The organism is Haladaptatus sp. DYF46 (assembly GCF_021083305.1).
Lineage (GTDB): Archaea > Halobacteriota > Halobacteria > Halobacteriales > Haladaptataceae > Haladaptatus.
Map to the genome: position 1 here is coordinate 1,760,308 of NZ_JAJFAY010000001.1, position 54,230 is coordinate 1,814,537.

At 63.1% G+C, this 54,230-nt stretch carries 61 protein-coding genes and 1 tRNA gene (2 of these 62 only partly in view); 33 read left to right on the plus strand and 29 right to left on the minus strand.

Features of this window, described 5'->3' with window-relative positions; translation table 11 throughout:
- From LJF34_RS09680 to LJF34_RS09695, 4 genes are all read left to right on the plus strand, one after another.
- Positions 1-403 carry the 3' portion of a carboxypeptidase-like regulatory domain-containing protein gene (locus LJF34_RS09680; protein ID WP_231184761.1) on the plus strand. The gene continues 83 nt to the left of window position 1, outside the view, so the window shows 403 of its 486 coding nt (coding positions 84-486); its start codon lies off the left edge, out of view; it ends in the stop codon at positions 401-403.
- A gap of 396 nt (positions 404-799) precedes the next feature.
- Complete coding sequence (locus LJF34_RS29250) at positions 800-2,050, plus strand: hypothetical protein (protein WP_342765865.1); 1,251 nt, start codon at positions 800-802, stop codon at positions 2,048-2,050.
- 138 nt (positions 2,051-2,188) lie between these two features.
- Positions 2,189-3,205 carry a hypothetical protein gene (locus tag LJF34_RS09690; protein WP_231184762.1) on the plus strand — a complete coding sequence of 339 codons (1,017 nt, stop codon included), beginning with the start codon at positions 2,189-2,191 and terminating at the stop codon, positions 3,203-3,205.
- An 89-nt stretch (positions 3,206-3,294) separates the two neighbouring features.
- The gene (locus LJF34_RS09695; protein ID WP_231184763.1) at positions 3,295-3,939 is read left to right on the plus strand and encodes a class I SAM-dependent methyltransferase; all 645 of its coding nucleotides are present in this window, start codon (positions 3,295-3,297) and stop codon (positions 3,937-3,939) included.
- Positions 3,940-3,991: 52 nt separating this feature from the next.
- Here the strand turns inward: LJF34_RS09695 and LJF34_RS09700 are convergent, their stop codons facing one another.
- The 6 genes from LJF34_RS09700 to LJF34_RS09725 form a co-directional block, all read right to left on the minus strand.
- Positions 3,992-4,759, minus strand: coding sequence for a protein-L-isoaspartate O-methyltransferase (locus LJF34_RS09700; protein WP_231184764.1), 768 nt, complete (start codon positions 4,757-4,759; stop codon positions 3,992-3,994).
- A 26-nt stretch (positions 4,760-4,785) separates the two neighbouring features.
- Entirely contained in the window at positions 4,786-5,697 is a 912-nt protein-coding gene (locus tag LJF34_RS09705) for a class I SAM-dependent methyltransferase (RefSeq protein ID WP_231184765.1), read from the minus strand.
- Between the two features lie 50 nt (positions 5,698-5,747).
- Positions 5,748-6,398 (minus strand): HVO_0476 family zinc finger protein, encoded by a 651-nt coding sequence (locus LJF34_RS09710; RefSeq protein ID WP_231184766.1) that lies wholly within the window; start codon positions 6,396-6,398, stop codon positions 5,748-5,750.
- A 71-nt stretch (positions 6,399-6,469) separates the two neighbouring features.
- Positions 6,470-6,982, minus strand: a complete 513-nt coding sequence (locus LJF34_RS09715; protein ID WP_231184767.1) for a hypothetical protein — start codon at positions 6,980-6,982, stop codon at positions 6,470-6,472.
- A 95-nt stretch (positions 6,983-7,077) separates the two neighbouring features.
- Entirely contained in the window at positions 7,078-7,410 is a 333-nt protein-coding gene (locus LJF34_RS09720) for a CHY zinc finger protein (RefSeq protein ID WP_231184768.1), read from the minus strand.
- Between the two features lie 15 nt (positions 7,411-7,425).
- Positions 7,426-8,370, minus strand: a complete 945-nt coding sequence (locus LJF34_RS09725) for an aminopeptidase (RefSeq protein WP_231184769.1) — start codon at positions 8,368-8,370, stop codon at positions 7,426-7,428.
- 182 nt (positions 8,371-8,552) lie between these two features.
- On the opposite strand from LJF34_RS09725, the gene LJF34_RS09730 reads away from it, so the two are divergent.
- The 3 genes from LJF34_RS09730 to LJF34_RS09740 all read left to right on the plus strand — a co-directional run bounded on the left by LJF34_RS09730 (position 8,553) and on the right by LJF34_RS09740 (position 10,869).
- Positions 8,553-9,566, plus strand: coding sequence for a type II glyceraldehyde-3-phosphate dehydrogenase (locus LJF34_RS09730; protein WP_231184770.1), 1,014 nt, complete (start codon positions 8,553-8,555; stop codon positions 9,564-9,566).
- A 424-nt stretch (positions 9,567-9,990) separates the two neighbouring features.
- Complete coding sequence (locus LJF34_RS09735; RefSeq protein ID WP_231184771.1) at positions 9,991-10,329, plus strand: hypothetical protein; 339 nt, start codon at positions 9,991-9,993, stop codon at positions 10,327-10,329.
- 150 nt (positions 10,330-10,479) lie between these two features.
- A complete protein-coding gene (locus tag LJF34_RS09740) occupies positions 10,480-10,869 on the plus strand; it encodes an Hsp20/alpha crystallin family protein (protein WP_231184772.1) in 390 nt (129 codons plus the stop codon).
- Here LJF34_RS09740 and LJF34_RS09745 read toward each other — a convergent pair.
- Together LJF34_RS09745 and LJF34_RS09750 are read right to left on the minus strand one after the other, a co-directional pair.
- On the minus strand, positions 10,856-11,722 hold the full coding sequence (locus tag LJF34_RS09745; protein ID WP_231184773.1) for a RimK family alpha-L-glutamate ligase: 867 nt from the start codon (positions 11,720-11,722) through the stop codon (positions 10,856-10,858). The genes LJF34_RS09740 and LJF34_RS09745 overlap by 14 nt on opposite strands.
- A gap of 84 nt (positions 11,723-11,806) precedes the next feature.
- Entirely contained in the window at positions 11,807-12,121 is a 315-nt protein-coding gene (locus tag LJF34_RS09750; RefSeq protein ID WP_231184774.1) for an ASCH domain-containing protein, read from the minus strand.
- A gap of 234 nt (positions 12,122-12,355) precedes the next feature.
- Here LJF34_RS09750 and LJF34_RS09755 point away from each other — a divergent pair, with 234 nt between their 5' ends.
- Entirely contained in the window at positions 12,356-12,787 is a 432-nt protein-coding gene (locus tag LJF34_RS09755; RefSeq protein ID WP_231184775.1) for an ester cyclase, read from the plus strand.
- Positions 12,788-12,935: 148 nt separating this feature from the next.
- On the opposite strand, the gene LJF34_RS09760 is transcribed toward LJF34_RS09755, so the two are convergent.
- Positions 12,936-13,301 (minus strand): DUF5518 domain-containing protein, encoded by a 366-nt coding sequence (locus tag LJF34_RS09760; RefSeq protein WP_231184776.1) that lies wholly within the window; start codon positions 13,299-13,301, stop codon positions 12,936-12,938.
- Between the two features lie 101 nt (positions 13,302-13,402).
- Between LJF34_RS09760 and LJF34_RS09765 the strand changes: the two genes are divergently transcribed.
- Entirely contained in the window at positions 13,403-14,362 is a 960-nt protein-coding gene (locus tag LJF34_RS09765; RefSeq protein ID WP_231184777.1) for an NOG1 family protein, read from the plus strand.
- Positions 14,363-14,387: 25 nt separating this feature from the next.
- On the opposite strand, the gene LJF34_RS09770 is transcribed toward LJF34_RS09765, so the two are convergent.
- Positions 14,388-15,716, minus strand: a complete 1,329-nt coding sequence (locus LJF34_RS09770; RefSeq protein WP_231184778.1) for a TIGR00341 family protein — start codon at positions 15,714-15,716, stop codon at positions 14,388-14,390.
- Between the two features lie 151 nt (positions 15,717-15,867).
- Between LJF34_RS09770 and engB the strand changes: the two genes are divergently transcribed.
- Positions 15,868-16,485, plus strand: coding sequence for a GTP-binding protein EngB (gene engB, locus LJF34_RS09775; protein ID WP_231184779.1), 618 nt, complete (start codon positions 15,868-15,870; stop codon positions 16,483-16,485).
- 564 nt (positions 16,486-17,049) lie between these two features.
- On the opposite strand, the gene LJF34_RS09780 is transcribed toward engB, so the two are convergent.
- Positions 17,050-17,739, minus strand: a complete 690-nt coding sequence (locus LJF34_RS09780; protein WP_231184780.1) for a helix-turn-helix domain-containing protein — start codon at positions 17,737-17,739, stop codon at positions 17,050-17,052.
- A 151-nt stretch (positions 17,740-17,890) separates the two neighbouring features.
- Between LJF34_RS09780 and LJF34_RS09785 the strand changes: the two genes are divergently transcribed.
- The 6 genes from LJF34_RS09785 (at position 17,891) to LJF34_RS09810 (ending at position 24,872) form a co-directional block, all read left to right on the plus strand.
- A complete protein-coding gene (locus tag LJF34_RS09785; protein WP_231184781.1) occupies positions 17,891-18,928 on the plus strand; it encodes a DUF1611 domain-containing protein in 1,038 nt (345 codons plus the stop codon).
- A complete protein-coding gene (locus tag LJF34_RS09790; protein ID WP_231184782.1) occupies positions 18,928-19,998 on the plus strand; it encodes a dipeptide epimerase in 1,071 nt (356 codons plus the stop codon). Before LJF34_RS09785 ends, LJF34_RS09790 begins: the two co-directional genes overlap by 1 nt.
- A gap of 110 nt (positions 19,999-20,108) precedes the next feature.
- Complete coding sequence (locus LJF34_RS09795) at positions 20,109-21,302, plus strand: redox-regulated ATPase YchF (RefSeq protein ID WP_231184783.1); 1,194 nt, start codon at positions 20,109-20,111, stop codon at positions 21,300-21,302.
- Between the two features lie 160 nt (positions 21,303-21,462).
- On the plus strand, positions 21,463-21,870 hold the full coding sequence (locus tag LJF34_RS09800) for a hypothetical protein (protein WP_231184784.1): 408 nt from the start codon (positions 21,463-21,465) through the stop codon (positions 21,868-21,870).
- 283 nt (positions 21,871-22,153) lie between these two features.
- Positions 22,154-23,656, plus strand: coding sequence for an APC family permease (locus LJF34_RS09805; RefSeq protein WP_231184785.1), 1,503 nt, complete (start codon positions 22,154-22,156; stop codon positions 23,654-23,656).
- Positions 23,649-24,872, plus strand: a complete 1,224-nt coding sequence (locus LJF34_RS09810; protein WP_231184786.1) for a M20/M25/M40 family metallo-hydrolase — start codon at positions 23,649-23,651, stop codon at positions 24,870-24,872. The genes LJF34_RS09805 and LJF34_RS09810 overlap by 8 nt, the downstream gene beginning before the upstream one ends.
- A gap of 36 nt (positions 24,873-24,908) precedes the next feature.
- Here LJF34_RS09810 and LJF34_RS09815 read toward each other — a convergent pair whose 3' ends face one another.
- Positions 24,909-26,300 carry an FAD-binding oxidoreductase gene (locus tag LJF34_RS09815; protein ID WP_231184787.1) on the minus strand — a complete coding sequence of 464 codons (1,392 nt, stop codon included), beginning with the start codon at positions 26,298-26,300 and terminating at the stop codon, positions 24,909-24,911.
- A gap of 219 nt (positions 26,301-26,519) precedes the next feature.
- Positions 26,520-27,455 carry a D-2-hydroxyacid dehydrogenase gene (gene ddh, locus LJF34_RS09820; RefSeq protein WP_231184788.1) on the minus strand — a complete coding sequence of 312 codons (936 nt, stop codon included), beginning with the start codon at positions 27,453-27,455 and terminating at the stop codon, positions 26,520-26,522.
- 111 nt (positions 27,456-27,566) lie between these two features.
- Here ddh and LJF34_RS09825 point away from each other — a divergent pair, with 111 nt between their 5' ends.
- Positions 27,567-28,139 (plus strand): hypothetical protein, encoded by a 573-nt coding sequence (locus LJF34_RS09825; protein WP_231184789.1) that lies wholly within the window; start codon positions 27,567-27,569, stop codon positions 28,137-28,139.
- A 141-nt stretch (positions 28,140-28,280) separates the two neighbouring features.
- On the opposite strand, the gene LJF34_RS09830 is transcribed toward LJF34_RS09825, so the two are convergent.
- Positions 28,281-29,525 (minus strand): NUDIX domain-containing protein, encoded by a 1,245-nt coding sequence (locus LJF34_RS09830; protein WP_231184790.1) that lies wholly within the window; start codon positions 29,523-29,525, stop codon positions 28,281-28,283.
- A gap of 65 nt (positions 29,526-29,590) precedes the next feature.
- Positions 29,591-30,721, minus strand: coding sequence for a PQQ-binding-like beta-propeller repeat protein (locus LJF34_RS09835; protein ID WP_231184791.1), 1,131 nt, complete (start codon positions 30,719-30,721; stop codon positions 29,591-29,593).
- A gap of 82 nt (positions 30,722-30,803) precedes the next feature.
- Here LJF34_RS09835 and LJF34_RS09840 point away from each other — a divergent pair, with 82 nt between their 5' ends.
- Genes LJF34_RS09840 through LJF34_RS09850 form a run of 3 tightly spaced genes read left to right on the plus strand, consistent with a single transcriptional unit; the run spans position 30,804 to position 33,116 of the window.
- Positions 30,804-31,334, plus strand: coding sequence for a metallophosphoesterase family protein (locus tag LJF34_RS09840; RefSeq protein WP_231184792.1), 531 nt, complete (start codon positions 30,804-30,806; stop codon positions 31,332-31,334).
- Between the two features lie 53 nt (positions 31,335-31,387).
- The gene (locus LJF34_RS09845; RefSeq protein ID WP_231184793.1) at positions 31,388-32,149 is read left to right on the plus strand and encodes a coenzyme F420-0:L-glutamate ligase; all 762 of its coding nucleotides are present in this window, start codon (positions 31,388-31,390) and stop codon (positions 32,147-32,149) included.
- Entirely contained in the window at positions 32,136-33,116 is a 981-nt protein-coding gene (locus tag LJF34_RS09850; RefSeq protein WP_231184794.1) for a 5,10-methylenetetrahydromethanopterin reductase, read from the plus strand. Before LJF34_RS09845 ends, LJF34_RS09850 begins: the two co-directional genes overlap by 14 nt.
- Here LJF34_RS09850 and LJF34_RS09855 read toward each other — a convergent pair.
- A complete protein-coding gene (locus LJF34_RS09855; RefSeq protein ID WP_231184795.1) occupies positions 33,079-33,285 on the minus strand; it encodes a hypothetical protein in 207 nt (68 codons plus the stop codon). The two genes, LJF34_RS09850 and LJF34_RS09855, sit on opposite strands and share 38 nt — an antisense overlap.
- Before the next feature lie 72 nt (positions 33,286-33,357).
- Between LJF34_RS09855 and LJF34_RS09860 the strand changes: the two genes are divergently transcribed.
- From LJF34_RS09860 to yciH, 6 genes are all read left to right on the plus strand, one after another.
- Entirely contained in the window at positions 33,358-33,624 is a 267-nt protein-coding gene (locus LJF34_RS09860) for a hypothetical protein (protein WP_231184796.1), read from the plus strand.
- Between the two features lie 64 nt (positions 33,625-33,688).
- Positions 33,689-34,996 (plus strand): PQQ-binding-like beta-propeller repeat protein, encoded by a 1,308-nt coding sequence (locus LJF34_RS09865; RefSeq protein WP_231184797.1) that lies wholly within the window; start codon positions 33,689-33,691, stop codon positions 34,994-34,996.
- A 243-nt stretch (positions 34,997-35,239) separates the two neighbouring features.
- Complete coding sequence (locus LJF34_RS09870; protein WP_231184798.1) at positions 35,240-36,238, plus strand: MoxR family ATPase; 999 nt, start codon at positions 35,240-35,242, stop codon at positions 36,236-36,238.
- Position 36,239: 1 nt separating this feature from the next.
- A complete protein-coding gene (locus tag LJF34_RS09875; protein WP_231184799.1) occupies positions 36,240-37,283 on the plus strand; it encodes a DUF58 domain-containing protein in 1,044 nt (347 codons plus the stop codon).
- A complete protein-coding gene (locus LJF34_RS09880; protein ID WP_231184800.1) occupies positions 37,280-39,517 on the plus strand; it encodes a transglutaminaseTgpA domain-containing protein in 2,238 nt (745 codons plus the stop codon). Before LJF34_RS09875 ends, LJF34_RS09880 begins: the two co-directional genes overlap by 4 nt.
- Positions 39,518-39,582: 65 nt before the next feature.
- Positions 39,583-39,876: a stress response translation initiation inhibitor YciH gene (gene yciH / locus LJF34_RS09885; protein WP_007979767.1), complete on the plus strand. Its 294-nt coding sequence runs from the start codon at positions 39,583-39,585 to the stop codon at positions 39,874-39,876.
- 100 nt (positions 39,877-39,976) lie between these two features.
- Here the strand turns inward: yciH and LJF34_RS09890 are convergent, their stop codons facing one another.
- From LJF34_RS09890 to LJF34_RS09915, 6 genes are all read right to left on the minus strand, one after another.
- Entirely contained in the window at positions 39,977-40,324 is a 348-nt protein-coding gene (locus LJF34_RS09890; protein WP_231184801.1) for a rhodanese-like domain-containing protein, read from the minus strand.
- 48 nt (positions 40,325-40,372) lie between these two features.
- On the minus strand, positions 40,373-40,891 hold the full coding sequence (locus LJF34_RS09895) for an NUDIX hydrolase (protein WP_231184802.1): 519 nt from the start codon (positions 40,889-40,891) through the stop codon (positions 40,373-40,375).
- Complete coding sequence (locus tag LJF34_RS09900; protein ID WP_231184803.1) at positions 40,888-41,439, minus strand: NUDIX hydrolase; 552 nt, start codon at positions 41,437-41,439, stop codon at positions 40,888-40,890. Before LJF34_RS09900 ends, LJF34_RS09895 begins: the two co-directional genes overlap by 4 nt.
- Positions 41,440-41,545: 106 nt before the next feature.
- Positions 41,546-42,292: an NAD-dependent glucose-6-phosphate dehydrogenase Azf gene (gene azf / locus LJF34_RS09905; protein WP_231184804.1), complete on the minus strand. Its 747-nt coding sequence runs from the start codon at positions 42,290-42,292 to the stop codon at positions 41,546-41,548.
- Between the two features lie 61 nt (positions 42,293-42,353).
- Complete coding sequence (locus LJF34_RS09910; protein ID WP_231184805.1) at positions 42,354-42,572, minus strand: hypothetical protein; 219 nt, start codon at positions 42,570-42,572, stop codon at positions 42,354-42,356.
- A gap of 49 nt (positions 42,573-42,621) precedes the next feature.
- Entirely contained in the window at positions 42,622-43,230 is a 609-nt protein-coding gene (locus LJF34_RS09915) for a translation initiation factor IF-2 subunit beta (protein WP_231184806.1), read from the minus strand.
- Positions 43,231-43,315: 85 nt separating this feature from the next.
- Between LJF34_RS09915 and LJF34_RS09920 the strand changes: the two genes are divergently transcribed.
- Complete coding sequence (locus tag LJF34_RS09920; protein WP_231184807.1) at positions 43,316-43,657, plus strand: dihydroneopterin aldolase family protein; 342 nt, start codon at positions 43,316-43,318, stop codon at positions 43,655-43,657.
- A 27-nt stretch (positions 43,658-43,684) separates the two neighbouring features.
- Here LJF34_RS09920 and LJF34_RS09925 read toward each other — a convergent pair whose 3' ends face one another.
- Entirely contained in the window at positions 43,685-44,335 is a 651-nt protein-coding gene (locus LJF34_RS09925) for a dihydrofolate reductase family protein (protein ID WP_231184808.1), read from the minus strand.
- Between the two features lie 431 nt (positions 44,336-44,766).
- Between LJF34_RS09925 and LJF34_RS09930 the strand changes: the two genes are divergently transcribed.
- Entirely contained in the window at positions 44,767-45,228 is a 462-nt protein-coding gene (locus tag LJF34_RS09930; RefSeq protein ID WP_231184809.1) for a DUF5790 family protein, read from the plus strand.
- A gap of 4 nt (positions 45,229-45,232) precedes the next feature.
- Here LJF34_RS09930 and LJF34_RS09935 read toward each other — a convergent pair whose 3' ends face one another.
- Positions 45,233-45,970 carry a creatininase family protein gene (locus tag LJF34_RS09935; protein WP_231184810.1) on the minus strand — a complete coding sequence of 246 codons (738 nt, stop codon included), beginning with the start codon at positions 45,968-45,970 and terminating at the stop codon, positions 45,233-45,235.
- An 81-nt stretch (positions 45,971-46,051) separates the two neighbouring features.
- On the opposite strand from LJF34_RS09935, the gene LJF34_RS09940 reads away from it, so the two are divergent.
- The 4 genes from LJF34_RS09940 (at position 46,052) to LJF34_RS09955 (ending at position 49,630) form a co-directional block, all read left to right on the plus strand.
- A complete protein-coding gene (locus LJF34_RS09940) occupies positions 46,052-46,366 on the plus strand; it encodes a hypothetical protein (protein ID WP_231184811.1) in 315 nt (104 codons plus the stop codon).
- 192 nt (positions 46,367-46,558) lie between these two features.
- The gene (locus tag LJF34_RS09945; protein WP_231184812.1) at positions 46,559-48,061 is read left to right on the plus strand and encodes a trehalose-6-phosphate synthase; all 1,503 of its coding nucleotides are present in this window, start codon (positions 46,559-46,561) and stop codon (positions 48,059-48,061) included.
- On the plus strand, positions 48,058-48,900 hold the full coding sequence (gene otsB, locus LJF34_RS09950; protein WP_231184813.1) for a trehalose-phosphatase: 843 nt from the start codon (positions 48,058-48,060) through the stop codon (positions 48,898-48,900). Before LJF34_RS09945 ends, otsB begins: the two co-directional genes overlap by 4 nt.
- Before the next feature lie 109 nt (positions 48,901-49,009).
- The gene (locus LJF34_RS09955) at positions 49,010-49,630 is read left to right on the plus strand and encodes a hypothetical protein (RefSeq protein WP_231184814.1); all 621 of its coding nucleotides are present in this window, start codon (positions 49,010-49,012) and stop codon (positions 49,628-49,630) included.
- Positions 49,631-49,694: 64 nt separating this feature from the next.
- Here LJF34_RS09955 and LJF34_RS09960 read toward each other — a convergent pair whose 3' ends face one another.
- Positions 49,695-51,650: an ABC transporter ATP-binding protein gene (locus LJF34_RS09960; protein WP_231184815.1), complete on the minus strand. Its 1,956-nt coding sequence runs from the start codon at positions 51,648-51,650 to the stop codon at positions 49,695-49,697.
- A gap of 184 nt (positions 51,651-51,834) precedes the next feature.
- On the minus strand, positions 51,835-52,104 hold the full coding sequence (locus LJF34_RS09965) for a hypothetical protein (protein WP_231184816.1): 270 nt from the start codon (positions 52,102-52,104) through the stop codon (positions 51,835-51,837).
- 85 nt (positions 52,105-52,189) lie between these two features.
- Between LJF34_RS09965 and LJF34_RS09970 the strand changes: the two genes are divergently transcribed.
- Positions 52,190-52,263 (plus strand) — tRNA-Val (locus tag LJF34_RS09970).
- Positions 52,264-52,463: 200 nt separating this feature from the next.
- Here the strand turns inward: LJF34_RS09970 and LJF34_RS09975 are convergent.
- The 3 genes from LJF34_RS09975 to LJF34_RS09985 all read right to left on the minus strand — a co-directional run.
- Positions 52,464-53,591 (minus strand): hypothetical protein, encoded by a 1,128-nt coding sequence (locus LJF34_RS09975; protein ID WP_231184817.1) that lies wholly within the window; start codon positions 53,589-53,591, stop codon positions 52,464-52,466.
- A 281-nt stretch (positions 53,592-53,872) separates the two neighbouring features.
- Entirely contained in the window at positions 53,873-54,010 is a 138-nt protein-coding gene (locus tag LJF34_RS09980) for a hypothetical protein (protein ID WP_231184818.1), read from the minus strand.
- Positions 54,011-54,119: 109 nt separating this feature from the next.
- Positions 54,120-54,230, minus strand: partial view of an alpha/beta hydrolase gene (locus LJF34_RS09985; protein ID WP_231184819.1) — the end only. The gene runs 846 nt beyond the window's last position; only the last 111 of its 957 coding nucleotides appear in the window; its start codon lies beyond the right edge, outside the window; the stop codon is at positions 54,120-54,122.

The window sequence follows — 54,230 nt, forward strand, 5'->3', positions numbered from 1 at the left end:
GCTTCCGATTCGACTCGTCATCGCGCTCGTCGTGGGCGTCGCCAGCCTGAGCGTCATGATGAACATGTTGTCGGGCCTCAACGGGTTGGCGGTGAGCGAACTGGACGCGAAACCGGCCCCCGAAGTGGTGCAACCGGGCCACCGATCCGTCGACATATCGGTCATCGATTCGGACGGGAAACCGGTCGCAGGGGCGACCGTCGTCGTGAAAGGCGATTCCGCCACGCTGGAGCATATTCGGACGGCGACGACCGGGAAGAACGGGGAAGCCACGCTCTCGATACGGCCCGGGCTGGGACCGAATCAGGAGGAAGGAACGCTCGAAGTGGACATCAAGCCACCCGCCGGAAGCGAGTTCGCCGACAAGCGAGAGAACACGCGGATTTTGGTGGTATCCGAGTAGGAAACGAAGGCAAACCCGGTTTCCCACCGGCATTTCGATGAGGAATGGCGTCGTTACTCGTGAGTGCTGTTCAATGGTACCCACCCAATTCAAATAGGAACAGCTATCAACCCCCTCTACCACCGTCACAGCAATGGCAATGGCACGTTGCCGCCACTGCGGTGTGCAAATGATAGGGTCGTCTTACCCCGAGACGATGAAATGGTACCACGACCACCTTCGGGAAACACATCCGAAAGCGTGGGTTCGCGCATAATCACGGCGAAAACGCTTGCGTATTCGGACGAATTTCTCGTCCGAGCGAGGCGGAGGACAGCACTGTAAACGCGGTCACGAAAAGGGGCGTTTGCTCCACGCGGCCTTCTCCCTTTAGGGAGTGTTGCGCGTAGTAGACGTATGTCCCGGGAAACAACCGAGGAGGGAATCGAACGGGGGAAGCGAAACGCGCTCGCCGCGTGGATACTCATCGGTTCGATCGGTATCGCCGTCCTCGTGAGCGTTCTCGACGGGGACTTCCTCTGGTCGGGGTTCGGACTCGTCGCGCTCGCGGTTGCGCTGATACCCGTCGGAACGTATCGCCGGGCAACGGCGATGGTTCCGTGGGAATCCCTTCTCCTCGTCGCAATTCCCATCCTGAGCGTTCCGTTCGGGCCGGTTTTGCCCCGGTCCGTCGCCGTGTTTCTGTCCGTCGCGGCGCTCGCGCTCGTGGTCTCGGTGGAGATGGACGCCTTCAGCACGGTCGAACTCTCCCCGTCGTTCGCAGTTCTATTCGTCGTCGTCACGACGATGGCAATCGCCGGTGCGTGGGCGGTCATCCAATGGGTCGTCGACGTAACGACGGGAATGCAGAACTTACAGAACCTTCGTGCCGTGATGTGGTCGCTGTTCGCGGCCACCGGAGTAGGAATCGGGGCAGGAATCCTGTTCGCGGCGTACTTCCAACGAATCGACCCGCGGCGGTTCGGCTTTCGGGACGGAGGTAAGCGACGCGAATCGGAGGAGATGACGGCCGTGAAGTCGTCCGAAGGGTGGCTCTCGGATCGACAGCAACGGCGTCTGGTGCGAGCGCTTCAGGTGGTTCTCGTCGGCGTGCTTGCGTTCGGCGTGTACCGAGCGAACATCGGCATCATCGTCAACACGGCGGTCGCGCTCGCGCTGATGGAGTTACCGGCGGTACTCGAACGGGATTATCGTCTCCCCATCGACGCGGGCCTGACGCTCTGGATAGTCGTCCCGGTCTTTCTGCACGCTATCGGAACCGTCGGGCTATACCACTCGATCGGACTGTGGGATCAACTGACCCACACCCTCTCGTCGTCGCTCGTCGCCGCCGCGGGATACACGACGGTTCGAGCGCTCGACATCCACGCGGACTCCGTCTACCTCCCAAAGACGTTCATGGTGCTGTTCATCCTGCTGTTCACGCTCGCGTTCGGCGTCCTCTGGGAACTGTTGGAGTTCGGACTCGATGGACTCGCGACGACGCTGGGAACGGCGAGCGTCCTGTCGCAGTACTCGCTCGAAAACACGATGCTCGATTTGGTCTTCGACAGCGTCGGCGGAATCATCGTCGCTATCTGGGGAGCAGCACACCTGTCCAACGTCTCCGATGCAGTTGCCGCGCGGTTTGACACTGGGACGGAGTGACGGCTATTCGACTCGGCACCGAACGGAACGCGTTACCGGTCGAACCGGCGTCGAATGAGAGAGTCGCTTCGGTTTGTGCGATAGGTCGCTCGAAAACGGGGAGAACTCCTACGTTGTTGGCTCCACTCTTTTCCGTGCATGAATCGACCCGAAAACCCGTCTCCGACGGCGAGAGGTTCGGCCGTCGGGTGGTTTCTGTTGGATGCCAACCGGATGGTCATCGTGAGCGTGCTGACTGTCAGTTGCTTCGTGCTGCTGTTGAGTCTCGGCGCGCTCGGTCTCCCCTTCGCAGAGATGTTTCGCCGCGGGGACACGATAGAAACGCTATTTCAAACCCTCCTCGGCGTGCTTATCACCGGAATGACGCTCGTCGTCTCGATAAATCAACTCGTCCTCTCCCAGGAGTTCGGATCGCTCGGTCGGCAAAACGAACGAATGCAGAAGTCGATGGATTTCCGCGAAGAGTCCGAAGAGGAGTTTCGATGGGTCGGTCCGCCGGAACCGGATCGGTTCCTCGAAACGCTGATCAATACGAGCGTCGATCGGGCGCTCGCGGTTCAGGACTCCGTCGAGGGAAACCCCGATAGAACGCTTCGAAAGCGGGTCGGCCAAATGGTCGAACGGATCACCGAGAGCGCCGATGGTGTCGACGACCGGTTGGAAGATGCACAGTTCGGCGAGTTCACGATAATGCGTGCCGCCCTCGATTACAACTACTCGTGGAAGATATACATGATTCGTCGGGTGTTTCGGGAACACCGGGAGAGTTTGAACGAGGAGCAAAAGGAGGCGTTCGCCGACGTCGTCGATATCCTCGAACTGTTCGGTCCGGCGGAGGAGTTCTTCAAGGCCCACTACCTCCAGTGGGAACTGGTGAACCTCTCGCGTCGAATCCTCTTCGCCGGAATCCCGGCGCTGATCGTGCTGGTCGCCGGCGCACTCTATCTGAAACCGGCAACCGTCTCCGGTTCGCTTCTCACCGTTCCTCTGCTCATCTGGCTGGTCACCCTCGTCGTCACGTTCGCGTTGATCCCGTTCTTCGTCTTCACCGCCTACGTCCTCCGAACGGCCTCGATAGCGAAAGAAACTGGAGCGATCGGTCCGTTCGTGCTACACGAGTCGGAGCGCGACCCGCTCATCAGTTGGGACGACTGACACTCCCGACGACACCCGTCCACGGCCGCCTCCCTACTCCGCGCCGACGGCCTAGAAACCTATGGGAGTTCCGTCCGTCGATTCTCGTGATGAGTTCCCCCGAAGACGGATTCGACGAGGCGTACGCCGGAACACCGCCGTGGGACATCGGCCGACCCCAGTCGGCCATCCGTTCCCTGTTCGAGACGGACGCGGGATCGTTCGAGAGACCGATTCTCGATGTCGGCTGTGGAACCGGGGAAAATTCGTTCTTCCTCGCCGACCGCGGCTATTCGGTTCTCGGCGTCGACGCGTCCCCACGAGCCATCGAGAAGGCGAGAGAAAAGGCGAAAACCCGCGACGTGGCGGGGAATATCGACTTTCGAGTGCAGGACGCGCTTTCGCTTGCGGACCTCGGCGAGGAGTTCGGGGTCGTCCTCGACTGCGGCCTGTTTCACGTCTTCGACGACGAAACCCGGCGAACCTACGTTTCGTCGTTGGAGAGTATCGTTGCGTCGGACGGACACGTCGTCATTCTCTGCTTTAGCGACCGAGAGCCGGGCGAGTGGGGACCTCGCCGAATCAGCGAGAGGGAGCTTCGAACGGCGTTTTCCGACGGCTGGGCGGTCGAATCCATCGACCCTGCTCGCTTCGAAGTCAACGCCGGGCACGACGAGGTAAACCCGTCGAACGGCGATAGCGTCGAAGCGTGGTTGGCGGTCGTTCGACGCGCTGAAGGGGAAAATCGGGAGTAAAGTAGAGTAAGAGAGAAGAAAGAGGAAGGCAGGGAAGGATAGCTCGCGACGATTACAACCCGTAGCCGTCCCAGTCTATCCAATCGTGTTCCCATCCACGGCGTGTCTGGGCGTGACGTTCGGCGAACTCGCGGTCCTCGCGGTCGGTGCGGTTGCGTTCGATCGTGTCAGACTGCTCGCCGTCCACGAGGAGCGGTGCGAGCGAAAGCGTGCCGAACTCCCGTTCGATTTCGGGGGCACCGTCGGCAGTTCGTTCGACGGCGGCCAACTTCTGTGTCCCCCCGCCGAGGGGAAGGACCAACCGCCCGTCCGAACGCAACTGTTCGACGAGGGTCCGCGGCGGTTCGATGACCGCCGCTTCCACGAGGATGCGGTCGAACGGGGCGTATTCGGGCAGACCGTCGGCACCGTCGCGACAGTCCACGAAGACGCCGCCGTAACCAGCAGAAGAGAGGTTTTGCCGGGCTTCGTAGACGATTGTCCGCGTGATATCGACCGCGTGGACGTTCTCCTCGCCGACGACTTCGGCCAGCACCGCCGACGTGTACCCGACGCCGGCACCGACGACGAGGACGGAATCCGTCTCGCGAACGTCGAGGGCTTCCAGCAGTCGGGCGACCGTACTCGGGGCCAGAATTCGCGTCCCTCGGTGGTCGAACGACTGGTCCGAGTAGGCGCCGTCGCTGGCTTCGAGGGGGACGAATTCGTGACGGGGGACCGTCCGAAGCGCGAGGCTGACGGACTCGCTCCTGACGAGTCCCCCCTTCAGTTCGTGTTCGAGGCTGGCGACCATATCGTCGCGCAGCGCCGCCGGTTCCATGGATTCGGATTGGGCACCGACGTTCTTCAATGGCGCGGCCTGTGCCCGACGACTGCTTGCTGATTCGTGCCCGGAACGTCCCGAATTTCGAACGTCTCGAACCCGGCGTCGTCGAACCACTCGCGGAACTGATCGGCGGTGTAAGTATCCCCGTTTTCGGTCACAGCGAGCATGTGTGCGCCGAACATCGCCGCGCCGTCGGTGCGTCCTCGAACGTGGTCGATGAAAACCGCGACGCCGCCGGGGTCGAGCGCGTCGTAGACGTTCGCCACGAGTTCGCGGTTCTCCTCCGGGCCGAGGGCGTGTGCGACCCGCGCGCAGAACGCGAGGTCGAACCCGGTCGGGAGGTCGTCGGTCGCGTCGCCGGAGACGAGCGCGACGGGTTCGCGTTCGAGGAACTTCCGGTCGATGTCGATGACGTCCGGTCGGTCCAACAGCGTCACGTCGTAGCCGCGGCGGGCGAACTCGGTGGAGAAACTCCCGGGACCCCCGCCGATGTCGAGGACGCGTTCCGCCTCCGGGTATTCGTGGACCGCTTCGGTCACGGCGGAACGAACCGTCGTCTCATCGACCGTCGCCATCGCGCCCATGAAGTTCGTCGTCCACGAGTCGGAGTGTTCGGGAGGCGTCCCGGTTCGCATCGTCTCGGGGAGCGAAAACCAGCGGTCGAGGCAGTCCATCTGGTGTGGCACCGTTCCGATAGAGCGCACGTCGGTTTTAGCAAACAAGCCGAGCGCACGGTTGGTCGCCTCATACTCGCCATCGACCGTTTCGAGGAACCCCAACTCGGCCATCGCGGAGAGCGTGATTCGGGCCGACCGCTCGGTAACGTCGGTTTCGGCGGCGACCTCCTCGGGCGTTCCGGCGTGAAACATGACGGCGTCGACGATACCCGTCTCCCGGGCGGCCCACAGCAAGCACAGTTCGCGATAGTCCATGCGGAATCGACGGCCGCGAGTCGAAAAAAGCTACGTGCAGGACGGTCGGCCTACCACGCCGACCACGCCGTCGAACCCTCGTCCTCGGCGTAGATTCGCTTCACGTCCTTGGCGAGGACGGCGTCCCCGTCGAAGTCCAGTCGGTCGTGGTCGTAACCGGACGCGTCGTCCGTGACGAGGATGCCGTCGATGGTGAACTCCTCGTTCGCCAGTTCCTCGGTTTCGCCGACGACGAACTCGTAGTCGCCGGGGATGCTCACCTTGATGCCACGGGAGTTGTCCCGACGGCCGTCGTTGGGGTGAATCGTGACGTTGACGCTGACGTTGTCCACGGCGCGCGTCCAGATGGTTTCCACGTCGGGAGCCAACGACTCTTCTACTCGGCGGTCCCCGTCCTGTTCGAGGCTGGTGATCCTGACGACGAAGATTGCCTCGTCGGTTTCGAGGACGAACTCCTCGCCGACGGCGAGCGTCTCTTCCACCGGCACGTCGGCCTTCGCGGTGAACGACTCGCCGTCCTGCGAGACGACGACGTCTATCTCCTCGGTCTTCTCCTCCTCTATTTTCGTCTTGTGAACGTGGTCGCACTCCGTACATCGCACCGTCGCCTGTCCGCCCGGCTTGAGGACTTCGTGAACCGTCTCCAAATCGGGGGAACAGGATGGGCAGACGACTGCCACGCGTTCCGCTGTATCGCTCATGGAGCGGTGTAGGAAGTCAGGCCGTAAAAGTGCGTGGAGTTGGACGAAGGCGGAAATCGGACGACTGTCGTTCAGTTTCGATTATCGTTGCTGAACGGTTTCTCGTAGACGACGCCGTCGTCATCCGTGACGTGCTTGACGACAACCCGAGATGGGAGGCTCGATTCAAATCGGACATCAGTGACATACAGGATGGGTCCCAGTTCCAAATTGCAGGTATCGTGGTGAATGTAGTCATCGAAGACGGCGACGATGAGGGTATCGGACGATTCGACGTACCGAACCGTCCTGAGTTCAGTTTCCATGCACGAACGACTGCCGCTTGGAATCCGGCCACCAACTCGAATGCGACCGTCAGCCGAATCGAACTCGACGTTCGCGTGATTGGAGAGGGAGTCATCCGGCATGTCTCCGGAGGCATAGCGCTCATCAAAGTCCACGAGTTCGAACCGATAACCCGTTATCGGTGGTTCAGTTCGGATGGAGAACTTCTTGTCGCGGCGATAATCGAACCGTTGAGCGACGACAGCAGTCCCGCCGACGAGCGGGACGGCGAGTCCTGCGAGGAGGGCACGGCGATTCATACCAACCATTCAGCCAGCACGAATTAATGCTTTTGTGGTGAGTGAAACGGTTACCGTATCCATCGAGCATCCGACGTGACGGATTCGACCCGAACTCACCCGTCGAAGTACAACTCGTAGTGGTTCGCACACCCCGGATTGAATTCGGCGTCGCATTCGGGACACTTCGAATCACACTCCAAATACTCCGCAATCGTCAGCTCTGTACCGCACACACCGCACAGCACCGCCTCCGCGTCCCGCCGATTTTCGGCCCACGTCTCCCGTGCATGGTCGGCAACCGCGTCGTGACACCGGAAACAGGGATAGTATTCGTCACAACACGGCAACCGAATGGCGATCACGTCGCACTCGCTGTCGTAGTGCGAACAGCGCGTCTCTGCGTCTACTTCGACGCCGTGGACTTCGGTTCCGTGGACGATTTGCATGCTGTAAATCGGATTCTACGGTCGTGGCAGTTCGACTTCCTCGCCGTCGGCGTACACCGTCGGGTCCCGAACGATGCCATCCAAGTGAAGCGGGGCGTCCGTGTCGCCGCCGATGCCAGCATCGTCGCCGATGGCGATGTGGACCGTGCCGCCCGCCTTCTCGTCCAGCAGGACGGAGCCGACGAGTTCGGACACGGCGACGTTCGTTCCGATGCCGAGTTCGGCGAGGTTGTAGGCGTCCCGCCCGACTTCCTCGGCCGCCGTCTCGACCTGCTCGCGGATTTCGTTGTCGCTGATTTCGGTGACGTAGCCGTCCTCGACTTCGAATTCGAGGGTCTGGCCGTCGTCGAGGAGGCCGTGGGGGCGCATGGTGCCGTCCACGACGTATTTGCCGTTCGCGTTCTCGGGGCTGACGAACACCTCGCCCGCGGGGAGGTTGGTGAAGTCGCCGGGGTCGTGACAGAGGCCGGTGTCGTCGAACCACTCGCGGTCGCCGGGTTCGAAGGTGATGTCGGTACCCGCCTCGGTCGTGACGCGGATTTCCTCGGCACCCTCGACCTGTGCGAGGACGTCCTTGCAGTGCCGGTTGATGGCCTCGTAGTTGGCGGCGAGACCGGTGACCATCACTTCCTTCGTGATGCCGGGAAGGGTGGCGATTCGCGCGCCCTCCTCGTTCGCGTTTCCACGGGCGCGGGTGTGACTGAGGCTCTTCGTCGTCGGCGCGAGGACGACGTCGGCGGCGGCCATCGCAGCGGCCACGGCCGCTGGCGGTTCCTCCCCGTGTTGGTTTCCGACCGGATAACGCGTGATGGTGACGTCGTCGGTTACCCCGCTGGCGGTGTCGTACAGCGCCTTGCCGATGTCCCAGCGCTTGTCGTCCGTGATTATCGCACACGACTCGTCGGCTTCGAGCGCCATACACTGCTCGACGGCCGTCCTCGCAGCGTCGTCCATGCTCATGGTTGGGCGGTTACGTTCCGGAGCGGTTAGGTGTTCCCTTTCGGTGCGAATGGGAGCGGAAAACCTCGGTTCTCCGAGACGTGAATTCCCCCGAAAACCACCGAATTACTCGCTATCGAGTTGTTTTGTCGCATCGTCGCTCGAAACCGTTTTAGTCGCGGGGGTTGGACCCGCAGGTGTACATGCTACAGGTCGGCATTAACGGGTACGGGACTATCGGGAAACGAGTCGCTGACGCCGTCCGGGCGCAACCGGACATGGAAGTCGTCGGTGTCGCAAAAACCCGGCCCAACTTCGAGGCCGAAGGGGCCGTCGAGAACGGCTATCCACTGTACGCCGCAATCGAAGAGCGGGCGGACCAGTTCGAGGAGGCGGGTATCGAACTCGCGGGGATGGTGGACGAAATGGTCGAGCGGGCGGACGTGGTCGTTGACGCCTGCCCGTCCGGCATCGGCGCGGACAACAAATCGCTGTACGACGAGTACGACACGCCCGCGCTGTATCAGGGCGGCGAGGACGCGAGCGTCGGCGACGCGAGTTTCAACGCGCGTGCGAACTACGAGAAATCGGTCGGCGCACAGCACGTTCGTGTCGTCTCGTGTAACACGACCGGACTCTCACGACTCGTCGCGCCGCTGCGCGAGGAGTACGGCGTCGAGAAGGTCCGTGCGACCCTCGTCCGCCGCGGCGGCGACCCGGCCCAGACGGGTCGGGGTCCCATCAACGACATCGTGCCGAACCCGGTGTCGCTGCCGTCGCATCACGGCCCGGACGTGAAGACCATCTTCCCGGACCTCGCCATCGACACGCTCGGACTGAAGGTTCCGGCAACGCTGATGCACATGCACAGCATCAACGTCTCGCTCGAAGCCGAACCGGACGCAGAGGAGGTGCGCGAACTGCTCGAAAGCCAGTCGCGCCTGTTCGTGATTTCGGAACACATGAACATCGACGGCGCGGGCAAACTGAAGGAGTTCGCCATGGACAGGGGTCGCCCGCGTGGAGACTTCTGGGAGAACTGCGTGTGGGGCGAATCGGTATCGATGGAAGGAAACGATCTCTACCTCTTCCAAGCCATCCACCAGGAGAGCGACGTGATTCCCGAGAACGTGGACGCCATCCGCGCGGTGACGAACGCCGCCGATGCCGAAGAGAGCATCGAGACGACGAACGACGCGCTCGGAATTGGCTTCTAATTACCGGTATTTCGGTAGGGTTCGTTTTTTCGGCGAGAAGAGCGCCGGGGGGTTCGTACGGGTGGCCGAGTAACGACGATATCGTCGGTACGAGCGGGCGGAAAGTCGCGTCAAACGTCGTGACAGTCGTTAGCAGTGATCAAATCCCGTTCGGAATCTCCGCGCCGTATCGACGGATTCCATCGTTCATGAACGAGTCCAGACGGGTTACGTCGGTCCGACGTAGTCGGGAAGGAAGCCCCACGTCCCCGATTTTCATCGTTACCGGCGAGTAGCCTCCCGTTCAACCGTTTTCGAATGGTGCGAACTGACTCAACGATACCCGGCGTTCATTTACCGTTCCCCCGATGGTGCGCGATGGGTGGGGTGGACACACCGTCGCGGTGCTGTCCAGCAACGGTCTCTCCCGCCCGGAGAGAAATACATGAGAAAGTCACTCAAGATCCTGCTCGCGATGACCATCGTGGGTAGTTTGTTCGCGGTCGGATTCGCAGGTAACGCGGCGGCATACGCCGACGACAACCAAGTACAAGTGAACGGTCAGTACGCGAGTTCGCACGTCGACCAAGACCAGTTCGTCGCGCAGGGGAACTATAACGAACAGGACGACAACTACGCGGTTTCGGCCGCGGGTAACCTCGGTAGTGGCAGCGCTTCCTCCGGCGACGCGTACGCGGTTCAAGCGAGCTACCAGAGCAACGACAACGCACAGGTCGCGTGGTCGAACGCGCAGAACTTCAACGCCCAGTACCAGGACGACTAAACAGCGCAATCGTCGATAGCTGATTTTTTACGGCGGAATTCGGGATCAACGTTCCGGAACGTCGTTCATTCATACATGTCCCCCACGCCGGAAACGGCACGGTTGATGCCTGTCCAAAGCCTTTTGCCCCGGAAGGGCTTAGCCTCAGGTATGCGACGAGACGATCGCGACGACCCCTTCGACGACCTCTTTCGTGAGATAGAACGCATGATGAACGACATGATGGGCGGCAACGTCGATATGCAGGTCGATACCGGCGCGACCGGGTTCGGTGCCGACACGCACGTCGACATCCACGAGGACGACGAGTTGGTCCGCGTCATCGCCGACCTCCCCGGCGTCGAGAAGAACGACATCGACCTCAAATGCGACGGCGAATCGATGACCATCAGCGCCGCAAGCGACCACCGCGAGTACGACGAGCGCATCACGCTCCCGGCGCGCGTGGACGAGAGTTCCGCGAAAGCGACCTACAACAACGGCGTTCTCGAAGTCACGTTCGAGAAGACCGACGAATCAGCGAACATCAGCGTCGAGTAGCCCGAACGAGTTCGGCGAGGCGGTCGTACAACCCATTTTCGTACTTCGTTTCAATGTCTATCGTCGGTCGTGCGTTCGTCTCGTTGACGAACACTCGATCCCCGACGGCGAGGAGATCCACGCCACAGAACGGAATCCCGAGCGTTTCGGCCGTCCGTTCCGCGACGTCCCTGAACTTTCCAGATAGGCGGACGCCCCGCGCCTCGGCACCGCGATGGACGTTGTGTTTCCAGCGACCGGCGGCTAGCGCGTCGTCCGGGAGTCGCCGTTCGACCGCACCCACGTACTCGCCGTCCACGACCATCGCGCGATAATCGACCGCCTTCGGGAGATACTCCTGCACGAGGAACGATTTGTCCCCCGTCGCGCGGTAATCGTGGACGAGATTCAGGTAGTCGATCACGCCGAGAAACGAGTCTAAATCATCGACTTTCGCGATTCCCGTTCCCCGCGTCGTGGAGTTGGGTTTCACCACGACCGGCGGGTCGAACGCCTCGAAGGCGTCCACGAGTTCGTCCTCGTCGACCGGGTTCGAGACGACCACCGTCTTCGGAACCGAAATTCCCGCCCGTCCGAGTCGGGCGATGACTCCACCTTTGTTTCGCGAGGTGAGGACTGCCTCGCGGTCGTTTACCCACGGGACCGAGAGCAGGCCGTCGACGATTCCACCTTCCATCATCCGGGAGGGATAGACGAACCCGACGTCGAACTCGTCGGGACCCCACGGCGGGTCCGCGAGGTCGAACGTCCGCGCCTCGCTCGGGACGTGACGGATCCTGATTCCGCGTTCTTCGAGCGGGTCGCGGATGCGCTCGAACGTCTCCTTCCGGTACGCGACCGCCAGATTCAGCATCGGTCGTGAATTCGCATCCGTCGATAAAAAGGTCGCCCGTCTCGTCCCAGTCTCCGTCTCGTCCGTTCGCCCCGCCCGCCGTTCTCACTCGACGCGTTCGAACCGGTGTCTGTACACCGTCGCGTCGTCGTCCCATTCGAAGTCGTCGTGGGCGTGATTCAAGCGTTCGCGGTAGGCCGCCAAATCCTCCGACCCTTCGGCCCGTGCGTCCTCGTCCGTCAGGTCGCCCAGTTTTCGCTCGGTCACTTCGACGACTTCGAACGTTTCGCCGTCGATGTCGAAGGTGTCACCTTCCTCGGCGTACGGGTTGCCGCGGTGGAGTTGCGAAACGCGGCCCGTCGTGACCGCTCGTTGGATGTGTTCGGACGGAAGTATCGTGTCGGCGTCGATGTTCGCCATGTTCGATTTTTCGTGCTCCCCGTAAAAATCACTCCCGAAGGACCGTTCCGATTCGAAGTATTCTGATCGGTGCCCGTGAGAGGAGGTGGCGAACTATAGTATCGTTGAGAATCAGTTGTACGAGTTTCCCCAGCAGGATCTTGCAATTTTGAGGAGGTACCGTTCTGACCTGAATATTCTGTTTCAATAACGTCTATGCGTATCTATGACGTGTGTCCTTCTGGGGGAGGGAAAATGCCACAAACATTCGAGAATACCGAAATCGTCCGGCAATTCGTCGACCGAGCGTTCAACGATGGGAAGCTCGAGGCGGCCGACGAATATGTCGCCGAGGATTTCGTGCGCCACGACCCGGCCGCGGCGGACGTGGTCGGTCGAGATGAATACAAGAGATTCATCGAGATGAACCGGACTGCGTTCCCGGACTACCACGAATCCATCGAGAGCATCATCACGCAAGATGACACGGTGATGTATCGGTGGAGATTACGCGGCACACAGGAAGGGGAGATCATGGGAGTCGAGCCGACCGGAAAGGAAGTTGACGTGACCGGAATGGTCGAAATGCGCATCGAAGACGGGAAAATCACCGAGATGTGGGGCAATTTCGACGCTCTCGGGATGCTCGAACAGCTCGGTGCTGTACCCGAACAAACCGCCGAATAATCGACCGAGGATCGTCGTCAACGAAATACTCGGGACCGATTACATCGGTCCCGTACTTATTTTCTCCACATCGTAGCACGCGCGAATCGAGAACGGTTTCCTTACCCTCGCACCGGCCACGTTCGCGTCGCCGCCGAACTCGACCCAATCACCCTTTCAGCACGCCGCCGATGGCACCGCCGATGGCGCTATCGAGCGCCAGAACGAGGGCGACGAAGACGGCCACGAGGAACAGGCCGAGGCCGCCGAACAGCGACCCGACGGGGCCGCCCGCGAGTCCGCCGATGATGGTGCCGCCCAGTCCGAGAAACAGGGCGACGACGACGCCGCCGATGGACCCGGCGAGCAGGCCGTGCCAGAAACCGCTTCCAAGTCCGCCGCCGGCGACGTATCCCGCGGCGAAGCCACCGGCGAGTCCCGCGGCGACGTGTCCGATTCCGGGGAGGGCGAACGCCACGATACCGGCGAGGACGGAGACGACGAACCCGACGAAAACCGCGTACCAGTTAGTCATGAGTAAATACGTTGGCAGGCAGAAAACAAAAGTCTCTCGCCGGAATCCGCTCGCACGACGGTATGAACGCCCTTTTAAGGAGGGAGGGCATACGAATCTCCATGATTTTCGAGACCCTACCGACAACGCCCACGTCGGAGGAACTCATCGACAAGGCGTTCTCGCGGGCAACACGGGCCGGGCGGGCCAAAAGCGGCATTCAGGCCCAACAGTCCATGCTCCAAACCGCCTCGAACATCCTGTCGGACAATATGCAGAACGTCGTCACCGCGTGGCCGGACTTCGAGGAGGTGGACCCGTTCTATTACGAACTGGCCGACGCCGTCGTGAACGTCGACGAGGTCCGAAAGAGCCTGTCCGAAATCCAGTGGGCCTCCCGCAAGACGAAGGACATCGGCCGCGAGTACCAGGGCAAACTCCGAGGCGACATCAACTACGCCCGGAAGGTGCGAAAACAGGGGTTCGCCCGCCTCGCGTCCATCGTGGAGGAAGTCGAAGACGACCTCGACCGAATCAACGCGGCACGCAACGACCTCCGGGACCTCCCGGACATCGACCCCGCCGACCCGACGGTGGTCGTCGCCGGCTATCCCAACGTCGGAAAGTCGTCGTTCGTCAACACGATAACCAACGCCCGCAACGAAATCGCGGAGTATCCCTTCACCACGAAGGGGATTCACGTCGGTCACTTCGAGCGCGACCACATCCGCTACCAAATCGTGGATACGCCGGGGCTCCTCGACCGACCCGCAGACGAGCGAAACACCATCGAATCGCAGGCGGTGTCGGCGCTCACGCACCTCGCCGACTGCATCCTGTTCTTCGTCGACCCGAGCGCGTACTGTGGTTATCCGCTCGACGCGCAACTCGAACTGCGTGATTCGGTCGAAGCGGAGTTCGGCGACGTGCCCCTCCTCACCGTCTGCAACAAGTCCGACCTCTCGACCGACGTGGAGGCGGACGAGTACATGAGCATCGAGGAGGACGAGAACGTCACGGGGACGCTCGATGCGGCCGTCGAAGCCATCGGCTACGAACCCGAACTGCCGTTCGACGGATAAAGCGGGTCAGAAAACTCGAAACCGTTTACGCAGAAACGCTGTCCGTTTCGACGTATCGGATTTGAACCGCGATCGCGCGACCCGTCTGCCGTTCGATTCGGTCGTGGATGCGATTGGCGAGATGGGGATACCGCTCGTCGCTCGGTCGACCGACGGTGACGACGACGCGATGGGGTTCGCGGAACGGGAGGTTTTGCGTGTAAGCGCTCTTGCCGAGCGGGAAGGTCTGGCGGTACTGAACCTGCATTTGGAGCTTTTCGGCCTGCTGGTACTGAGACTGGTCGAAGACGTGAGTCACTGCCGCGTCCGCACCGTCCTCGAACTGCGACCCCTGATAGGAGAAGTAGGTGACGCCGCCGAGGAACACGGAGAGGGCGGCGATACCGACGACCAGCGCGCCGATTCGTTTGACGGTTTCCTCGCGGGAGCGTTCGGTCTTGAACCAACTCTTCGGCCGGTAGCCCATGTACTGGAGCGTCACGATGGCCGAGAGGTTGATGGAAAGGACGTTGACGAGAACGAGGACCCCGGCACTCAACGCGACTATCGGCATCCCCCACGCGATACCGACGCCGACGGCGGCGGCGGGCGGGATGAGCGCCGCCGCGATCATAACCCCGACGAGGGCGACGGACACGCCCGCGGCGAGGCTGATGACGCCCGCCGCACCCGCACCGAGTGCGACGATGAGCGAGAGGAAATCCGGGGTCAATCGGCCACTTATCTGTGATAGCTGCGTGATATCCGTGTTCGGCGGGAAGAGATAGAGCGTTCTCACGAGGAATGCAAAGACGGTCGCGCTGCCGATGGCGACGACCATGCCGAGGAGTTGCAGTTTGACGCCGCGGCGGAACAGGTCGGTTTCGTCCAAGACCGTCCCCACGCCGGTCGAGAGCGCCGGGCCGACCAACGGCGCGATGACCATCGAACCCACGACGACCGCCGGGGAGTCGAGGAGCAACCCCGCGGTTGCGACGACGGCGCTCACCACGGTCATGAACACGAACGTTCGAAAGCGCGGGGAGAGTTCGCGCGCTTCGGTCAGAATTTCGTCGCGTGCAATTCGGTCGCCGCCGTTCTCCGCTTCGTATCGTTTCGCCAGTTGTTCGAACTGGCGGGACGTGTCCGTCTCGGCGTCGATGATGACCGTGTGAGCCTCGTCGCTCAAGCCCGCATCGTGGAGTTTGTCGATGACGGGTTGGACGGCGTTCTGCGGGAGCGGAAACGTCGCGAGCGCGGCGTATTTCCGCCCACCCGTCTCGTCGGTGAGAAAGAAATCGATTCCTTCGGATTCGAGCGCGTCGACGACGGTTTCTCGCTCGCCCGTCGGGATAGATACCTGTACGAGTCGCACATCGTCCGATGGGTCGTACAGATTGAAATAATCGCGGGCCGATAGCTCGGAATTCGAGGTCGGATTTCACCGAAGCAGGTGGAGTGAACGCATCGACTCTCTCGGCGCGGGAAACCACGGCGGTTAAGCGTGGAGGCGCCAACGGACGACTATGTTCGAAAATCGACCCGGCAGGGGTGCAGAGGTGATTTTCGTCGGGCGCTCGAACGTCGGCAAATCCACGCTCATGCGCGAGTTGACGGGCCACAGTTTCGAGACGGGTGGCAAACCCGGCGTCACGCGTCAACCCAATCACTTCGATTGGGCCAGCGAGGATTTCATGCTCACGGACCTGCCCGGGTTCGGCTTCATGTCCGGCGTCGAGGAGGACCGGCGCGAGCGGATAAAGACCGACATCGTGCAGTACATCGAGGAGAACGCCGAGAAGGTGCTGGTCGGCGTCCTCGTCGTGGACGGGAAGAGCGCCGTGGACATCATCGACCGCCACTCCGGCGAGGACGAAATTCCGCACGACGTGGAGATGTTCTACTTCCTCCGCGAGATGGGAATCCCCGTCGTCGTCGCGGTGAACAAGATGGACAAGGTCGACGACGAGGACGAGCGACTGGACGACCTCTGTGACCGCCTCGGTCTTCATCCGCCGTGGAAGCAGTGGCAGGACACCATCGCCCCCATCAGCGCCAAGCGCGGCAGTATCGACGCGCTGAACGAGGCCGTGAAGACCCACCTGCACGAGCAAAAGCGCGACGACCTGTTCAAGTTCTTCTAGGGAGGGTTTCAGCGAAGGACTGCGTAGCGATTCGTCGGTCACTGACCGGTTTGGTCCCGGTATCACGTATAAAGGTTCGGAGGAACAGGGTTGCGAGGACAGGGAGTATTTTTTCGGAAAACGCCGTCACGTTCGTTACGAATTGTAGTCGAGAACGACTGAATCGCAGCTATTGGGAAGCGGACCTCGAAAGCCCCCGCCTGCTCGCTACGAACTGGGTTTGATATTTTTGTGATTGTAATCACCGAGAAGCAGCCATCGAAAGCCCCCGCCCGCTCGCGGTTGCTGATGCGAGATATTCTGGCCTCTCCGCCACGGTCGGCCAGAATAGTTGCCCGCACAGCAACCACACAAGCGCGAGCAGGCGGCCCCTTTCAGTCCTCCCAGACAGATCGACCGCACAGCACCGCATCAGCCACACCCTCCCCATCCGACTCCCTCCCCCGCTTCGCTCCTCCGGTCGTCCCTCGCGCGACTTCAGCGAGACGACGCGGCCGAGTATGGCCGCGTCGTCTCGCCAGCGCACGCCACGTCGTTCGTTCAGTTAGCGAGAAACGTAGAAACTTACCCGAGCAGTTTCGCTTCGGCCTTCCGCAGGTGTTCGAGGAGCGTGGTTTTGGACACGTCCATCTCGTCGGCCAGTTCGGACGCCGTCACGTGCCGCGGCCAGTCGTAGTACCCGCGGCGGCGGGCGAGTTCGAACACCTCGCGCTGGCGTTCCGAGAGGTCGTCGGTGCGGAGGACGCCCGCGCCGGTCTCGGCGGTTGCGACGTGGCGAACGCGGATATCGGCGTCCATCTCCTCGCAGACCGCCTCGATTCGGTCGTGGAGTTCGTCCTTGTCCACCTCGACGATGACGGTCCAGTATTCGCGCCCGCCGTACATCCGCACCGGTTCGTCCGGGATGAACCCGCGCGAGACCAGCGCGTCGTTGATGCTGTTCCCGAGGTCGTAGTGGACGACGATGCCGCAACTCGCGCTCCCGAAGGCCAGCGAATCCTCGGTCGCGTGCGGGTGGTCGGTTTCCCACACCGAGTCGGTCAGGTCCGACTCCCGAATCGCCTCCACGAGTTCGTCCACCTCCTCGCGCGTGTTGCCGTAGACCGTGAACCGGCCGGTCGCCAGTCCGTCGATGGTGTGGACGCCGTGGCCGAGGAGGCCCGCCGCCCGCCCCTCGGTGACTTCGAGCGTCCAGCAGTCGGGGTGCCAGATGTCGAGCGTGACTCGGAGGCCAGCGTGCTCCGGCGTGGTCATCTGGTGTGACACACGGATGATGTGTGCAAAAGTGTATGGCTGTGGGAGTGACAGATGCTGTCAGACCGTCGTGTCAAAATCGAGACCGGGCGTCGGCCACCCTTCCATGAAAGGGGGCATTGTTTTGATCGACAGTGCGCCTGTGTAGCACATGAATCTCCGGGACGCGTTCGACGCCCCCGCGCCAGCGCTCGTTCTCGCCGAGGGTGCGTTCGGAACGATGGACGGAAAGACGGCCAACGGCGTCGTCATGCACAGCGAACTGTTCGACGCGCAGGCCGTCATCGACTCGACGCACGCCGACGAAGCGACGAGTGACGTTCTCGGACGCGCGGACGTCACCGACGTTCCGATAGTCCCCTCGACCGAGGACGCGCTCGAACGCGCTCCCGACGCCGAAGCCCTCGTTATCGGGGTCGCTCCCGCCGGCGGCGAACTGCCCGACGAATGGGTGAGCGATATCGAGGAGGCCATCCGCGCGGGACTGGACATCGTCTCCGGACTGCACGTCTTCCTCTCCGAACGGGACCGGTGGAAGCGTCTCGCGGACGAACACGACGTCACCCTCTTCGACGTGCGAAAGCCGCCGGGCGAGGAGGACCTTCGCGTCGGCGACGGCAGCGTGGACGAGGCGGGCGCGGAAATCGTGTTGACCGCCGGGACGGACTGTGCGGTCGGAAAGCGAACCACGACGTTCGAACTCTATCGGGCCGCCGAGCGCGCCGGACTGAACGCCGGGTGGGTCGCGACCGGACAAACGGGAATCATGGTCGGCGCGCACCGCGGCGTCGTCATCGACCGCGTTCCGGCGGACTTCACCGCGGGCGTCGTCGAAGACCTCGTGTCCGCCGTCGCCGAGGACCACGACATCGTCTTCGTGGAGGGCCAAGCGTCGCTCACGCATCGTGCCTATTCGAGCGTCACGCTCGGACTCCTCCACGGCGCGTGGCCCGACGCGGTCGTGCTGGTCGATGACCCCGACCGCGATGACCGGACCCACTTCCACCAGTGGCCGGTCGCGGGCGTGGAGGCCGAACGACACCTCGTGGAGAAACTCTCGGACGCGACGGTCGCCGCCGTCTCGACGTGGGCCGACCCCCTCGAAATCGACTACGCCGTTCCGGCGGCCAACGTCTACGACGAAGGGGGAGCGGACGACCTCCTCGCGATGGTTCGCGAGGCGCTGTGATGCGAATCGAACACGCGACGGTCGAACCGCTCGACCTGCCGCTGCACGAACCGTTCGAAATCTCCCTCGGCGCGCAACGCCGCGCGAGCAACGTGCTGGTCACGGTCGAAACCGAGAACGAGACCGGCTACGGCGAAGGCTCGCCCCTGACGCCGGTGACGGGCGAGACGCAGGAGGCGGCGCTCGCAACGGCTCGCGCCGCGACGGAATTACTCGAAGGAAAATCGCTCACCGACTATCGCGGCCTCGTTGCCGAGGTACGGAACGCGTTTCCGGGCATGGTGTCGGCGCTGTTCGCGGTCGAAACCGCGATTCTCGACGCCTACTGCCGCGAGCGGGGGATGGCCCTCTCGGAACTGTTCGGCGGGTCGCCGGATCCCGTGACGACGGATTTCACCATCGGCATCATGCCGCCGAAAGAGGCGCGGGACGGCGCGTCGAGGGCCGCCGAACGCGGGTTCGACGACCTGAAGGTGAAGACGGGAACGACCGTCGCGGACGACGTCGCCCGCGTCGCCGCCGTGCACGAGGGCGCACCCGACGCGGAACTGACGGTGGACGCGAATCAGGGGTGGACGCCCACGGAAACCGCCGCGTTCGCGGACGAACTCGAATCGCGCGGGATTCCGCTCTCGCTGGTCGAACAGCCGACCCCCGCGACGGACGTGGTCGGACTCGCACGGGCGCGGGACGCCGTATCGGTTCCCGTCGCGGCCGACGAAGCGGTGTTCACGCCCGAGGACGCGGTTCGAATCGTCCGCGAGGAGGCGGCGGACGTGATAAACGTAAAACTCGGCAAGTCGGGACTCCTCGCCGCGCGGGACATCGCCGCCATCGCCGAGGCCGCGAACATCGAGTTGATGGTGGGATGCATGCTCGAAAGCGCCGTCGGGATTCACGCCAGCGCACACCTCGTTTCCGGAATCGGGTCGTTCTCGCACGTCGATTTGGACGGCAACCTCCTCATCGCGGAGGACGTGATTCCGACGGACGGAGGACCGACCATCGACATCTCCGGGCCGGGTCACGGCGTCGTGCCGGACGGAGTCGTCCCGAACGGAATGGAGTAACTCGGCAGTCGCACCGAGTGACTCCGAATATTCCGAGTGACTCGGTATCATTCGACAGTCGTGTCAACGTTTGAAAACTCCTTTAGCCTCGACTCCCCCAATCCGGCCTAATGAGTTACAAAATCGGCCTAGTCGGGAAACCCTCCGTGGGGAAATCGACCTTCTTCAACGCCGCGACGATGAACGACGTGCCGGAGGGTGCCTACCCCTTCACCACTATCGACCCGTCCATCGGCGAGGCCTACGCCCGCGTGGACTGTGCGGCACCCGAGTTCGACGAATCCTGCACGCCCAGCGTCGGATTTTGCGAGGAGGGAACGCGCTACGTCCCGACAAAACTCGTGGACGTGGCCGGACTCATTCCCGGCGCACACGAAGGCAAGGGCCTCGGCAACCAGTTCCTCACGGACCTCAACGAGGCCGACGTGCTGGTTCACGTCGTGGACTTCTCCGGGATGACCGACATCGAGGGCGAACAGACCGAGGGCCACGACCCGCGCGACGACATCGACTTCCTCGAAAACGAACTCGACATGTGGTACCTCGAAATCCTGGAGAAAGGCATCGAGCGCTTCCGCTCTGGCTACGCCGGTGAGGAGAAACAAATCGAGGTGGACCTCGCCGAGCAGATGTCGGCGTTCAAGACGAACAAGGACGAGATAAAGCAGGTCATCCTCTCGCTCGGTCTGGACCTCGACCCCGAGACGTGGGAGGGGGAGGACCGCGAGGCGCTCGCCTGCGAAATTCGCAAGCGCACCAAACCCATGGTCATCGCGGCGAACAAGATGGACACCCCCGCGGCGCAGGCGAACTACGAGGAGATAACTTCTGACCCCGAGTACGAACACCTGACGATCATCCCCGCCAGCGCCCACGCCGAGAAGGCGCTCAAGAACGCCGACGAACAGGGCGTCATCGACTACGACGCGGGCGATTCGGACTTCGAAATCACGGGCGACGTGAGCGAGGAACAGGAAGAGGGCCTCGCCCAGATTCGGGAGTTCACCACCGAATTCGACGGGACGGGCGTCCAGCGCGCCCTCGAAGCCGCGCTGTTCGACGAACTCGACCTCATCGCCGTCTTCCCCGGGTCGGCCAACGGCAGCGCCAGCAAGAAGGGCGTCTTCCGCGACTGCTTCCTCCTCCCCGGCGGTTCAACGGCCGAGGACTTCGCGTACCACCTGCACAGCGATATCGGCGACGGCTTCCTCCACGGTATCGACTGCCGGAGCAAACGCCAAATCGGTTCGAGTTCGGAGTTGGACCACCGTTCCGTCGTCGAAATCGTCTCTACGGGTCAGTAACGACGGAATCCGCTAGTTGATCTTTCTCTACTGTACTCTTCTCATTTCGTGGCCCGGTACTGTTGTCATCGTGAGCATGCGTTCGCCGTGATTTCAGTTGCTGGGAAGCAGCCCTCGAAAGCCCCCGCCACGCTCGCTACGAGTTGCAGTTGGTTGTTCTATGGTTGCAGTTGCCGAGAATCAGACCCTGAAAGCCCCCGCCCGCTCGCGACCGGTGTGCGGGATATCCGCGCTCCCCACACCGCTCACGCGGATACTGGCCCGCACAGCCGACCACGATGAACGCGAGCGGACGGCCCCTTTCAATCCCGCCCGCGTACAGCAACCGCACCGCAACAGCCACACCCTCCCCAACCGATTCCTTCAGTCGTTTCACTCCCTCAGTCATCCCTCGCACGACTTCACCGGACCGACGCGGCCGATGGTTGGCCGCGTCGGTCTGTCAGCGCGCGCCAGTCGGAAAACCGGGATGAGCGCTACTGACCAACCGCCGTGGCGCGTGCGCCAGCAGGTTCGCGGCCAGCCATCGGCCGCGAACCTGCGTGGCTATCGCGCGAGGGATGACTGAGCGAAGTTCTCAGGAGCGACCGAAGGGAGCGGACGAGAACCCGGAAGAGCCTGTCTCTTCCGGGCGAAAGAATCGGTTGGGGAGGACGTGGCTGTCCTTGGCGGATGAAGGGCGAGTGAGCGAAGCGAACGAGGGCTTCGTGTTCCCTAGCAACAGGGAATATCGTAAATACGTCAATTCTACCATTTTCGCTTGAAAACCCGTAGTCTCGCCCATTTCCCAGTCGTCACACCGCACATGCTAGGGACGGGGACTAAGCGGGAACATAGGGGTATGTCATCATATGTCATCATCACACGGCAAAGACAGCAATAGCCTTTCACGGGACATGGGGCTGTTCGGGGCGATGAGCACCGTCGTCGCGGGGACGCTCGGTGCCGGGTTGTTCGTCACGCTCGGCACGGCGAGTTCCACGACCGGACCGAGTGTTATCCTCGTGGTAGTCCTCTCCGGACTGCTGGCGATGGCCATCGCGGTGAACTACAGTTGGATGGCGACCATCTTCCCCGCCGCCGCCGGGTCGTACGCCTACATATCGCGGACGTTCGACAGTCGGCTTCCGGGCTTCATCGTCACGTGGTCGAAGTGGTTGGGGTACATGGCCGCCGACGCCGTGCTCGCGCTCGGTTTCGGCAGCTATCTCCAAGTGTTCTACCCCGGCATCGACCCGAAAATCGCTGGCTTTGCGCTCCTCACCGTCCTCTTCCTCGTCAACCTCGTCGGGACGAAGGAGTACAGCCTCTCGCAGAACGCCATCATGGCGGTGCTGATGCTCGCCATCCTCGTCCTCGTCATTCCGGGGTCGTTCCACGTCAACTCCGCGAACTACCAGCCGTTCTTCACCGGTGGAATGGACGGGTTCATCGGGGCCGCCGTCCCGCTGTTCTACGCCTACATCGGCATCGCCGTCGCGGGGCAGATGGGCGCGGAAGTCAAAAATCCGTCCAAGAACCTCCCGCTGGCGATGGTCGGCGGGACGCTCCTCCTCGTCGTCCTGTACGTCTGGACGGCCGCCGTCATCTACGGCGTCGTCGGCGACTACACCGTGCTGGCGAACTCCGAGCGACCGCTGGCGACGGCGGCGGAGTCGTTCCTCGGCGGGAGCGCCATCGCCGTCGTCGCCTTCGGCGGCCTGCTCGCCACCGCCTCCAGCGTCCACGCCGTGATGGCGGCGGGCATCAAGATGCCGTACTCGTGGTCGTGGGACGAGGTGTTCCCGAAGCAGTTCTCCTCGGTGAGCGGGCGGTTCGGCACGCCGCACTACTCCCTGTTGACGCTGTACCTCGTCGCCGCCGCGCTGACCTTCTGGAGCGACGGCCTCGACGAGGCCATCGTCATCGCCACGTTCAGCTACCTCATCGCGTACGCCACCGTGTCGCTGACCCTGCTGTACGTCCGGGCATCGCGTCCGGACCTCGTGGAACAGGCGGGCTTCGACTACGGATGGCTCACCCCCATCACGGGCGTCGTGGCGGCACTCGGCGCGGTCGGACTGTTGACGAAAGCCGCAAACTTCGGCGGATTGCCGGGTGCGTTCGCGGACTTCTTCGGGTCGCCGTTCGCCGGGAACATCCCGCTCGCCAGTGCGTACTGGACCGCGTTCGAGGCCGCGCCGACGCTCCGCATCTACCTCCCGTGGATGGTCGTCGGCCTCGGCATCTTCGCGGTCTACTGGCGACTCGGCAACCGGCGCGGCACCGACGTCGGCGCGATTCTCGACACGCTTCCGGGCGTGTCGAGCGAGGAACACGACCCGACCATCGGGGATGTGACCTCGGATGACTGAACCCGCGGAACTCGCGCGAATCGACCCGGACGAGACCATCGACCTGCTCCAAGAGATGGTACGAATTCCCTCGCCGTACTTCGAGGAACACGAACTGAGCGAGTTCGTGTACGATTGGCTGGATTCGCGCGGCCTCGACCCCGAGTACCACCACGTGAGCGAACCGACCATCACGGAGTACGAGGGCGACAACGTCCTCGCTCGTCTGGAAGGAAACGACCCGGACGCGCCCACGCTCCTACTCAACGCGCACATGGACACCGTGCTGTTGGTCGAAGACTGGGAGGAGGACCCCTGCTCGGGACGAATCGAGGACGGCAAACTGTACGGACAGGGGGCCTGTGACATGAAGGGCGGCCTCGCCGCGGTCATGGTCGCCTTCGAAGCGCTGGCGGAGATGGAGGGTGAACTCGCGGGCGACGTCGTCCTCTCCGCCGTGGTGGACGAGGAAGGGCCGTACGGACTCGGCACCGACCGCCTCATCCGCGACGGCTACACCGACGACTACGACGCCGCCGTCGTGACCGAACCGGGGCCGATTCTCGCACAGGAAGAGGATATCGAGAATCCCGCGCTCCTCCTCGGCGCTCGCGGGCGGTTCCTCTACGACATCGAAGTCAAGGGCCACGCGGCCCACGGGTCCCAACCGCACAAGGGAATCAACGCCGTCGTCGATGCCGGAAAAGTGGCCGACGCGCTCTCGAACCTCGACGTCGGAAGTCACCCGAAACTCGGCGACGGGTCGGTCTGTCCCCTCCTGCTGGAGGGCGGCAGCCAGACGCTCTCGGTTCCCGAACGCGCCCACCTCATGGTGGACCGTCACGTCGTCATCGGCGAAACGGAGGAGAAAGTACGCGAACAGGCCGAGGACGCGATTGCGGCCCTCGACATCGAAAGCGACGTGGAAATCGGGTTCCGCGAGTCGCCGGACCCCGGCATCAAATACGGCCCCTACGTCACGCCGAACGACCACGACCTCGTAACGTCGCTCGTCGGTGCGACGGAGTCCGTCTCGGGCGTCGAACCGGCGTTCGGCTACTTCGCCAGCGTCGGCGACTTCAACTACCTCGGCGACCGCGCGGACCTTCCGACGGTCATCGTCGGCCCGGACGGCGAAAACATCCACGGCGCGGGCGAGTTCGTCTACACCGACGAGGTGGTCGAGACGGCACGAATCGTCGCCGAGGGTGCAATGCGATTCGTCGGGTCGGAGTAGCAAAGTAACGAGAAGAAACCGGGGTCCCCCCGACTTTCAGTTCGCCGGTTCGATGTTCTGGTTCACGTGGAAGACGTTGTCGGGGTCGTACTCCGCCTTGACCGCACGCAACCGCTCGTAGTTGTCGCCGTAACTGGCCCGTATCCGATCGTCCCCTTCCTCCATCATGAAGTTGATATACGAGCCACCGACCGTGTGCGGGTGGAGCGCGTCCCAGTAGTCGCGCGCCCATTTGATGATCTTCTCGTCGTTTTCCGGGTCGCCGTCGACGCCCACGATGACCATCGACCAGTTCGCGTCACGAACGTTCCACGCGGTCTCGTCCGGTGCGACGTCGTGGACCGCCCCGTCGATGGGATAGAGGTGCATCGTCGACTTCGGGGTCGGCACCTCCGCGAACCGTTCGTGGACGGCGATGGCGTCGTCGGTCAACTCGCGCACGTAATCGCCCTTCCAGTACCACTGGTCGCCCGGCGGGTAGAGGTCGTCGAACATACCTTGAATCGCCGGATAGGGCATCGACCCGACGTGTTCGAACAACGGTTCGGCGACGTCGCGGGCCGACTGGAGCGCCGCGTCGGTGTCGGATTCCGACCCCAGACTGCACCACATCAGTCCGCACACGTTCTCTCCGTGGAGTTCTTCCGGGAATGGTTCACCCGGCACCTCGGCGACCAAGTAGAACGCGTACACGTCCTCCGGAGCCTGCGGAAGCCACTCGCGATACCAGCGCATCGTCGTTTCGAGTTCCGATATCGGCCAGAACAGCGGCCCCGCAATCACCGTCTCGACCGGGTGCAACTCGTACTCGAACGAGACGACGACACCGAAGTTGCCGCCGCCGCCCCGAAGCGCCCAGAACAGGTCCTCGTTCTCGTCTTCGCTCGCGCGAACGAAGCGCCCGTCGGCGAGCACGACGTCCGCGCTCAGTAGGTTGTCGATCGTCAGCCCGTACTTCCGGGTCAGATAGCCGTGCCCGCCGCCGAGCGTGAGGCCGCCGACGCCGGTCGTCGAGATGACCCCGCTCACGGTCGCGAGGCCGAACGCGTGGGTCGCGGAATCCACGTCACCCCAGGTGCACCCCGGTTCGACTCGCACGGTCTTCGCGTCCGGGTCCACGCGGATGCCCGTCATGCCCGACAGATCGATGACCAGTCCGTCGTCCACCAACCCCAGACCGGGACCGCTGTGGCCCCCGCTTCGTACGGCGACGTCGAAATCGTTCTCGCGGGCGAAGTTCACGGCCGCGATGACGTCCCCGACGTTGGCACACCGGACGATGAGTCCGGGACGTTTGTCTATCATCGCGTTGTAAATCGTGCGCGCGTCGTCGAACTCCGGGTCGTCCGGCCGAACCAACGTTCCTCGAAGGCCCTCCCGAAATCGCTCGATGCTCGTTTCGTCAGCGTCTTTGGCTGTCGTTGCCATTGTGCCCCTCCTCCTGTCGCGCCCATGCGGACGCCGCTCGCGTCCGAATCACCATCGCAGCGGGCGCTAGTTGTCCTACTTCACCGACGACGTTAGATGTTACCAACTGTCAAAGAACGGGGGCGATATCCGCAGAATCCACAGTACGTTCGGACGAAGTTCGGTAAACGTGGGCACCATCGACGAAATCACCGGAAACTCGGAACCGGAGACGAGCGGCTACACGACTCGGTTGGTGAGTTCCTCGTCGGCGTCGATGTGCTGTGTGTTCTCCCGGACGAGTTCCGCGATGTGTCGGTAGTAATCGACCTCCGCGGCGGCGGCGTGGGGCGTGACGATGACGTCGTCCATGTCCCACAGCGGGGAGTCCTCGGGGAGCGGTTCCTCCTCGAACACGTCGAGGGCGGCACCCGCTATTTCGCCGTCCCGCACCGCCGCGACCAAGGCGTCTTGGTCGGCACAGTCGCCGCGACTCACGTTGATGAAGTAGGCGTCGTTGCGCATGGCGTCGAACTCCGCTTTCCCCATCAGTCCTTCCGTCTCCGCCGTGAGCGGCGTCGCCAGCGCGACGAACCGGGCGCCCGAGACGGCCTCGTGGAGGTCGTCGTTCGCGTACACCGTCCGAACGTGCGGGACCGATTCGGCGGAGCGGCGGACGCCCGTGACGTGCATGCCGATGGCGTCGGCGCGCTTTGCGATTCCCTGCCCGAGGGTACCGAGACCGACCACGCAAATCGGCTCGTGCTGGAGCGTGAACGGTTCGTCCCAGTCGGGGCGATTCCACTCGTGAGCGACCTGCTGACGGGAGAATCCGTGGAGGCGGCGGGCGATTTCGAGCATCGTTCCCAACACCGTCTCGCCGACGCTCGTGCCGTGAATCCCCGTGCTGTTCGTCAGGACGATTCCCGCGTCCCCGAACTCGTCGAGCGGGAAGCGGTCGTAGCCCGCCTGAATCGAGTGCACCCATTCGAGATCGGTGTCGAGGAAGGCATCCCGGTGGGCGAACGTGACGAGCGCGTCGCAGTCCGCGAGCGCGTCGTCCCCGTCCGCCACGACGACGACCGTCGGATCGAGCGCGGAGAGTTCCTCTCGCAGTTGCTCCGCCGGGAAGATGGCACCGACCGACTCGTGGATTCCGAGGTGTGAAATCTGCATGGAGAGGGATATCCGCGGCTTCGGAATGAATCTTCGGAAGGGGGAAGGCGGCGTTGATTGCTCCACGCGGCATCGGTAGTTTACTGTCGGTTCGGCGGGAAAGCGGGCACAATGACGGGACGCGGCGACATCGGCGGGTGGTCGTTCGGGGAGACGGAGTGTACGGTCAGGAAACACCTCCTCCGCGAGGAGTTCCGGGTCACGGATACGGACGGAAAAACGCTGCTCACGACCGAACGCAAGGTGTCGGAAGGCCGGGCCACCTTCCCGTTTCGGGATGCGGACGAAAACCTCGCCTTTCGCGTCAATTCGGGCCAGACTTTCGACATCGCCGGGGAGTACGCGCTCGTGGAAGCGGGGACCGACGAGACGAAACTCGTCCTCTCACAGGAGTTGGACTTTCGTCGCCACCACTGGACCATCGACCGACCGGACGGGGAACGCATCGCCGAGTTGTCCTCCCGCCGGAGCATCTCCGGCGCGCTGAACACCGTCGTGGACGTGTTCTCTCCGTTCCCGCGCACGTTCAGCGTCACGGCACCGAACGGCGAACACATCGGGACGGCTTCGGGACGCCTCTCGCCACGAACCGTCTACGACGTGCACATCGAGCGTCCCGGAGCGATTCCGCGGACCACGCTCACCGCTGGCGTGATAGCCGTCGCCGTTCTGGAAAGCGTGTAACCGGGAGAGATGGCTCTCGGAACGTATCGAAGGGGCGGCTCGGGAGAAATCCTCGTCACAAGGGGCTCGGAGGGGGTAACTTTCGTCACCGCCGCCCGAGCGGGAGTAGCCACCAGAGTGGTTTGACTCTTGCGCGTTCGGTCAGTCGTCCCATTCGGCTAATTCCCGCAGTTCGTCGGCTACCGCGCCGATATCTGCCCGCTCCAAAACGCCGCGTTCGGTGACGTAGCCGGAGACGAACTTCGCGGGCGTCACGTCGAACGTCGGATTCAGGACCGACAGGTTCGCGTCGCCGTCGTACACCGCGTCCGAGTCCCCTTCTTCCAGCACGGGGTCGTTCCCGGTTCGAACCTTGTCCGTCGCGGTGACGACGGACACCGGAACGTCCTCGTTCCTCGCTGCCATCGCCGCTCCCCGAGTTCCGGTCTTGTTCACCACGTCGCCGTTCGGGAGGACGGAATCGGCTCCGACGACGAGGCGGTCCACGTCCTCCGTCGCCAACACGTGCGCTATCGCGGCGTCGGTGTGGAGCGTCACGTCAGTTTCCTCGGCCAGCGACTCCGCGACGCCGACGCCTTCGCGGGCGGGACGGGATTCGGCGACGAACGCGCGGTCGGCGGCGCGAAGCGCGTCCAGCACCGTCCCGGAGCAGGAAAGCGTGAGGACGGCTTCGTCGGCGATTTCCTCGCGGGCGTTGCTCGTCGCCTCTTCGTCCACGCGGGAGGCGCGTTCGATGCCGTCGATTGCGGCACGTTCGACCGCCGCGGGGGTTCGGTCGTCGTCGGTCGCATCGGACATGATGCGGTGCACGCGGTTCGCCAGCGCGGCCATGCTCGGCCGGGCGTCGAGGAGATTCGCCGCGAGTCCGGTCAGTTCGTCCCAGTCGCCGCCGCGAACCGCGCACAGTCCGGCCCGGTCGCGGAGGACTTCGAGCGCCCGGACCGAGATGTACGCGGACCCGTGGTCGGCGTCCTCGGCGACGGACTGGACAGTCGGCGTGACGCGGTCGTAGGAGGTCCACAGGTCCGGTACCGTCTCGCGGCGAAGGAGTTCGGTCGGCGGGACCCACGCCGTCTCGGTCGTCTCCCAATCTACGGTCGCGTCTCGACTCGAACAGTCGAAGAGATACGGGTGGACGACCCAACGCTTGTCGAGCGAGTCGTCGTCCACCTCGAACGGGTCGCCGGAGCGGACGAACGTGCAGGCGGAGAGCAGTCCGGTCTCTTCCTCTATTTCCTCGCGTGCGAGCACGTCGGGGTCGCCTTCGGCGTGTCCGGCGACGCCGCCCCACTTGCCGGAGTACGATCCGACCTCCTCGCTTCGGCGGAGGAGCAACACCTCCCCGCGGTCGCGCAGAAAGCAGGTGACGACGTGGGTTTCGTTCATACGAGGATGGACGGGAGAGCGACAGTTGAAGTCTCGGATGAAATGGGAAAGAGTGGCCCGACGACTCAGCGGTCGTAGGAAGCGATGGTCTTCCCGAAGCCGGCGATAACCGCGCCGTCGCGGACGACGGGGCGCATGGTCGCACGTTCGGGCAGGTCGTACTTCACCAGTCGTCGGCCGCCGGGAGCGAACACGGTGAGATAGTTTCGGAACTCGCGGTCGCCGCGGTCCGTCTCCACCTCCTCCATCGTCTCGACGGCGACGCAATCCGCCGTCACGGTCATCGGGGTCCCGTAATTGACGCGCGTTCGCCACCGCTCCGCACCGGAGTCAAGACGGTACGCGATGAGGTACGTCTCCGTTTCCAGCACGCTTCGATGATAGTTCGAGTAGAGCGATATCACGCTGTAAACGGTCGAGTCGGTGATTTCGGGGACGGCGTCCACGGACGCTATCCAATCGCTCTCCGTTCGCCACCGCTCCGCGCCGTCGTCCGCGTCGAGTGCGACCACTCCATTACTCGTGGCGACGGCGAGGACGTCGTCCGCGTATGCCAACCGTGCGCCGTTCCCGACGCCGCATCGCCAGAGCGTCGCCCCGTCTTCGGCCGAGTAGGCCCGGACGACGCCGGACGGGGAGGCCGCGAAGACGCGTTCGCCGTCGGTGGCGACGGACGCCCGAAGGGTCCCGAACGGGCGAAGCCACCGGATTCGCCCGGCGGTCACGTCGAGGGCGAAGACGACGAACTTCCCGTACTCGTCGCTGTAGGCGATTCCGTACACCGTGGAATCGGAGATGACGGGCGGATAGCGACCGAACGTCAAGTAGCCGGTCCGAACCCGGCTCATAGCCTCGCCGTCGAGCGGAACGGTACGGATGATACCCTCGGACTCGACGAGAGCACCGCGGTCGGAGACCACCGGAGGCGTCGTGATTCGTGGCAGTTCGACGAGTTGGTCGTACGCACCCGAGAACCGAAGGTGGCCGAGTTCGCTGTCGGCCGTGAGCGTCGTCGCGACGACGAGACCGTCTTCGGTGAGCGTCGTGGCCCGCGTCGGGGTTCCGTCGAACTCGACCGACCAGCGTGGCTGTTGCTTGGGGGACTGCGCCTGAAGGTCGGTACAGCCACTGCCGACGATGGACAGGCCGAGACCGGTAGCGCGGAGAAAGTCGCGTCGGGACGAACGACCGACCATACCTATGGAGTCCAGAAGCGGGGACTAAAACGTTGCGACGACCCCTCAAACGTTTTTCTACCCGGACGATGAAATCACGACCATGATCCGGGTCGCCGTCATCAGCGACACGCACATCCCGTCACGCACGAATCGAATCCCCGACTGGGTCCGTACCCGAGTCATGCGGGCGGACCACACCGTCCACGCGGGCGATTTCGATTCGGCGGACGCGCTGGCGTCGGTCCACGAACTGACCGACGGAAACTACACCGCCGTCAGCGGGAACGCGGATCCGTCGTCGCTTCGGCTGCCCGAGGTGGCGACCCTCGAACTCGGCGGCGTCACGTTCGTCGTAACGCACGGGACGGGATCGAAACGGGGATACGGGGAGCGTGTCGCACGCATCGTTCGGGAGACGGTGGAAGCGGACGGAGCCACGACGAAAGGTCCGACCGATGGGTCCGTCGTCGGCGTCGCGGGACACACGCACGAACCGATGGACGAAACCGTCGACGGCGTCCGACTGTTGAATCCGGGGAGCGCCACGGGAGCGGCCCCGGCGGAGACGGCGACGATGTTCGTCGTTACCGTCGAGGACGGCGAGATCGACGTTCAGCGACACGAAAGCTGACCCGTTTTGCACCTTCCGGTCGGGTTTTTATCGGCGCGCACCAACGGCCAACCATGAACGTCTTCGCGGTATCCGGGATTCCCGAGGTCGAACCCGGCGACGACATCGCTACCCTCGTCGAGGAGCGGGTGGACCTCGAACCCGGCGACGTGCTGCTGGTCGCGAGTACCATCGTCTCGAAAGCCGAGGGGCGGACCGCAACGCTCGATGACTTCCCGGCGAGCCCGCGAGCGGAGGAGATCGCGGGCCGTCTCTCGGAGATTTCGGGCGAGGAGAAGGATCCGCGGTTCGCACAGGCCGTCCTCGAAGAGAGTACGGAACTGATCACGGAAGCGCCATTCCTGTTGACCGCGACGCGGTTCGGTCACATCAGCGTCAACGCGGGCATCGACCGGTCGAACACGGGGGATGCGGACCTCCTCTTGCTCCCGAAACGACCGGGGGAGAGCGCCGCACGGATTCGGTCGGGACTCTCCATCGACGTGCCCGTGGTCGTCACCGACACCTGCGGTAGGCCGTTCCGCCACGGGCAACGCGGCGTCGCCATCGGGTGGGACGGACTGCCCGCGAGCAGAGACTGGCGGGGCGAACGCGACAGGGACGGCCACGAACTCGAAGTGACGGTCGAATCCGTCGTGGACGAACTCGCCTCGGCGGCGAACCTCGTGAGCGGCGAGGGTGCCGACGGTCTGCCGGTCGTCGTCGTCCGCGACTGGGAGTTCGGCAACCACGAAGGGAGCGACAACCTGTTCCGGTCGGTCGACGGCGACTTCGTCCGGCAGGCGCTCCGGGGGTGGGAGTTTGCGCGGGATTGAGCTCATGCCCGAAGAACCGGTTTCCGACCTCGTCACGCTCGGCGAGCGGGCCGAAGAGGAGGGCTTCGACACGCTGTTCGCCAGCAGCCACTACAACAACCGCGACCCGTTCACCGTCCTCTCGCGGGTCGCCGACGCGACGGAGGACATCCGCCTCGGACCGGGCGTCGTCAACCCCTACGAGAGCCATCCGGTGACGCTCGCCTCGCGGGTCGCGACGCTCGACGAGGCGAGCGACGGACGCGCGGTGCTGGGGGTCGGTGCGGGCGACCGCTCGACGCTCCGAAACCTCGGCATCGACCGCGACAGACCGCTCCGGCGCGTGCTGGAGACGATGAAGGTTTCACAGCGGCTCTGGGCGGGCGAGCGCGTCACCCACGAGGGGACCTTCACCGCGCGGGACGCGGGGCTGAACTACGACGTCGGGGAGATTCCGGTGTACGTCGGCGCACAGGGTCCGCACATGCTCCGAATGAGCGCGAAACACGCGGACGGTGCGCTGGTCAACGCCTCACATCCGCGCGATTTCGACTGGGCGAGCGACCGAATCGAGGAGGGGTTGGCCGAGCGCCCGGACGAGCGGGGCGAGTTCGATTTCGCCGCCTACGCCTGCGTGAGCGTGGCCGAAGACGAGGATGAAGCACGCGAGGCCGCCCGTCCGCCGGTGGCGTTCGTCGTGGGCGGGACGGCGGAGCCGGTGCTCGACAGACACGGAATCGACCACGAATTGGCGGAAGAAATCGGCGGGAACATCGAATCCGGCGAGTTCGCCGCGGCGTTCGAGGCGGTGACGCCCGCGATGATAGACGCCTTCTGCATCGCCGGGACGCCGGAGACGGTGGCCGACCGAATCGCCGCCGTCCTCGACTACGCCGACAGTTTCGTCGCCGGATCGCCGCTCGGTCCGGACCGAGAGAAGGCGATCAGTCTTATTGCGGCGGCGTTCGACCGGGCACGTCGGAGATGAGCGCGGAACCCAGTCCGCCGACCGTCAAGTAGGCGAAAAACAGCACGGAGAAGCCGACGAAGACGGCCCCGAAGAGCAACATTAATGCCGGGATGGGGTTCGCCGTCGCCGTCGCCACGTCGGTGAACAGCCGAGCCATTTCGGTGAAGTTGGAGAGGAGTCCTGCCATGGCCGATACTCCGTACCGGGGGTACTTGGATGCTCCGTCACGCTTACGACCGGGCGCTTCGTAGGCGGAGACGTGTCAGAGGACAGGTCGCTCTCGGATTTCCCCGGGAAGACGGGCGAGTCGGATGAAACGGAAGAAGCGGGAGAACCGAGTGAACGGGAGGAGTCGGCGGAGGTTCCCGAAGTCGACGAATCGGCGGGGGAAACCGAAGTCGAACCCGCCAGAGCGACGTACGATTGGACGCCGAGCGGGGCGGCGTGTGCGCGCTGTGAGTCCACGGTCGAGAAACGCTGGCGCGACGAGGACGGAATGGTCTGTGCGGACTGCAAGGAGTGGTGAGGTCCACGAGTGAGGTGGCGCGGTTCGAGAAGACTTATTCCGTACGGTCGAGAGCGATTCGACGATGCCCTCCGACCGACGCTCGTTTCTCGCCGCCGCCGGGACCACCCTCGCCGCGCTGTCAGGGTGCGTGACGTTCGACCCGCCCGCGACGACCGGGACGTGGCCTCGCAGTGCCATCGACAACGCACATACCGGCCGTTCGAATATCGAGGGTCCCGCGAATTCGCTGTACGAAGTTTGGCACCGTGACCGGCCGAGGGGAGGCGCGTTGCAGGCCTCACCGGTCGTCGGAAACGGGCGGGTCTACACCGTCTATTCCCGCGAAAGCACGACGAACGAATCGGATGCGGGCGGCGCGTGGCTCGAAGCGTTCGACGCGGGGAGCGGCGAATCGCGCTGGAAGACCGAACTGTTTCGGTCGGACGAATTTTACTACTTCTACGCCTCGGACTCCCTCGTTCTCGACAGCGATACGGTTTACGTGCAGACGAAACCGGGACTGAAGGCGGTGGGGACGGACGGAACCGTCCGGTGGACGTTCGACAACCTCTACGAGTCACAACAGACGCCGGACGTGGTGTCGCCCGTCGTGACGGACGACGTAGTCATCGCGGGGACCTACAGTACGTCGTCCGACGAGCGAGGGGAAGTCGAGACCGTGTACGGAATCGACCCGAACGACGGGAGCGAACGCTGGCGGACCGAGTTCCCCGAACTCGACGGGATGTGGCAACTGTCGGCCGCCGATGGCGTGGTGTACGTGCCGTTCTGGTATCCGAACGGGTGGCTCGTGGCGTTGGACATGCGAACTGGGGAAGAGCTATGGCGGCGACGGATTCCCGTGAACGGAACCCCGACCATCGCCGACGGACGGCTGTTTTCCGGCCTCAACGACGGACGCAGTGACCGCGATTATCTGGGCGCGTTCGACCCGACGAACGGCACCGAACTGTGGCGCAAACGAATCGGCCCGCGGTGGGCGGATTCCGGTTTCGCGGTGGCCGACGGACTGGTGTATCACATCGGGGAGTTCAACCTCGTGGCTCGTCGCGTCGAAACCGGTGAGCGCGAGTGGACGTTCGGCGGGTCGGAAAAACGACGAATCGACCTCAGAACGACACCCGTCGTCGCCGGAGATTCGGTCTACGTGAACGGCTACGAGCAGCGGAAAACGATGTACGGTCGAACGTTCGTTCTGAACACGAAGACGGGCGAAAAGCGGGGACAGTTCGGGCTGGGACGGAACGGATATTCTCGGAGTTCCCCGGCGGTCGCGGACGAACTCGTCTTCGTCAACTCGAACGCCGGTCGGCTGTTTGCGGTCGGCGAGTGCGACACGGAAATAGCGGGACACTGCGTGGTTGGATAACCGACTTGTCCTTTCGTTCTGGATTGTTCTCCCGAAATCATGTTGGACGGAGTACCCTGCCCTATTTGTCGTTTCGGTTGAAAGACCAATCCACAAAGTATTCAACGGTAACTGGAACACCTCTTCGAATAGCGACAAAAGTTACAAAGGCACGCCCCCATAGTACGTGTAACGAGGAAGACGCAGGAGCAGCGTTTTCACTGCCCATCAGGACCCGTTTCGACTCAATAGCGCATTCATAGCATGAAGGAAGCTAACAAAGACCCCGAGCCGACCCCTGTAGAGCGACCCACAGACGAATTTGCGGACCCACTTTCGGTCGAGGACGCGGCGGATTTGACAGGACGCATCATCGACAACATCGAACACGTTATCGTCGGTCAGCACGACGTCGCGGAACACATTTTGACGACGATTCTCGCGCGCGGCCATCTCCTTCTCGAAGACGTTCCCGGCGTCGGAAAGACGATGCTCGCGCGGTCGTTGGCGCGCTCCATCGACTGTTCGTTCAAGCGCGTGCAGTTCACACCCGACCTCCTCCCGTCCGACGTGACCGGCGTCAACATTTACAACCAGAAGACGAACGAGTTCGATTTCCAACCCGGACCGATATTCGGAAACGTCGTTCTCGCGGACGAGATCAACCGCGCGCCGCCGAAAACGCAGTCCGCCCTCCTCGAAGCGATGGAGGAAGAGCAGGTGACGATAGACGGGAAAACCCACGACGTCCCCAATCCCTTCACCGTCATCGCCACGCAGAACGCCATCGAACAGGACCGAACCTACGAACTGCCGGTCGCCGAAATCGACCGGTTCATGAAGAAACTCTCGCTCGGCTATCCGAACCCGAAGGACGAATCCGAAGTCCTCCGGCGCGTCGTCGGCGAACATCCGATTCGCCGACTCGACCCGATCGCGAGCGCGAGCGACATCCGGCGGGCGCGGGCGACCATCACGAAGGTAACGGTACGAGAACCTGTTCGGGAGTACGTCACCCGACTCGCCAACTACACCCGAGACCGCAGTCAACTCGGCGTGAGTCCGCGCGGGTCGATTTCGCTCCTCCGCGCGGCGCAGGCGCGGGCCGTCCTCAACGGCCGCGAGTACGTGATCCCGGACGACGTGAAGGCCGAAGCGGAAGTCGTCCTCGCCCACCGCATCCGAGGTAGCTCCGGCGTCATGGGCGGCGAAGAGGGGCGCAAGATGGTTCAAAACGCCCTCGACAACGTCCCGGTGGAGTGAGATGCTGACGCGACGTGGCGCGACCTTCGTCGCCGTCGGTGTCGCCGGGTTCCTGCTGGCGTGGACGTTCGGCGCACGGTCGCTGAACGCCGTCGTCGGGCCGATTCTGGTGGCACTGGTCGTGGGATACGTCCAACTGAAACGGACGACGCACCCGGGACTCGACGTGTCCGCGCCGAGCGTTGGGTCGCGTGAGGAGGAGGCGACCGTAGCACTCGACTTCACCGCACCCGACCCGTTCGCCGGAACGGTCGAATTGGAACTCGGCGACGGACTCGAATACGACGGCGGGCCGAAGGAGACGAGCATCGGCGAGACGGCGGTCGAGTTCGACGTTCGCCTCGCCGAGCGCGGCGAGCAGTCCATCGGACCGGTTCGCGTCGTCGCGAAGGACGTGTTCGGCCTGTTCGATCGGACGTTCACCCATCAGATACGGGAGACCATCCTCGTCTTTCCGCGAATAGAGCCGGTGAGCGGCGACACGACGGTCAAAGCGCTCGAAGACAGCCACGTGAGCGCGGCCCGACGCGAGTTCGAGCAACTACGGGAGTATCGAACCGGCGACCCGCTCCGGGACGTTCACTGGAAGTCGAGCGCGAAGCGGCCGACGGGCGAGATGCTCGTCCGGCAGTTCGAAGCACAGGAGGAGAGCAAACGGATAGAGATCGCGGCCGATGCGGACGCGGGTCGCGTCGATTCGGTGGCGGACGCGGCCGCCAGCATCGCGTCGGCCCTCCTCGACGGCGGCGTCTCCGTCGGCGTGACGACGCCGGAAGGCCGCGTCGCCCCGTCCGGCGTGCCGGAACAGCAGACGAAGATACTCACCCTGCTCGCGCGCATGGAGAGCGGACGGGTTCACGAACGCGAGCGCGCGCGAGCGGACGTCCTTGTCCGGGGACCGACGGAGCGGGAAAGCGCGGAAATCGAGTGGGGCGGCGACAGGATGTCGTTCGACCGGTTCGTCTCGGGTGACGGAGGGACGTCCGCGCCGGAAACACCTCGTGCGGACGGAGTTGCCCGTGCGGACGGGGGTGAGAACCGATGAGTACAGCGGAGGGCTTCGAATTCGGCGGCGTCACGGTTCCGTATCGAGGGCTCGCGATGGGTTCGACCGCCGTCCTCATCGGGTCGTATCTGACCATCCTCTACGACATCGCGAACATCGCGGGCGACAGAGGGGACCTCCTCCTGTTGGCCGCCGGTGCGTTCGTCGGGGCGACCCTGTTGGCGCGCAAACTGCCGGTGTGGGTCGCGTTCGCCGTCGGAACGGTGTTGTTCGTCGGCGGGATGTTCACCTACTACGCGACGATACCGGGCGGCGTCGACGTGATTTCGCAGGCCGGACAGATTATCGCGGACAACATCGCCCTGTTGACCGGCCTCTCGATTCTGGAGATGCGAAAGGTCGGCGCGTGGGCGCTGGGCGTCGCACCTGCCACCGTCTTCGTCCCGTGGTATCTCGTCTGCCGCCGCCGATACGTACTCGCGGCGGCGAGCGGTGGCATCGCGCTCGCCTTTTTCGTCCTCACGGGCGACGCCGGGTCGTTGGTGACGCTCGCGGGGATGCTCGGTGCGCTCGGTATCGTCGCCTTCGGGACGATGGCGCGGTACGGCGGAACCGTCGGTCAGATAGACGTGTTGGTCGTCGCGCTGGTCGCGATGATACTCCTCTCGGCGACGATGAGCGTCGTCCCCGGCGGACGCGCGAGTCCGATACTGTCGAACACCGGCGGCGGGTCGGGCGGTGGCGGTGGCCTCGTCAGCAACAGCGCACGGCTCTCGATTCAGGGGAGCATCGAACTGTCGCCGAAAGTGCAGTACACCGTTACCGCGAGCGACTCGGGATACTGGAAGGTCGCGTCCTACGACCGCTACACCGGAAAGGGTTGGATTCAAACCAGCGGCAGCAGCGCCTACGAACGGCAGTCGCCGCCGCCGGGAAGCTCCTACGAGATTCGACAGACGTTCACGGTCAAAGCGACCCGAGCCGACGCGATGCCCGCCGCGTGGAAGCCGATTCGGGTCCTCGGGAATCAGCGGGGCAACACGCGAATCAGTAGCAGCGGAAGCCTCTCACCGAAACGACCGCTGACGAAGAACCAGTCCTACAGCGTCGTCAGTCAGGTTCCGAGCAAAATCCCGAGCACGCTGCGGAACGCCGGAACCGACTACCCGAGCGACGTTCGACAGCGGTACACCCACGTTCCCGAAAGCACGTCAGAGCGGTTGAAAGGGCGGACGGCCGAAATCACGAACGACGCGGAAAACCCCTACGACGAGGCCGTCGCCATCGAAGAGTGGTTGGAAACGAACAAGGAGTACTCGCTCGACGTGGAGCGACCGAACGGAAACGTCGCCGACTCGTTCGTCTTCGACATGGACGAGGGATACTGCGTCTACTACGCGACGTCGATGGTCGTCATGCTCCGCACGCAAGGGATTCCCGCACGGTTCGTCACCGGCTACACCTCCGGCCAGCGGACGAGCGAGGACACGTGGGTGGTTCGCGGCCTCAACTCGCACGCGTGGGTCGAAGTGTACTTCCCCGACACGGGATGGGTCCGGTTCGACCCGACACCCACCGACGAGCGCGTCGATGCCGAGCAGTCGATAGTCGAAACCGCACGTACGACCGGAAAAACCGGAATCGACGCGGCGGGAAGCGAAAACGGAACGTGGACCACGACGCCCGCGACCACGACACCGACGACCACGACGCCCACGCCCACCACGTCCGAGGAGACGAACGACACCTCGAACGGGTCGACGAACGGGGCGTTCCCCGAACGCCGCAACGGGAACAATCCGGGTATCGGTACGAGCGGTCCCACGAGCACGACCACGACGACGAACGCGAGCGCCGGCAGTGGGGGGGTTCACATCGAACCGCCTTCGAAATCGCAGGTCCTCTACGCAGGTCTGTTGCTCCTCGGACTGTTGCTCATCGGGAGACGGACGGGACTTGCCGAGCGCGCGTATCGAAGCATGTGGGTGCGCTGGCAACCGCGGGACGAACCGGACTCGGACGTCGAACGGGCGTTCGACAGGCTGGAGTACCACCTGTCGCGCAAGCATCGAAAGCGCCGCCCGGGGGAGACGCCGCGCGAGTACATCAGTTCGCTCTCGCACGTCGGCGTGGACGAGCGGGCAAAACGTGTCGGGTCGTTGTACGAAAAGACCCGGTACGCGGGCGAAGTGACGCGCGATAACGCGGACGAGGCCGTGTCGCTCGTAAACGACATCGTCCGCGGGGCGGGTCGGGGCGGAACGAACGGCTAATCACCGTTCGATATGGCAACACACCCGACAATGTTTAATAGGTTGGTTTCGTAGCCCCATGCGTAATGTCGGAAGTCTGCTCGACGTGCGGGCTGCCTCAGGAACTTTGCGTCTGTGAAGACGTCGCAAAAGAATCCCAGCAGATCACCATCCGCATCGACGAGCGCCGTTATGGAAAAGAGGTAACGATAATCGAAGGATTTGACCCGAAAGACGTGGACGTCGACAGTCTCTCTTCGGACCTGAAATCGAAGTTTGCCTGCGGTGGCACGGTCGAACAGGGTCAGATAGAACTTCAAGGAAACCATACCGGACGCGTCGAGGATTTCCTCCGCGACCGCGGGTTTAACGTCGCCTGACGAAGCGCCTGTCGGTCGAATATAACTACACACCCATTCTTCAGCCGGCTTCCGAGTGGTGAGAGGAGTCACTCCCGCACCCGAAGACGAAGGTCCGACCTCAGAACGGCGCGTCGTGTTCGGCGTCGGCCGCCGATTCGAGTTCGTACTCCCAGTCGCTCAGGCCGCCGGCCATGCTCTCGACGGACGTGTCAGTCGGGACGCCCTCGTATGACCCGATGAGTCGGGCGGCCTGTACGCTCGATTTGCCGAGGGGACAGACGGTGACGACGCGGTCGGCACCGTCCAACTCGGAAATCCGGTCGGGGAGCGTGTGGAACGGGATGTTCTCGCTTCCGGGAATGTGCCCGCTCTCGAACTGTGGTTCCGGTCGGATATCGACGATTCGAACGTCCTCGTCGGACTCGACCAGTTCGTGTACGTCGTCCGTGGAAATTTCCGCATCCATCGGCCGAGGCTATGGGTGCCGGAAGAATAAGCCACCCGGTTGGGAACCCTACAGCAACCCTTCCTCGCGTGCGAGAAGAAGCGGTGGAAGTCCCCATCCGCACGTCGGCCCGGAACAAACTTCGTCGATGGCGTCAGAGACGGGAACCGTCCGAACGTCGATGAACTCGTCCGATTCGAGGTGTTGGTCGCCCGGCGAGAGGCCGGACGCGAAGACGACCGCCCGCTGTTTTCGCATGCCCGCCGACGGATAGTACGTTTCGAGGAGTTCGACGTTCGTCGCCCGATAGCCGGTCTCCTCGTACAGTTCGCGTTTCGCGGCGCTCTCGTAGGATTCGCCGGGGTCCATTCGACCCGCCGGACAGGAGAGCACTCGCTCGCCGAGTCGCGGGCGGTACTCCTCGATGAGGACGAGTTCGTCGCCCGTTCGGGCCACGATTGCGACGGCGTCCGGCGGGTCGAACCATCCCCGTCGAACCCGCTTCCCGTCCGGGCGTTCGAGGGTGTCGTAACCGACCGCGTGCCCGAGGAGCGACAGGCCGCGTCGCGCACGGAGTTTCCAGTTCATGGGTCGAGCAGGTTCTCCGCCTCCGCGAGGAGGAGCGCTTCTATCGTCGCATCGTTGGCCGGGTCCTCGCGGGCGGCGACGAGGGCGTCCTCGACCGGAATCGTCCGCACCGAGAGGAACTCGTTGTCGTCCAATTCCCGTTCGACGGGGGTCAGCCCCTCCGCGAAGACGATGCCGCGTTCGTGCCGAAGGACACCGGTCGCGACCCAGAACGTTTCGAGCAGCGAGAGACCGTCCGCCTCGAATCCGGTTTCCTCGCGGAGTTCGCGGGCGGCGGCGGTCGTGTAGGATTCGCCGTCCTCGGCGATACCGGCGGGACACTCCAAGCAGGCCTTTCGAATCGCGGGTCGGTACTGTTCGACGAAGACGACCCGTCCGTCCTCAACGGCGAGGATGACGACAGCGGGCGGGAGGTCCGCCCAGTAGTATTTCTTCGTCGTCCCGTCGGGTTGTTCCACGAGGTCGTAGCCGCCGGTGTACCAGCCGGTTTCGTACTCGGCTTCGGATTCGAGCACCGGCCAGTCGTGGTCGCGCCAGTCGTCGGTCATCGTCGCAACAGATGTGGCGTGTGGGTAAAATCGAACTGGTGGGGGAAAGCGAATGGAAGGTGGAGAAAGAAGGGAGGACGAGGGGGAAGCGGGAAAGGGTAGTGAATCAGTCGTCGTGGTGGGCGGAGTTGTCCTGCGGGTCGTAGCCCAGCACCTCGCGTGCCCGTTCGATGGAGTAGTATTTGCGGTCGTTGTCCGAGATGCCGTAGACGATTTCGTAGCCGTAATCGGCGGTCAGACAGCAGTCGAACAGGTGAGAACAGTCGCGGTAGGAGAGCCACATGGCCTGTCCGCGCTCGTAATCTATCGGCGGGTGGCCCTCGGTCAGGTTGCCGATTCGGACGCAGGCGACGCTGATGCCGAACTCGTCGTGGTAGTATCGGCCGAGCGTTTCGCCCGCCGCCTTGCTGACGCCGTACAGGTTGCTCGGACGGGGGAGTTCGGTTCCGTTGAGTCGGAACTCGTCGTGGGTCCGGTAGAGGTCCGGTTTCCGCTCGTCGGTTTCGTACGCGCCGACGGCGTGGTTCGACGAGGCGAAGACGAACTTCTCGACGCCCGCATCGACCGCCGCCTGTAGGATAGTGTGGGTACCGTCGATGTTGTTTCCGAGCACGCTGTTCCACGGCGCTTCCGGGCGAGGGTCCCCGGCGAGGTGGATTATCGCACCGACGCCGTCCACCGCCTCGTACACGGCGTCGTAGTCGGTGATGTCCGCGACGAAGAATTCGTGAGACGGTTCCGCCGCTGGTGGTTCTCGGTCGAGCAATCGCCACTCGTACTTCGATTCGAGGTCGCCGAGAATCGCCGACCCGACGCGGCCCTCGGAACCCGTGAGCAGAACGGGATCGTCCATTCAATCGGCTAGAGGCACAACCCCGATAAGTACCATACGGTTTTCGGGTGGGATGGCGGACTTAGGCGGTGACGCGGCGGAGAACCTTGTCACGGGCGAGCATGACGCCCGCGATGAGCGCGACGGTTCCCATCCAGACGAACCACAGCGCCATCATGTTATCGCCGGAGAGTGCGTTCTGGATCCCCTGATATTCCGTCAGTGCGCCGAGAACCGTCAACAGTCCCGACCCGGCGACGTACAGCGCGAACACGCCGAGTTCGAGGAGCGATTCGTACATACCCGTTCATCCGAACGTGGTCCAAAAGAAGCTTTCGTTGGGAGTCCGCTCAGGCGAGACGCGAGAACGCGAGGTTGCCGCGGACGCTCTCGACGTAAATCTGGACCTCGTCGCCCTTCTGTGCGCCGGGGACGAAAATCGTGTACTCGCCGCGTTCGGCGACCCCGTCGCCTTTGCGTCCGGTGCCGGTGATTTTGACTTCGTAGGTCCGACCCTCTTCGACGGCGTCGCGCTGTTGCGTTCGGTTCGTCGTGGTTCGTTTCGTGACCGGGCGGAACGCACCGCAGGCGTCACAGCGGAGCATGAGGTTGCGGTTCTCGCGCACGAGTCGCGTGTCCGGCAGGCCGCACTCCGAACAGATGACGAACTCCTCCACGTACTCGTCCAGCGCGGTGTTGAAGTCGGACTCCGCGAACGACCCGCTGTATCGCGCTTGGCCGTCCTCGTACTTCCCGCTGGTACCGAGTTCGCGCTGGAGCGCGCTGTGAACGTGCTCGCCGTCCCGCGAAAGGGCGTCGGCGATGTCGTCTAGGTTGGTCAGTCGTGTGAACGACCCGTCCTTCTGTGCGGCCGGGTCGGGGTAGCTGAACCGCTCGTCGCTCGTTTCGAGCTCCGGAACGGCGTCCATGCCTCTGTCGAGGGCTGAATTGTAATCCATATTCTTCGTTGAGAGGTGAAGACGTAAAGGTTCTCCGTGTTGCATGTCATCACGAACTTTAACCCTCCGATACCTCGGTTCGGCCATGGAACCAACGACCCGAGACGCCGCCTGTTTCGAAGCCGGAATCAAGTTCGGCGCGCTGTATCACCAGTTCGCGGGGACGCCCGTCAGCCCCGAGAGCGCTGACAGCCTCGAACGAGCGATCGAGGAGAGCATCGAGAACCAACCGTTCTGCGAATCGGTCGAAGTCGACATTCTGACCGAAAAACTCGCGGACGAAATCGACCATGGGTACACCGAGTTGACTGGTCGATACCTCGAAGTCGAAATCGTCATCGACCATGAGGGAACCGAAGTCGTCACGCGAATGGAGATGGAGGACGGCTACCCGCTGATGAAAATCGAGTCGGTTCGGGAAGAGTGAGCAAAAATCAACCACCAGTTCGGCGAGTCACTCGGGTACGTCGTCCAGCGCGAACGAACCGCGGTCGATGTCTCCCGATCGCTCGTATCGAAGCATTTGCACCCCTGTACTCGATGTTTCCACCGTCCGTAGATCGAGAGCCGCAGGGATCGTTCCGTCCCCGAACAGTCGTTTTCCGTCCCCCGCGACCACCGGGAATATCCAGAGCCAGAACTCGTCGATGAGTCGGTGCGCGAGCAGTGACTGAATCAAGTTCTGACTCCCCTGTACCACGATCGTGTCCCCTCGGTCGTTCTTGAGTTCAGCGACGGCCTCCGCGATGTCTCCGGTGAGGAGCGACGAGTTGTTCCATTCTACGCCGTCGAGCGTGCGGGAGGCGACGTACTTGGGCATATTGTTCAGTTTTTCCGCCGTGGGGTCGTCGTTGACGTTGGGCCAGTGCGCGGAGAAAATCTCGTACGTCTTCCGCCCGAGTAACAGCGCGTCGGTTTCGGCCATCTGGTCGTCCATGATTTGACCCATCTGCTCGTCCCAGTAGTTGACCGACCACCCACCCTGTTCGAACCCACCGTCACGGTCTTCGTCGGGGGCGCCCGGTGCTTGCATCACGCCATCGAGAGTCACGAACGTCCCCACGACGAGTTTTCCAGTTGCTTCGTCCGCGTTTGTCTCGCTCATCAGTAATTCGAATCGCTGAATTCGGTAAAGACCGTTCCGGCCCGGTTTACGGACGTTCGTGGAAGTGGCCCCCCGTATTCGAACCGACTCTACCGAAGACCTCCCGCCTTCGGAGCCGCGAAAATCGCCGAACGAGTGTTGCGACACCACGAGCGACGAGTGAAACGAGGAGCGATAGGCCGCCCGACTTTCCGCCGAGAACTAGCAACACTGCCGCGAGCGAAGCGCCTCGCGGAGCGAGCGGGCCGAGGAACCCCCGACGGAGCAGGGACGGCGAGGATTCGCCGTCCGCTGCGACGGAAGCGGGGTTACGCGGGCTTTTGGTCCGGATTTTTATCGAGGGTCGCAAAGCGACCCTCGCAATAAAAAGGTGGAGTTTCACTTCCGGTTTCGGGTTATCTTTTAAATGCAATCCCGTCCAATCAACCGACATGAGCCAAGCTTCCTTCGATGATGAACTGTTCGGCGAAGCGGCGAACGAGATGCGGGAGGACGTGGAGGAACACCTCTCCGCGGCCCGCGAAGAACTGCCCGCCGTCGAAGCCGTGTGGGAGACGGACGCCGAGAACACGCTCGGGGCGCTCAACGCACTCCGGTCGGCGCTGGACGTGGGCGACGCGGAAGACCACCTCCACGACGCGAAGAAGTGGTACGCGATGGGGCAGCGAGCCGAAGCGTTCGAGGACGCGGACGACCTGGAAGAGGAGATAGAGACCATCGACGCGGCCATCTCGGATATCGAGGACGCCCGCGAGCAGGTCGGCGAGTTGGCGAGTACGATTCCGAGCCTGAAGGGGTCGCTGGAGGAGTTGGAAGCAGAGGACGAAGAGGACGCGGACGAAGACGAGGCGGAAGCGGCGGACGAGGAAGAAGAAGAGGAAGACGAAGAGTAAGCGCCTACTCGTGGTCGGGGCGAGCGATGTCCCGCGATTCGACCGCCGCGAGCAGTTTCACCAGCGATCGCGTCGCCAGTTCGAGCAGTTCCTCCCCGCGCTCCTCGTCGCCGTCCGTCGGGTCGCCGACGACGCCGTTTTCCGTGAACTCCGCGCTGTCGTAGGCGAGGTTGGTGTGAGATACCCATTCGCCCCAGCCATCGCTCGCGCCCTCACGGGCGTCCTCTGTTCTGTCTTCGTGGACGAGTTCGGGGTTGGTGTGGCGGAGGAACGCAGTTTCGAGCGGTCCGGCGTGGCCCATGTCGCTCCCGTGGTCGCCGACCGCTTCGAACCACGTGAACGGGACGGCGTAGGCCTCGTCGTGGCGGGTGATGGTCCCCGCGACTTCCCGAAGCGCGGCCACGTTGCCGCCGTGGCCGTTGACGATGACGACCCGGTCCCATCCGTGATGGGCGAGGCTGGCGACCGTCTCGCGGACGTACCGGCGAAAGGTGTCCTCCGACACCCACAGCGTACCCGTGAACTGACGGTGCTCCTCGCTCACGCCGACGGCAATCGGCGGGGCGACGACCACCTCGCCGTCGTAGGCCGCCGCGCCCGCGTCCGCGACCGCGTCGGCGTTCAGCCAGTCGGTTCCGAGCGGTGCGTGCGGGCCGTGTTGTTCCGTGCTTCCGACGGGGAGGAGCGCGAGGTCCGTCTCCACGTCGTCGGCGTCGGTCCACGTCGCGTCGGAGAGGTGCATATCGATTTCGTGGGCGGGAAGCCCCTTGTAATCGCCGGGTCGGCCGGAAGGACTTACTGACTCACCGCTGTCGTCGTTCCCATGTCCGACCGTGAACGAGAAATGGGTGTGGAACTCGGTGAACTGAGCGAGAAACTGGACGACCACGACTATCCCGCGGACGTGGACGAACTCGTCTCGGAGTACGGCGAGTACGAAATCGGCTATCCGAACGGCTCCGAAACCTTCGAAGAGGTCATCGGACCGCTCAACGAGACGTACGAGTCACCGGACGACGTACGACAGTCGATACTCAACATGGCGGATAGCGATGCGGTCGGTCGCCAACGGTACACGGATCGCGGGGCGGGGGGCGTGGAAACCTCCGAGGAAGACCCGGATCAGGAGTCGTTCTGAACCGGACGTAAGGTGTGATTGCTTCAGGATAGGCTTTCGCTACAAGTGGCGTAGGCGCTCGTTACCATCGTTTTTCAGGGCGAAACCAGTTGAACGGACGACTGCCTTATTCGTCGGAGCCACGACCCATCGACAACTGATGAACAGCGAATACAGACGTGCACGTCTCGACTGGAGGGCACAAGCAAAATCATGACAGGGGACCAAGTGACGGCGGAAACGGTCTCCTCGCTCCTCGGGGACCGGGAACTGATAGTCGCATCGAATCGGCAACCGTACAGTCACGTACGCGAAGACGGGGAGATCACCGTCACCCGTCCCGCAGGAGGGCTTACCTCGGCACTCGACCCCGTAATGCAGTCCGCCGGCGGTACGTGGGTTGCGTGGGGAAGCGGAAACGCGGACTTCGACGTGACTGACGAGAACGGGAGCGTTCGGGTCCCGCCGGAGTCGCCAGCCTACGACCTCCGACGAGTCGAACTCGACGAGGAACGGGTCGAGGGGTACTACTACGGCTACAGCAATCAAGTTCTCTGGCCCATCTGTCACGTTTACCCGTCGAAAATGAACACCGAGACGACGTTCTGGAACCACTATCGGCGGGCGAACCGCGCGTTCGCGGACGCCATCGCCGACGAAGCGACCGAGGAGTCGCTGATCTGGTTCCAGGACTATCATCTCGGGGTGGCACCCCGGATGGTTCGGGAGAAGTGTCCGGACGCGTTCTGCATGCAGTTCTGGCACATCCCGTGGCCCTCGTGGGACGCGTTCCAGGCGTGTCCACAGTACGAACGGCTCCTCGACGGGTTGCTGGCGAACGACCTGCTCGGATTTCACACGGAACGCTACTGTCAGAACTTCCTCGACTGTGCCGCGATGCTGCCGGGAACCCGGGTGGACAGGGCGACTCGAAGCGTCGTCTACGAGGGGAGACGGACGTTCGTTCGTCCGTTCCCGCTCGGTATCGACGCGGACGGACGACGGGAACTCGCCACGTCAAAGGATGCGACGACGTTCTGGCGGGAGTTCCGACGGGAGCACGAACTCGGCGAAGCGGTCGCAGTCGGCGTCGAACGGCTCGATTACACGAAGGGAATCCCCGAACGATTGACGGCATTGGAGCGGTTTTGGGACCAGCACCCAGAGTGGCGCGGCGAGTTCACGTACGTTCAGAAGGCGAGCGAGAGCAGGACCCAAATCGACGCGTACCGCGAGTTACAGGCGGAAGTCGAAGACGAAGTCGACCGCATCAACGACCGCTTCGGAACCGACGAGTGGACGCCCATCGTCTACCTGAACGAACACCTGCCGAAGGAGGGCTTGGCGGCGCTGTACCGCGAGGCTGACCTCTGCATCGTCAGCGCTCGGCGGGACGGGATGAACCTCGTGGCGAAGGAGTTCGTCGCCTCCCAAGTCGAGGATTCGGGGGTACTCCTCCTGAGCGAGCTAGCGGGTGCGGACGAGGAACTCGGCGACGAGGCGGTGTCGGTCCATCCACACGATACGAAAGGGTTCGTTGATGCGATCGAACGCGCGCTTTCGCTTCCCGAATCGGATCGGGAGCGACGGATGCACGGCCTCAGGAAACAAGTGCATTCGAACGATGTGTACGCGTGGATGAACACCCAGTTCCGGACCATCGAAGCGATTCAACGAGGTCGTGAAGTGGCGTCGAAATCACTACGTCGACAATGAGCGACGACGTACCCGACCCGCTCCGTCATCACCTCTACGCGTTGGTGACGCGATTGCGGGACACGGACGGCATGTTGGCCATGTTCGATTTCGACGGGTCGCTCGCGCCGATAGAGGAGCACCCCGACGACGTTCGACTTCCGCCTGCGACCCGAGAGGTCATCGAAGCCCTTCGGGATTCGGAGGGCGTCCAAGTCGGCATCGTCAGCGGCCGCGGGTTGGACGACCTGCGGGAACGGGTCGATATCGACGGCATCTCCTACGCGGGAAACCACGGGTTGGAGATCAGTACCGACGGCGAACGCCATACGCATCCGGTTGCCGAGGACGCCGCGGACGACATCGGCCGTCTCACCTCGTCCCTCGACGGAAAACTCGCCGACGTGGAGGGAGCGTTCGTAGAGGACAAAGGCGTCACCGCGTCGGTTCACTATCGACTCGCGAGCGAGGAGCGAGTCCCGGAGGTTCGTGAAGCGGTGCGTGATACCGTCGAAGATACTGCCGACGTGCGCGTTACGACCGGAAAGCAGGTCATCGAACTGCGACCGGACGTGGAGTGGCACAAGGGCCGAGCGATTCGCTGGCTCTACGATCGGTGTGTGCCGGACGACGAGACGTGGCTCCCGCTCTACATCGGCGACGACAGAACCGACGAGGACGCGTTCCACGTCCTTCCCGAGACGGGACTCGGGGTCAAAGTCGGACACGAACCGCCGACGATGGCGAGTTATCGGGTCGCCGACCCCGCGGCGGTACGAAAAACGCTGATGTGGTTGGCCGAATACGGCGTCGAGTTCCTTCACACCGAGCCGACGGTGAACACGGCATCGACGCAATAGCGGGGAAACCCGCCGTTGCCCGTCTCGAAACCGGTGACGGAGGAGCCGAACCGTCTGAACGGTCACGCCGGTTTATTCGGTTTTGTGAATATTCTGGGGCAGAGAGCCAATGGTACCCGACGAGAACACCGGGCGAGAAGCAGAAGAGGGACGAGCCACCGGAGGGGAGGCGGACGACGCATCGAAATCGGAGGAACGACACGAAGGGCGTTCGCATGAAGAGCGACGGCACGAAGGGGAACCGCGCGAAGAGCGACCTCATCCGCCCGCGGGGCCAGCACGGTACGAAGGGGGACAACCGCCGGAAGGTGAATTCGAACGCCCGGTGGGGTCCTCCTCGTATCGTGGCCGGTACGGAAGTCGGATTCCCAAACACGAGCGGGAAGAAAACGACGAGGGAGGACGGGAGATAGAGGTCCGAGAAGCCGAGGCGGAATCGAAAAGTGAGAGTGAAGAGGGGGAAGAAGCGCGGAAAGAGGGAGCAGAAGCGCGGAAAGAGGGAGAAGAGACGCGGAAAGAGGAGACGGGGGAGATACCGAAGTACGGCGGCCCCCGTGACCCGGAGTGGAGACGACGACGACAGTTGGTCAGGGAGCGAACGGAGCAGCGACGACGGCAACGCGACGACGAGATACGACAGTACGAATGGCGGACGGACGCCGCGCTCACCCGACAAGGGGATTTGCAGGTCGAAAAAGGCGGACGGCGCTATCACCGCGGCCGACGATAGCCGCCGAGGCGATGCGGATGCGAACCGCCGCGGTCAGTCGCCGGCGGTCGATGCCCGATCGTGATCAGTCGTTAGCGTCCGTGCGTGCCGTTCTCCGGGCGGCGCGCTCGATAAACTCCTGTGGCAGTTCGTCGATTTCTCCGGCTTGCACGCCCCAGAGGTGAGCGTACAGGCCGTCGTTCGCGATGAGTTGGTCGTGGCGACCGCGTTCCACGATTTTGCCGCCTTCGAGGACGACGATCTTGTCCGCGTCCTTGATCGTCGAGAGGCGGTGGGCGATGGCGAACGTCGTGCGGTCCTCGGTGAGTTTGTCGAGACTGCGCTGGATGAGCATCTCCGTCTCGGTGTCCACGTCGCTGGTCGCCTCGTCGAGGATGAGGATTTCCGGGTCCTTCAGGATGGCGCGGGCGATGGAGATGCGCTGTCGTTGGCCGCCGGAAAGCTTCACGCCGCGTTCCCCGACTTTGGTGTCGTAGCCGTCGGGCAGGTTGCTGATGAACTCGTGTGCCTCGGCGGCTTTCGCGGCCTCCTCGATTTCCTCGTCGCTCGCGTCGAACGTCCCGTATTCGATGTTCTCCTTGACCGTCCCGTAGAACAGGAAGGTGTTCTGACTGACGTAGCCGATGTTCCGCCGGATGCTGGGGAGACTCACGTCGCGGAGGTCGGTGCCGTCGATGCGAATCGCTCCCTCGTTCACGTCGTACATGCGGAGGAGGAGTTTCAGGACGGTGGATTTGCCCGCGCCGGTGGGGCCGACGAGCGCCAGCGTGTCGCCGCCCTCGACTTCGAAGGTGATGTCCTCCACGATTGTTTCGCTCTCGTCGTAGCCGAAGGTCACGTCGTCGTAGACCACTTCGCCTTGCGTGACGACGAGGTCCTCCGCGTTGGGGTCCTCCTGAATCCTGCTCGGTTCGTCCATCAGGCCGAAGATGCGGGCGCTGGAGGCGTACGCACGCTGGTACATGTTGATGATGGACCCGAACTGCGCCATGGGCCAGATGAACCGCTGGGTGAGGAGCATGAACGTGACGAACTCGCCGGGGTCCAAGTCCCCCGAAAAGAACCACGGTGCTTCGCCACGGAATACCCATAGCCCGCCGACGATGAACGTCAGAGCGAAACCGAGTCCCGAGAGTATCTGGAGCGCCGGGAAGAACTTGATGCGGGTCACGATGGCGTCCCAGTTCGCGCCGAAGTAATCGCTCGACACGTCGTTCACGCGGTTGGATTCGAACGATTCCGTGTTGCTCGTCTTGATGACTTGAATGCCGCCGAGATTGTTTTCAAGTCGGGAGTTGACCTTGCCGACGGAAGAACGCACGTCGGCGTATTTCGGCTGGATTATCTGGATAAACTTGTAGGTGAACAGCGCGATGAGCGGCACCGGAACGAGTGCCACGAGGGCGAGTTGCCAGTTGATGGTGATGAGAATGGCCGCGATGGCGATGACCATCACACCCAGACGAAACGCGGAGTTCATCCCGTCGTTGAGAAATCGCTCTAATCGGTTCACGTCGTTCGAGAGGATGGACATCATCTCCCCCGTCTGCTTGTCCGAGAAGAACTCCATGTCGAGTCGCTGCATTTTGTCGTACGTGTCGGTCCGAACGGAGTGCTGGATGTTCTGGGCGAACGAGTTCCATCCCCAGTTACGCCCCCAGTGGAACATCGCCCCCACGCCGAACGCGATTCCGATAACGACGACGGAGAACCAGAACTGACCGGTTTCGGTGGCCGGTATCAGTCGTACCGCCATGTTCGGGGACATGAACGGGACTTGCCCGGCGAGGGCTTCGGAATAGGGAATCTTCGTATCCGTGCTGAACAAGGCGTCCACAGCGACGCCGAGAATTATCGGCGGTAAAAGGTTGAGAATCCGGGCGAAGAGACTGGAGACGACCCCGGTGACGAAGGCGAACCGATTCTCGCCCCCGTATTCGAAGAACAGACGCCGCATCGGATTGTCGGCGTTCTCCCGTTGTTCCTCGAACGGGTCGTCTTCGTCTGCGTGTATGCTCATTGTTCTCTCTCAAGGGACACTGGATTGATAAGAGTTTCCTACGAATCGAAACACTCACTCGTCGGTTCGTATTTTCACCGACGCATGGTGCGGCCGATTCGTGCATAAACATTCGGGCAGAGGTAAGGGAAATGCAAAGAAAAAGCAGTTCACTCGCTGCCGACACGCATACGATCGAACGGCGTTACAATTTGCGGGCTTCGATATCGGAGTCGATGCCCGCCTCGGTCAAGTCCATGCGCACGCGGTCACGAAGCGGGTCGGGCACCGTGTTGCGCCCAACCGGAACCGCCACGTCGCCGTCCCCCTTCACTTTCCAGTAGATGACGCAGTCGCTGGGTTGGTAGTACTCGATGCTGTAGAAGTCGTCAGCGCCGCGATAGTGTACGCGGGCGGCGAATCCGTCCACCTTCCAACCGTCCTGCTCGCCGAGCGCGGAGAGCGTATCGTCCATACCTGCGGATTGCTAGCGAGCGTGGTAGTCGTTACGAAACGGAGAAAGTAACAGTTATTCCTCCGGAGCGATTTTTCCCGGGTACGGGTTCGTGGTCTAGTTGGTTATGACGCGGCCTTTACAAGGCCGAGATCGGTGGTTCGAATCCGCCCGAACCCATCGAATTTTGCGAGGAACGGACGTGACGAGTAAATTCGTTCGTGAGGGCGATTGGAACGATGCAAGTCACAGCCCGCGGAGCGAACGAACGTGAGTGAGCAGGAATGTCTTGCATGTAGTTCGAATCCGCCCGAACCCATCCAGATTTCCCGCAATGCGATACGCCAACGAGCAGTAAGCGCCTTCGACGACGAACGCTCCTATCGAAGGAAATCGTCGCTCTGACCGCGGGCGGGAGGTTGATCGTGGTCGGCGCGAGGTCGACTTTCTTCGGATGTCGAGAACTCGTCCCGTCCGAGCGTGAAGAGTTGCTGGTAGCCGATACTCGCGAGGAGGGCGAGAAACGGAAGCGGATACAGCCAGTAAGCGCGGTAGGCGCGGACGAAGAGGGGAATCGTCATCGAGAACGCGAGGAGGGTCGCGGTCACGACGGGGGCGTTCGTCGAGCGCAGAACGCGCTTCGACCCGCGTTCAGTGAGGAGTTGGTAGACGACGGCCGCGGCGGGGACGAGGAGAAAGAGGTGTTTGATGGTCGAGCGGTAGAGAGCGGCGAGCCAGCGACTCGTGTCGCCGATGAGGGACGGAACGACCGGGTTGGTGGTGTACTTCTTCGCGGCACCGAACGACCAGTAGAGCGCGCCCTGAAAGGACGCGGGTCCCCACGCGAGATACACGAACCCGAAGGAGACGGCGACGACGCCGAGTCCACCGGCGACGAACGTCGCGATCCATTCCACCCAGTCATCGCGTTCGAGGTAGCGAAGACCGTCGTAGGCGAGAACGGGGATGGCGAACACGGCGTGTTGGGAGAACAGACCCGCCACGGCGATAGTCACACCGCGTGCGAGGGGATGATCGAACCACAGCGCGAGGAGGATGCCCGCGATGGCGAACGAGCGGACGTTGATAACGGTACCGCCGGTCGCGGGGACGCTCGTCAGGAACAGTAGTCCGGCCATCAACCCGACGCGGGAGGCGTTCCGTTCGGCGCAGATCCGCCAGAGGAGGATGGCCGAAAACGCGTTGACGATGCCGATGAGGACGAAGAAGACGAGCAGATATCGTCCGGTAGCCGCGACGGCGACGTTGAGGAGTTCGAACAGCGGCGGTTTATTGTCCACTGCCGGGCGGACGTACATCGGCTTCCCGGCGAGAACGGCGTTGGCGAGGGGTCGCCAGCAACACCGTACGTCGACGTGTGGTTGCTGCAAACCGGACAGGATCCGAACGTATCGGTTCAACGTTTCGAGGATACCTACGAGGAGGAATCCGGAGACGATGAAGGCCGAAGTATCGAGCGTTTCGCGTTCGAAGAATGATACGTGCATTGTGATTGCGGGGAGGGGCATCCGAACGGGGGTGTTGTGGAGGGTGAGAATCCGTTCGGTTCTGTTTGCATGTCCACATCAATTGGTAGGATAAATATTTTCTCTTGTTGCCCGATTAGATAGTCGGCGAAGTATCAAATAGGAGACCAGACCGATCGATACGGGAGCAATCGAGTGGCGACGGGCAGTGGAGGTGATGGAGCGGTGGAGGGGGGATAGGCACTCGCGTCGGCCGGTCAGTAACCGTTCGTTGCTCGGGAGCGCCGCGAGGCAATCCCGAATTACGCTTCCCACGAGAGTTCGACGCCGAGGTCGGACCAGATCCACGCGTCGTCGTTTTCGGGGTCGTACAGTTCGACCCCGCCGTCGATTTCGCGTTCGAGGCAGTCGTCCCATCTATCGGTGTTCTCTTGCACCATTTGGGTATCTCGAAGTGCGGTACCGTGTAGCAATAAGCTTTCTCCCGCCCGCGGTATTCACCGCTTACTCCCTTCCAAAGGGACGTACAGGTTGAAAAACAGGACGGCGTTACTCCGCCGACGTTTCCCGGGCGGGCGCGGGTGGTTGGAGTTCGATTCCCACGTCGTCGGGGTCCAGAACGTCCGAAAGCGTTCCGTCCCTGTCGCCGGTAATGTCGCC

Excerpts from the sequence above, each read along its gene's own strand:
- LJF34_RS29250 (WP_342765865.1), top strand. The coding sequence starts at position 800 with ATGTCCCGGGAAACAACCGAGGAGGGAATCGAACGGGGGAAGCGAAAC.
- LJF34_RS09690 (WP_231184762.1), top strand. The coding sequence starts at position 2,189 with ATGAATCGACCCGAAAACCCGTCTCCGACGGCGAGAGGTTCGGCCGTC.
- LJF34_RS09695 (WP_231184763.1), top strand. The coding sequence starts at position 3,295 with ATGAGTTCCCCCGAAGACGGATTCGACGAGGCGTACGCCGGAACACCG.
- LJF34_RS09700 (WP_231184764.1), bottom strand. The coding sequence starts at position 4,759 with ATGGAACCGGCGGCGCTGCGCGACGATATGGTCGCCAGCCTCGAACAC.
- LJF34_RS09705 (WP_231184765.1), bottom strand. The coding sequence starts at position 5,697 with ATGGACTATCGCGAACTGTGCTTGCTGTGGGCCGCCCGGGAGACGGGT.
- LJF34_RS09710 (WP_231184766.1), bottom strand. The coding sequence starts at position 6,398 with ATGAGCGATACAGCGGAACGCGTGGCAGTCGTCTGCCCATCCTGTTCC.
- LJF34_RS09715 (WP_231184767.1), bottom strand. The coding sequence starts at position 6,982 with ATGAATCGCCGTGCCCTCCTCGCAGGACTCGCCGTCCCGCTCGTCGGC.
- LJF34_RS09720 (WP_231184768.1), bottom strand. The coding sequence starts at position 7,410 with ATGCAAATCGTCCACGGAACCGAAGTCCACGGCGTCGAAGTAGACGCA.
- LJF34_RS09725 (WP_231184769.1), bottom strand. The coding sequence starts at position 8,370 with ATGAGCATGGACGACGCTGCGAGGACGGCCGTCGAGCAGTGTATGGCG.
- LJF34_RS09730 (WP_231184770.1), top strand. The coding sequence starts at position 8,553 with ATGCTACAGGTCGGCATTAACGGGTACGGGACTATCGGGAAACGAGTC.
- LJF34_RS09735 (WP_231184771.1), top strand. The coding sequence starts at position 9,991 with ATGAGAAAGTCACTCAAGATCCTGCTCGCGATGACCATCGTGGGTAGT.
- LJF34_RS09740 (WP_231184772.1), top strand. The coding sequence starts at position 10,480 with ATGCGACGAGACGATCGCGACGACCCCTTCGACGACCTCTTTCGTGAG.
- LJF34_RS09745 (WP_231184773.1), bottom strand. The coding sequence starts at position 11,722 with ATGCTGAATCTGGCGGTCGCGTACCGGAAGGAGACGTTCGAGCGCATC.
- LJF34_RS09750 (WP_231184774.1), bottom strand. The coding sequence starts at position 12,121 with ATGGCGAACATCGACGCCGACACGATACTTCCGTCCGAACACATCCAA.
- LJF34_RS09755 (WP_231184775.1), top strand. The coding sequence starts at position 12,356 with ATGCCACAAACATTCGAGAATACCGAAATCGTCCGGCAATTCGTCGAC.
- LJF34_RS09760 (WP_231184776.1), bottom strand. The coding sequence starts at position 13,301 with ATGACTAACTGGTACGCGGTTTTCGTCGGGTTCGTCGTCTCCGTCCTC.
- LJF34_RS09765 (WP_231184777.1), top strand. The coding sequence starts at position 13,403 with ATGATTTTCGAGACCCTACCGACAACGCCCACGTCGGAGGAACTCATC.
- engB (WP_231184779.1), top strand. The coding sequence starts at position 15,868 with ATGTTCGAAAATCGACCCGGCAGGGGTGCAGAGGTGATTTTCGTCGGG.
- LJF34_RS09780 (WP_231184780.1), bottom strand. The coding sequence starts at position 17,739 with ATGACCACGCCGGAGCACGCTGGCCTCCGAGTCACGCTCGACATCTGG.
- LJF34_RS09785 (WP_231184781.1), top strand. The coding sequence starts at position 17,891 with ATGAATCTCCGGGACGCGTTCGACGCCCCCGCGCCAGCGCTCGTTCTC.
- LJF34_RS09790 (WP_231184782.1), top strand. The coding sequence starts at position 18,928 with ATGCGAATCGAACACGCGACGGTCGAACCGCTCGACCTGCCGCTGCAC.
- LJF34_RS09795 (WP_231184783.1), top strand. The coding sequence starts at position 20,109 with ATGAGTTACAAAATCGGCCTAGTCGGGAAACCCTCCGTGGGGAAATCG.
- LJF34_RS09800 (WP_231184784.1), top strand. The coding sequence starts at position 21,463 with ATGGTTGCAGTTGCCGAGAATCAGACCCTGAAAGCCCCCGCCCGCTCG.
- LJF34_RS09805 (WP_231184785.1), top strand. The coding sequence starts at position 22,154 with ATGTCATCATCACACGGCAAAGACAGCAATAGCCTTTCACGGGACATG.
- LJF34_RS09810 (WP_231184786.1), top strand. The coding sequence starts at position 23,649 with ATGACTGAACCCGCGGAACTCGCGCGAATCGACCCGGACGAGACCATC.
- LJF34_RS09815 (WP_231184787.1), bottom strand. The coding sequence starts at position 26,300 with ATGGCAACGACAGCCAAAGACGCTGACGAAACGAGCATCGAGCGATTT.
- ddh (WP_231184788.1), bottom strand. The coding sequence starts at position 27,455 with ATGCAGATTTCACACCTCGGAATCCACGAGTCGGTCGGTGCCATCTTC.
- LJF34_RS09825 (WP_231184789.1), top strand. The coding sequence starts at position 27,567 with ATGACGGGACGCGGCGACATCGGCGGGTGGTCGTTCGGGGAGACGGAG.
- LJF34_RS09830 (WP_231184790.1), bottom strand. The coding sequence starts at position 29,525 with ATGAACGAAACCCACGTCGTCACCTGCTTTCTGCGCGACCGCGGGGAG.
- LJF34_RS09835 (WP_231184791.1), bottom strand. The coding sequence starts at position 30,721 with ATGGTCGGTCGTTCGTCCCGACGCGACTTTCTCCGCGCTACCGGTCTC.
- LJF34_RS09840 (WP_231184792.1), top strand. The coding sequence starts at position 30,804 with ATGATCCGGGTCGCCGTCATCAGCGACACGCACATCCCGTCACGCACG.
- LJF34_RS09845 (WP_231184793.1), top strand. The coding sequence starts at position 31,388 with ATGAACGTCTTCGCGGTATCCGGGATTCCCGAGGTCGAACCCGGCGAC.
- LJF34_RS09855 (WP_231184795.1), bottom strand. The coding sequence starts at position 33,285 with ATGGCAGGACTCCTCTCCAACTTCACCGAAATGGCTCGGCTGTTCACC.
- LJF34_RS09865 (WP_231184797.1), top strand. The coding sequence starts at position 33,689 with ATGCCCTCCGACCGACGCTCGTTTCTCGCCGCCGCCGGGACCACCCTC.
- LJF34_RS09870 (WP_231184798.1), top strand. The coding sequence starts at position 35,240 with ATGAAGGAAGCTAACAAAGACCCCGAGCCGACCCCTGTAGAGCGACCC.
- LJF34_RS09875 (WP_231184799.1), top strand. The coding sequence starts at position 36,240 with ATGCTGACGCGACGTGGCGCGACCTTCGTCGCCGTCGGTGTCGCCGGG.
- LJF34_RS09880 (WP_231184800.1), top strand. The coding sequence starts at position 37,280 with ATGAGTACAGCGGAGGGCTTCGAATTCGGCGGCGTCACGGTTCCGTAT.
- yciH (WP_007979767.1), top strand. The coding sequence starts at position 39,583 with ATGTCGGAAGTCTGCTCGACGTGCGGGCTGCCTCAGGAACTTTGCGTC.
- LJF34_RS09890 (WP_231184801.1), bottom strand. The coding sequence starts at position 40,324 with ATGGATGCGGAAATTTCCACGGACGACGTACACGAACTGGTCGAGTCC.
- LJF34_RS09895 (WP_231184802.1), bottom strand. The coding sequence starts at position 40,891 with ATGAACTGGAAACTCCGTGCGCGACGCGGCCTGTCGCTCCTCGGGCAC.
- LJF34_RS09900 (WP_231184803.1), bottom strand. The coding sequence starts at position 41,439 with ATGACCGACGACTGGCGCGACCACGACTGGCCGGTGCTCGAATCCGAA.
- azf (WP_231184804.1), bottom strand. The coding sequence starts at position 42,292 with ATGGACGATCCCGTTCTGCTCACGGGTTCCGAGGGCCGCGTCGGGTCG.
- LJF34_RS09910 (WP_231184805.1), bottom strand. The coding sequence starts at position 42,572 with ATGTACGAATCGCTCCTCGAACTCGGCGTGTTCGCGCTGTACGTCGCC.
- LJF34_RS09915 (WP_231184806.1), bottom strand. The coding sequence starts at position 43,230 with ATGGATTACAATTCAGCCCTCGACAGAGGCATGGACGCCGTTCCGGAG.
- LJF34_RS09920 (WP_231184807.1), top strand. The coding sequence starts at position 43,316 with ATGGAACCAACGACCCGAGACGCCGCCTGTTTCGAAGCCGGAATCAAG.
- LJF34_RS09925 (WP_231184808.1), bottom strand. The coding sequence starts at position 44,335 with ATGAGCGAGACAAACGCGGACGAAGCAACTGGAAAACTCGTCGTGGGG.
- LJF34_RS09930 (WP_231184809.1), top strand. The coding sequence starts at position 44,767 with ATGAGCCAAGCTTCCTTCGATGATGAACTGTTCGGCGAAGCGGCGAAC.
- LJF34_RS09935 (WP_231184810.1), bottom strand. The coding sequence starts at position 45,970 with ATGCACCTCTCCGACGCGACGTGGACCGACGCCGACGACGTGGAGACG.
- LJF34_RS09940 (WP_231184811.1), top strand. The coding sequence starts at position 46,052 with ATGTCCGACCGTGAACGAGAAATGGGTGTGGAACTCGGTGAACTGAGC.
- LJF34_RS09945 (WP_231184812.1), top strand. The coding sequence starts at position 46,559 with ATGACAGGGGACCAAGTGACGGCGGAAACGGTCTCCTCGCTCCTCGGG.
- otsB (WP_231184813.1), top strand. The coding sequence starts at position 48,058 with ATGAGCGACGACGTACCCGACCCGCTCCGTCATCACCTCTACGCGTTG.
- LJF34_RS09955 (WP_231184814.1), top strand. The coding sequence starts at position 49,010 with ATGGTACCCGACGAGAACACCGGGCGAGAAGCAGAAGAGGGACGAGCC.
- LJF34_RS09960 (WP_231184815.1), bottom strand. The coding sequence starts at position 51,650 with ATGAGCATACACGCAGACGAAGACGACCCGTTCGAGGAACAACGGGAG.
- LJF34_RS09965 (WP_231184816.1), bottom strand. The coding sequence starts at position 52,104 with ATGGACGATACGCTCTCCGCGCTCGGCGAGCAGGACGGTTGGAAGGTG.
- LJF34_RS09975 (WP_231184817.1), bottom strand. The coding sequence starts at position 53,591 with ATGCACGTATCATTCTTCGAACGCGAAACGCTCGATACTTCGGCCTTC.
- LJF34_RS09980 (WP_231184818.1), bottom strand. The coding sequence starts at position 54,010 with ATGGTGCAAGAGAACACCGATAGATGGGACGACTGCCTCGAACGCGAA.